Here is a 57358-nt window from a genome sequence, read left to right on the forward strand (position 1 = left end):
GTGATCTGGGTCCTGCTGCCGCTCACGGATATCGCCGGTGCCAAAGCATGGATGCAGCGCGAAGGGGGCGTTCTCGCGACTTTAACAAGCGAGTTGCTTGCGATCGGCGAAGTTGATCCCCAAGCCATCCGGCGTCTGGAGCCGCGCTGATGTATCGCCAGCCAATGCTGGTGGGAGTTACGGCCGAGGTGCTTGCCGGTGTGTTGCTCTGGTTGAGCGCGGGAGACGGGGCGGCAGCCGGGATGGCAAAGTGGGCAATATTGGGAGCGATCGCGTTCCATGCGATTTCGTCCTATTTCCTTGCATGGGGTTTCTGGCAATTGTTGCCGCGCCGCTACAAGCTGCCAGCACGGAGACCCTTGGGGTTTCTTTTCGTGCTGCTATTGATTTTACCCGTAGCGGGCGCACTGGGCGTGCTGTGGAGTGTCGTCAGCGCCTTGAAACAGCCTCGCGGGCGGGCTTTCGAGGGCGCGCGGATTATTCGCTTGCCCGAATTGCCGTTTTCGCCGCCGGTCATCTATGAAGCCCCACCCTACAGCCAAGGGGCCCTGCGTCAGATTGTGCATTTTGCCCCGCGGCCATTGAAGCGCTTGAAAGCGGTAATGGCCACGCGCCATATGCCCCCCCGGGACGCGATGGCGGTATGGTCGAAAGCAACGCGCGATCCGGTCGATGACGTACGTTTGCTCGCTTATGCCATGCTGGACAACAGCGAGAAAAAGCTGGCCGATCGTATCCTTGTCCTGACCGAAGCGCTGCCGGATTTACCTGTGCGCAGGCGGAATGCCAGCCACAAGACCATTGCCGCATTATGCTGGGAGCTGGTTTATCACCGGCTGGTGCAGGGCGCGGTCCGGCAACACTGGCTGGCAACTGCGCGACGTCATATCGAGTTTGCGCTCATGTCACCGGATCATGTAACAGGCAAGGTGTCTGGGCATGGGGCTGGCCATGGGTCTCGCCCTGCGTCCACTACGCTGGCTGTTGCCGCATTACCCAGCTCAGAGAGTCGGGAGATACCTGAATCGCCCGCTGCTGCGGAGGCTGCGGATGCGGACAGCTGGATGCTGTATGGACGCATTTTGCTGGAAGCAAATGATCTTGCACAGGCGAAAAAAGCGTTTGCCCGCGCGCAAGGCGACGGGATGGGGGAGCAGAAAGTTGCGCCCTGGCTGGCCGAGATCGCGTTTCATGAGCGGAAGTTCGCCGATGTGAGACGCCACTTATCCGCCGGGGGCCGCCGGGGTGAAAAGGGGCGCGATCTCGCGCTCGTCACAGCGTGGTGGAACAGATGAACAGGGTAATTGAAACGGAAGCCGGTGACCAGTCACCAGGACCGGCGGGGAAACCGGCAGAAAAACGGGCAACTGGACCGATTGTGGCACCCGTAGCCGACATCGCGCTGTTGCTGGAAGGCACTTATCCGTATGTGCGGGGCGGGGTATCGTCCTGGGTCCATCAGATCATCAGCGCCTTGCCGGAGATCAGGTTCGCCGTCGTTTTTATTGGCAGCGATCCGTCCATGTACGGCCCGGTACAGTATCAATACCCCGCCAACGTCACGCATGTCGAAACGCATTATCTGCTCCGCCAGGACAGGCATGGCAAGCCCGGTGCGCGCGCCGGCAATCGCCGCGCGTTTGCGCAGATGGACAGTTTGCATGAGTACTTGCGTCGGGGCGGGGAAATCCCCGGCAAGGAAATGATGGACGCATTTACCCGGCTGGGCTCCGCAAACGGCATCAGCCAGGAAGATTTTCTCTATAGCCGGGCTTCCTGGGAGTACATTACGGAGCAGTATCGGCAGCGCTGCACCGAGCCATCCTTTGTCGACTATTTCTGGGCCGTCCGCGCCATGCATGCCCCGCTGTTCGTGTTGGCGCGCATTGCCGCCGGGCTCCCGCCCGTGCGGGCAGTGCATGCAATTTCCACCGGTTACGCCGGATTGCTGGGTTCGATGATACGGCTGCGGCGCGAGATCCCATTCGTTCTCACCGAGCATGGCATTTATACGAAAGAACGAAAAATCGATCTGGCGCAGGCGACGTGGTTGCACGATCACAACGACGACGTCTGCAATACCTTGCATGATGAAATGGGGTATATACGAGGCCTCTGGATCAGGTTCTACGAGCAGATCGGCCGCATGGCGTACGGCCAGGCATCACCCATTGTCAGCTTGTATGAAGGCAACCGGCAGCGTCAGATTGCGGATGGGGCGGCGCCCGAAAGAACCCGCGTCATCACCAACGGTATCAGCCTGGAGCGCTATCGCGCCGCCCTGGAGAGGCGGCCGGAGACGGTGCCGCCCGTACTGGGACTGGTCGGCCGGGTCGTGCCGATCAAGGACATCAAGACATTCATCAGAACCTTGCGAATACTGGTCAATCGGCGGCCCGACATACAGGGGTGGATAGTCGGCCCCGAAGACGAAGATCAGCTGTACGTGACCGAATGCAAGGAGCTTGCGACCAGCCTGGGCTTGAATGACAACGTCAAGTTCCTGGGCTTTCAGAACGTGCTGGATATCCTGCCGCAACTTGGCCTGATGGTGCTGACTTCGATCAGCGAGGCACTGCCATTGGTGGTGCTTGAAGCGTTTGCCAGCGGCTTGCCTTGTCTGGCCACGGATGTCGGTTCCTGCCGGGAGTTGATAGAAGGCCGCAGTGAGGAGGATTGGGCGCTCGGCGCAGCGGGCAGCGTGGTCCCAATTGCCGACCCGCAAGGAACCGCCGAAGCGGCGCTTGAACTGCTCAACGACGCCGGGCGCTGGCGGCAGGCGCAGCAGGCAGGGCTTGCGCGGGTGGCGCGTTACTACGACGACAAGCTTATGTTTTCTTCCTACCGGAATCTTTATATGGAAACGCTCGCCCCGGGGTCTTCGGGGACATCGGGGTTTTCAGAGAACGCCGGGTGCACGGTTACACACCCGGTTTAAGTACTCGGCGGTTCAAGTACACGGTTAAGGGCGTATATGGCGGGTATCGGTTTCGAAATACGCAAGATTCTGGAACGCGACAGTTACTGGTCGGTAATACGCGCGTATGGCTATGCCGGAATGGTCAGCGGCGGTCCCTGGGTGCTCTCTATCCTCAGCATCATGATGATCGGGGTCCTTGCGGTCACGCTCGGCGTGGGCCAGCGCGAGGTCAACGCTTTCCAGATTTGCGTCACCTACCTCATGGCGGCGTCGCTGATCTGGACCGGCGGCATGCAACTGATGTTCACGCGTTTTGTCGCCGATCGTACTTATGCGGATGACAAGGCCGAGGTATTACCCAACCTGTTTGGCGTCCTGATGTTTACGATGGCAGGCGGCTTCGCTTTGGCTGCACCTTTCATTTTCTGGTTTTTCACCGGCCCGTTTATTCAGCAGCTATTGCTGCTGTGCAATTTTGTCGTTTTGAGCGGCATGTGGATCGGTCTTATATTTTTATCCGGGATGAAAGCCTATCGGCGGATCGTCTGGACATTGGCTAAAGGCTACCTGCTCGGTATCGCCGTCGGGCTCGCCGCTTCGCAGTGGAAATTGAACGGCCTGCTGCTGGGCGTATTGGTCGGGCACAGCTACCTGCTGTTTTCGTTTTTGCACCACATCGTGCGCGAATACCCCGGCAATGGCTTGCTCAAATTCGACTTTCTGGACCGCAAGCGCAGTTTTTACAGTTTGTTCGCAGTCGGGACCCTTTATTACCTGGCGGTCTGGGTCGATAAATTCATCTTCTGGTTCGTGCCATATACTTCCGAGGCGGTGATCGGCCCGCTGCGGGCGTCAATTATCTATGACCTTCCCATCTTTCTGGCCTACCTGTTTATTCTGCCCGGCATGGCCGTGTTTCTGGTAACGATGGAAGCGGATTTCGCCGAACAACACGACCGCTTTTACCGGGCAGTGCGCGAAGGCGACACCCTAATGCATATCGAACACCGACGCGATCGAATGGTGTACGCGGCGCGCCAGGGAATCTACGAAATTTTCAAGGTGCAGGGTTTGACGGTAGTACTGTGCCTGTTATGGGGCAGGGACCTGCTCCACGCTGTCGGCATCTCTCCGCTATATATCCATTTGTTCTACATCGACGTGGTCGCGGTCAGCGTGCAGGTACTGCTGATGGCGATACTCAACGTGCTGTTTTATCTCGATGCCCGACGCGAAGTATTGATCATCACAGGATGCTTTTTCCTGACCAACCTGCTGTTCACCTTCGCCACCTTGCACCTTGGCGCGGAGTCTTTCGGCTATGGATTCGCCGCATCGGTGACGGTATCAGCCTTTCTTGGCCTGTTCATCCTGTCGCACAAGTTCAACCGGCTCGAATATGAAACCTTCATGCTGCAGAATTAGGCTGGTCGTCAGAGACCCTTTCTGCTTTCCGCCGTGCCATGTTGGCTAATGCTTTTGGTTAATCCTTTGCTCTATCCATGAGTTACACTGATACACGCCAGCTCTGCAAGAAACGGGGAGGATCAACATGGGCTTGCTGATCGAGGGCAAGTGGGTGGATGAGTGGTACGATACCTCCGCCACGGGTGGCAGGTTTGTGCGCACCGATGCGCAATTTCGCAACTGGATCACGGCTGATGGAAGCGCGGGACCCACTGGCGAAGCGGGGTTTCGGGCCGAGGCAGGACGCTATCACCTGTACGTTTCGCTGGCTTGCCCCTGGGCGCATCGTACGCTGATTTTTCGCATTCTCAAGGGGCTTGAGCGGATGATCGGCGTGTCGGTCGTCAGTCCCTACATGGGCGAAAACGGCTGGACGTTCGAGGAAGCGCCCGGCGTAATACCTGATCCCATCCATCACGCCCGCAATCTGTATGAAATCTACTGCCGAGCCAAGCCGGACTATAGCGGAAGGGTTACGGTACCGGTGCTGTGGGACCGGCAGCGAGACACGATTGTCAACAATGAGTCATCGGAAATCATTCGCATGCTGAATTCCGCCTTTGACGGCATCGGCGCCCTGCCGGGAGATTATGCCCCGGAGGCGCTACTCCCACAAATCGATGAGATCAACGCGCGGATCTATGATGCTGTGAATAATGGGGTCTACAAGGCTGGCTTTGCCACCAGTCAGCGCGTTTACGAACTCGCCGTCACCGCTTTATTCGATTGCCTGGACGAGCTCGAGCAGCGGCTATCCCGCCAGCGCTATTTACTCGGCGAGCGCATCACCGAGGCGGACTGGCGGCTGTTCACCACCCTGATTCGTTTCGATTCGGTTTACTGCGGGCACTTCAAGTGCAATTTGAGGCGGCTGGTCGATTACCCCAACCTTTGGGGCTTCACGCGCGAGCTGTACCAGTGGCCCGGCGTCGCGGCGACGGTCGACTTCGGCCACATCAAGGAGCACTACTACCGCAGTCATCCCACCATTAATCCCAACGGCATCGTGCCGGCCGGGCCGATCCTCGATCTGGACCGGCCGCACAAACGTGACGCGATTTAATACGTATACTTGTTTACTGATCGTGTGCCACGGGACCGGAATCATCCATCCGACCCGTCGAGCCTATTTCTGCCCCGCCCACATCTCGCCCCAGGCACCGCCTCCGCCGCCCCAGTTTTCGACATCGGCCGAGCGGACCAGCAGTTTACTGTAGACAGGAAAAAGCATCCTCGATCCGGTTTTTTGCATGACTGTGTCCACGCAGTCAGCAAGAAAATAGAGCAGGTGTGAACCACCAAAACCAAGCATTTTACGCATTTCAATTCCTCAGGATTCCGGGTAACTCCGTCATGGCAGGTTTGGGATAATCGGCCGTGCAGCTTCGCTGCTGCGGGGCAGCGCTCGTGCGCCATGTCCCTGACACTGCTTATGCATAAGACGTGCCTGAATTGCATGGTGAATCCGGGATTTTAAAAATTTTCCTGAAAATCAGCTGGATACGCAGGGTTTTTTCCGACTGTTGCAAATCTTCGGGGGCGGAATTGTAAATATTTTCGTCACCAGTTAAGTTGGTACATGGATGCATGCAGATCATCCGAGCTATGCGTTTTCACCGCTGCACGGCTCTGTGTTGGGGCCGCGACGCTCCACTTTTCGCACGTAACCTCACATCACTTGACAGCAGGGCAATGGAGGCGCTGCCATGCCGAGCCGAGCGATGCTCACCGCCGCTGTCGTTGAACTTACCGCGCATGGTTTTGTTTGCGCGCTTCGATCCGCTTTAGGAAAACACTCATCACCTCGCGGTAAAGCGCATCCTTAATCACGCCGTCTTCGTTACCCGCGTCCACATTCGGGTTATCGTTGACTTCGATGACATAACAGCGTTTACCCACCTGCTTGACGTCCACGCCGTATAAGCTCTCTCCGATAAGATTAGCGGACTTTAGCGCGATCCTGACCACTTCTTTTGGCGCCTCGTCCACGGGCACGGCCTGGGTAGGTCCTTCGCTCAGCTTGCGCCGCTCCGAGTCGCGTCTTACGACCTGCCAATGGCCGGAGGGGAAAAAATATTTGGCGACAAATAGGACGCGCCGGTCGAGAATGCCGACCCGCCAGTCGAACTCGGTAGGCAGCCATTCCTGGGCTATAATCAACGCCGATTTTGTCAGCAGCTCGCTTACCAGGGGCATCAGTTCGGCTTCCGTTTCGACCTTTACTACCCCCCGGGAGAATGCGCTATCGGGTTGCTTCAGTACGCAGGGCAGACCGAGTTCAGGCACGATCTCGGCAATGTTGTCCCGGTGCACGAGCAGCGTTTTGGGGGTTTCGATACCGTGCTGCGCAAACAGTTCCGCCAGATAAACCTTATTGCTGCACTTGAGGATGGAGTCGGGCGCGTCGATCACGACCAACCCCTCTGCGACTGCCCGCCGGGAAAAGCGGTAAGTGTAGTGGTTGACGAAGGTTGTGTCGCGAATGAACAGGGCGTCGAATTGAGGCAGGCGGCTGATGTCGCTGCGACCGATGAATTCCACTCGCATGCTCAGTTCCTCAGCTGCGCTCTTGAATTTTTCCAGCGCCTTTGCGTTCGACGGCGGTTCGGGGTCGTCCGGATCGTAAAGAATGGCGAGATCGAAGCGAGGGGCCCGTTTCTTTGACCATCGCATGCGTCCCGTGAAATATTCCCTGGCGGCGCCTGTCACGAACTCATGATGCCCCGGTGGCAGGTCGCTTGCGCCGATGGCTCGCACGCTGCGCAGACTCCACTGATTGTTATGGCGCTGGAAACGCGCCGCCAGCATGGGTACCTGGAGTAGCGCAAACAGCTCTCGGCTGAGCGGATGATAGAGGTCGCCGGTGTCGCGACCAAAATAGATGCACAGTTCGAACTCATCCGTCGTCAGCGGTGCGAGAAGACGCTGGATCAGGCTGCTCAGGTCCTCGGTAAGGTGGCGCACAAGGGCTTGGTTGTGCAAGTCCTCGATCGCGCCCACGGTCGGCAGCGGCTTATGCCCGCGGGCCTCGGCAAGTAACGAAACATAATAACCTGAGCTTTGGTAGCGGTAGGATTTGCATAAATTGAACAGCTTGACGGAGCGGCTCATGCCCTGCCCAGCCTTGTGAGCCGCGCGGGAACGCCCGACGGTGCGCGTCGCGGGCGGATCAGGGTGAAAGCCTGAACCGTTCAGATAGCTCCGTGCGGCGATGATCTTCGCCTCCGGAATCTCCAGAGCCCAATCGTCGGGTTCGTCCACCACAATAAGAATATTCATGGAATAACATCATACGGTCGCGGACCGCGTTTCTTAAGCCCTGATCAGGCGCAATCTACGAGCGTTCAGGACTGGGCGCGCTTTTGCGGGTTTCGCCCGGCGGAGTACCTGCGCTGCGGAGGTTGACAAACTTGCTGAGGGTATCAAACCAGAAGGGGGCGCCCATCGATATCGCAAGTATCGAAATCAGCAGGCCGAATACCTTGTAAAACGCCCATCCTGCAAAATCGAGGGAAAATTCCGGAAACTGGAAGTATCTCGGGTCCTTGGGGTCAAGCGACCACCCTACGGGAAGTTGAAGAGACTGCGTTTGCTGAAGAATGTACTGGATGGTCGTATTGTCGCGTTTGGCGCTGGAATCAGGTTCGGGGGAGCTGGGTTCCGCGCCGCCGGGAGGCGGCACTGTTTTTACCGCCTCCTGCGCAGCTGCGACGAGCGATGCACGCAGCGCATCGTTGGTTGAAAGCTGCTGAACGAGCATCACGGTATCGGCATTTGAAACCAGGACGAGCAATGTCGCCAGGATGAGAAGCACCCGTTGTGTCCAACGTTTGTACCAACCGCCGACCCTGTCCATGGCATCATTAAACCAGTCTTCCAGGTTGCGGCGGAAGGCCTCCGCCTGATGTTCAACCTCCGCGACTTCGCGCCGGGTCTTATCCACGAGAACGAGCAAGGTCTCTTTGGTGTGCCCTTCAGGCATTCGCTTGAGGGCCGCTTCAATATTGCCCAGCGGATCGGGATATTGCGCGGCAAAGCTGCGACCCAGGGCAAGGGCCTGCTTCAACGTGTTTCCGGCGAGGAGGAGGAGGCGAAGCTCTTTCGGATTTTTCGCCGACGCGACCGCGGCGCGGCGGGCATCGAGCATCCCGATCGTGGCGCGGATTTTTTCCGAGGTATTTCGCGCCTCCAAAGCGCGCCTGGCGAGGTCCGAATCGCCCGGGTTGGCATTGGTCGCTTGCACGGCCTGCTCATACGCCGCCTTGGCCTTGTCCCCAATTGCTTCAAGCGCGGCCCGGGCGCGTTCCTGCGCGCCTTTTGCCGCCTCCACCGCTTCAGCAAGCTGAGGATTGCCGGGTTCGCCTTTTGCGGCGCGCAAGGCTTCCTCGTATGCATCGTCGGCGCTTTCGGCAGCGGCCAGCAGGTCCCCGTATTCGGCCGAAATAATGCCGCGTGTGCCGAGAATATCGAGCAGCGCGAGCGAGAAGTTTGCCGATGACATGTATGACGGAAGCCTGGTCGGCTTGCTGGGGTTCGCCGCATTCTGTGAAATGCCGCCTACCAGCCCGTGGTTGTATACCTGCTGCGCCAACCCCGTGAAAGTAGGGTCGTTAAGGAGGTTCTTGATCCCCTCAAAGAGGTTCTTTCCCCGTTTTTGGATCAGGGAGGCGATTCCTTCATTCAGCGCCGTACACATGAGACTGAGCAGCAAGTACACGAAAATCAGGGCAATTGCCGCCTCCAGTATGCTTGAACCGAACATTTGGCCCTCCATGCTCTCGAAGCGATCACGCATCCACGTGGCGTGAAATGGACGTGGAATTCAGCAACGCAGAATTCAGTCTAGCAGAATGGCGCTTGCGTATTGCCGCCTCGACGGGAAATACCTCCGCCGGTGGAGCGCAACGTTGGCGAATAGCGAATATTAAAGTACAGTACGGCAGGCACGGCGGGGGAGGGGATGCGGGACGTAGCCCGGACTTCGTGCACGTTCGATCGTGCACAGGCCCCTGCGGACTGATGGAAAAGCGGTTGCAACTTTGCCGGCGCGGCCACAGTCTCATCAGTGCAGATCAAATGATAGAGGCCATGAAGCGACTTCTGCTTTTAGTGTTGACATTTATTGCTCTGGCGTTTAACGGCGGGGCAGTGGCGACGACTACGCCCCCGACCCCCCATGTGGTTCCAGATTCGATGGCAGAGCGCATGAAGCCGTGCACCATCTGCCACGGCACGGAAGACAGAGTAGGGCGGGACGGCTATTACCCGCGTATCGCAGGCAAGCCGAAGGGCTACCTGTTCAATCAGTTGCGCAATTTCCGCGATGGCCGCCGTTATTACCCGCCCATGGCTTTGCTCCTGGCCAACGCATCGGACCAGTACCTGCTAGAGATGGCCGGCTATTTTGCCTCGCTGAAGCAGCCCTATCCACCACCGGAACGTGTCGTCCTGTCCCCTGCCGAAACGAGACGGGCCGAGAAACTCATCCTTCAGGGGGACCCGGCGCGGAAGATACCGGCGTGCGTTGAATGCCACGGCAAGCAGTTGATGGGCACCGCCCCCTTTATTCCGGGACTTCTGGGTTTGCCCCGCGTTTACATGATTGCCCAGCTTGGTGCGTGGAAGAATGGGGGATTGATGCGGGGACAGACTCCGGATTGCATGTCAGAGGTCGCGAAACAGCTCACCAATGAGGAAATCAACGCCGTTGCGGCGTGGCTGGCGTCGCACCCTGTTGATGGAAGCATGGAGGCGGCTGAATCGTTGCCCGTTGGGATGGCAAAACGGTGCCGCAGCATCGTACTCGGAGGCGCCCCGCAATGAAACCTAGCCTTGGCGTGGCGGTGCTTGCCTGCGCGGCAGGTATTGGGTTGGCAGGATTGGCAGGGGCGGCCGCAGTGAAGGGGCCGGCTGAGGCGGCGCCGGTGGTAAAGGTAAAGGACGCGAAGACCGGAAAGGCGTTGCTGGCCGAACAACGCCGGGCGCGCGGCGCCTATCTCGCCCGGGCGGCAAATTGCATGGCGTGCCATACCGCGCAGGGGGGACGTCCCTATGCTGGCGGACGTAGCCTGTCCACGCCCTTCGGCACGTTTATTACGCCTAATATCACCCCGGACAAGGCTACCGGAATCGGGCACTGGAACGACGACGATTTCTGGAAAGCGATGCACGAGGGAAAGTCGCGCGATGGCCGCCCATTGTATCCGGCATTTCCATATACCGAATACACCAAGGTTACGCGTGAGGACTCCGACGCCATTTTTGCTCACCTTCAGGCGCTTGCGCCTGTTGCGCAGAAAAACCCGCCGAGCCGGATCAACTTCCCCTATGACTTCCAGCCGTTGCTAAGCCTCTGGCGCATGATCTATTTCAAGCCGGGTATTTTTCAGCCCGAGCCCGACAAAAATGCCGAGTGGAACCGTGGCGCGTATCTGGTGCAGGGACTCGGTCATTGCAGCGCGTGCCATGCGGAGCGGGACCCGCTGGGGGGCATACGGGAAACCGTGGGAGGCGAAGCGACGGGCGGCGGACAAATCATGGGAACGAACTGGTACGCGCCATCACTGAATGCGCGCAGCGAGGCGAGCATAGCCTCATGGCCGGTAGAGGAAATCACCCGGTTGCTTACCACGGGCGTTTCGGAACGCGCAACCACCTCTGGTCCAATGGCGGAAGTAGTCGGTCAGAGCCTGCAACACCTGAGCAAGACGGATGCGCGGGCGATGGCGGTATACCTCAAATCATTAGGCGAGAGTAATCCGCGCGCGCAAGCGGTGGCCCCAGCGCGCACCGAGCAGGCCGAAGCCTGGTTCCAGCAAGGCGCCAGAATTTACAAGAAACATTGCGAGGATTGCCATGGCACGTCCGGAGAAGGCGCGCCGGGTATTTATCCACCCCTTGCAGGCAACCGCGGAGTGACCATGACTCCTCCTATCAATGCAATCCGTAGCGTTCTGAATGGGGGTTATCCGCCGTCCACCACTGGCAATCCGCGACCTTACGGAATGCCTCCCTACGCCCAGATCCTGAGCGACGGGGAAGTCGCGATGGTATTGTCCTATATCCGCAATGCATGGGGTAACCGCGCCGGCCTGGTTACGACACCGCAAGTCGACAAAAGTCGCGAAGGCATGCACTGACAAGGAAGAGTCTTCTCCGGTCTGATGGAGTAAGGCGGCATCTGCGGGAATCGTCGCTTCCGTACGGGAAGGACCTGTTCTTCAGGTTAGGGCCAGCAATGCCCAACCGGAATCCGGCATCAGAGCAAGGGCTCGTCCGCCGGGTCTACAATGGGATCCCCGGGAGAGGGGTCGGGATCGATTGGCCGGGGATCTACCGGCTTGTCGGGATCGAAAGGCTGGGGATCTTCGCGTGGCTTGTCCGGGTCGATAGGTCGGGGCGGGTCCTGTACCGGTTTTTCCGGAGCGGGATCGGGACGGGGTCCCGGACTGGGGTGATCGGGGCGGTCTGTGCGCCCCGGCCCATCTGGTAGGTTCTGGCTCTGGGAATTCTGCATGTAGGTTTTCATGAATTATATTCTGAAGATCTCGAATAGCTTAGTAAGCCGTCATTGGGATTGACTACGCGCCAGAGTGCTAAGCGCAGCGAGCCCGGTGCTACGGGCAGCGCTTTTTTCCATTTCTCCCAATACTGCCGTGTTATTGGTTCCACCGGTTCGGCGATAGCAAGTCTAGATCGGCAAGGTCCAAGCCGGCAGCGATAGGCCTCGTTCCGGTCAGCGTTTTATCTGGCCGCGTATCTCGCCGCCTTTATGCTCATTGCTATGGACGTTGATGTAGAGGCCCCCCGCCTTGGCCGCATCGTATTGCGCGTCCGTCAACTTCGCGCCGCTTTGGACCGACCACTCGTTCTCACCGGTCTTTTCGAGGCTGATGATGGGATCGCCCGTTTTGCCGGTGGGCGCTTCATGGATATGCACACCTGTAGGCTTGATGCCACTAACGATGATCTTGCCTTTGATGGTTTTATCATCCTCAACCGTGATGGTCCCGGTTCCGGATGCAGAAGTCTGGACTGGAGGCACCTCCTGGTCGCCGCTCAGCGTAATCTTGATTTCGCCCGCCGTGGCGAAGCCGGAGACCCCGGCCAGGGCGGCGGCCATGAATGCAAGAAGTGCCAGGGTGAATCGCGACTTGCGTAGAATTATGCTCATTGAGTTATCTCCTTCGGTGAAAAGGTTAAAAACGGTGGTGGCTGCTTAACTGGTTCCGCCGCTTTCAGGTTCCGCGCTTTTTCCGCTTTACTTTAACGGGATAGGAATATTGGGGCGGCCGCATATTGGTCTTGTGACGGCGGGAGGCAGCCAATAGGTCGAATTCTACCTATTCGATCAGGATGAGTCCGTACGGTAGCGTACGTAGGTGAGCAATGCTCATTTAGATTAGCAGGTGAATTGCCGGACATCTCCACAAGTTACGTTCATGTTGTCCCGCTGATTACTGGCCTGTTGCGCCATTTTATTCTGGGCTAAGCGGCTAACGCTGCGCCTTGGAGAGCGCCATCAATTACTACGACAATCTCTCGGGATGCGTATTGCTCGTTCGCCACGGGCTCGTAACGCACAGAGCGTATTCCCTTACTCTGTTCGTTCGCCCATCATTCATTGACTTTGAATTGCGGCGGTTCGGCTGATGGCACATCAATCCAGAATGTACTACCGACCGCGACAGAGCTTTCAACACCGATTTCTCCTCCCATAAATTCAATCAGTTTTTTGGTAACGACCAATCCAATCCCAGTACCCTCCTCGGAGCCGGCTTCCCGGCCAAGCCGATTGAACGGGTTAAACAATTTGCTGATTTGTTCTTGCGTCAATCCGGGACCTGTATCCCGGATGCTGATGCGGGTCATCCCGGACTCATTTTGAGAATACTCAACGGTGACATTGCCCCCCTCCCGATTATATTTAATCGCGTTGGTAAGAAGATTGATTAGAACCTGCTTCAACTTGGTCTCATCCGCGAGAACATGCGAAGGAAGCCCGTATCGGGAAATATGCAATCTGACATTCTTTTTTTGGGCGAGGGATTTAATCATCGTTTCGCATTCTTTCAGGATATTGACTAGTAATAGCGGTGTTTGGGACAGAGATAATTCACCCGATTCGATCGCTGCAGAATGCAAGAGTTGATTAATGAGACTCAATAGATACCATCCCGATTCAAGAATATGTTCAATACTTGTCTTTTGGGATGGCGTTGGCGGTGGATTACCCATTTGCATAAGCTGGGCAAATCCAAGTATGGCATTTAGGGGCGCTCGTAATTCATGACTCATACTGGAAATAATTTCCGATTGCTCCAAACTCGTTTTTTTATTGGCAGCTTTGTTTCGGATTATCTGTGCCAATGTTCGACTGGAGGTTAAACTTGATTCCACTCGACGCATGACTAAATACGCCAGGTCTTGTAAGTTGGCGATGTCTCTCTCGTTCAATACTCGAGGTTCGCGATCAATAATCCATAGCCCGCCCAAATTGAAACCTTGTGTCGTGATCAGAGGCGCTCCCGCATAAAACCCCATACCGGTCACCTCGGCTGCAAGCGTTTTTGTAAGCAGGCCGGTATCAACGCTCGTATTCTCAACAATACAAGGTGATTCCCACAGCATTGCGGCCGCTGGGAGTCCGGGTGCAAACCTGATTTCGGTGGTTTCAAGGCCATACTTCGAGACAAGGCGAATATGATCGACATCGACAATGCCGATGATCGAAACCGGGACATTAAACAGTCGCGCCGCCAAGGCGGTAATTCGATTAAAAGTGCCGTCGATGGAGTGCTCAACCAATATATCGTATTGTTTTAATGCAAGGAGGCGGTCTGTTTCATTCAGTGGCATTTGAGCCCGATCAATTTTCATATACCCGCTACCTTGTACAGCAGGCACGGAGGGCTTAAGGATACGACGCCGCGCATTGATCGCGGCCGCAGCTCGCATTCATGTAAAGGCAATGAAGCCGCGCAAGTCATTTTCATAGGCGCGCCGGCTGCGGGCTGTCGGTGAATCATCAGAGCCTCAGAGTGGTATCTTATTATTCGTTCAGCATTCCAGATAACAGACAAGCCGCTCAGAGCCGCAAAATTGCGGCTGCTGCTTTTGCTGCTTGAGAACCAGGCCCAACCAGACAATAGGCGGTACAAGCGGAATGCGACTCTGTCATCCGGCCTATCGGATGCTCCCGCTTTCGATTCTGGCCTTAAAGACGCGTCAAGGCGTTATCTGCCGGCGTTATTGCCTATTTAACCGGTATGGGAGTGGATCTTGTGACAGGAACGGCGGTAACGCTATTTTGCGGGCTGCCTTCTATGATCCTGTCGGAATAAGTGAGATAGATGAGCGCATTGCGTTTTGGGTCAACGACCCGAACAACATGCAGGCGCTTGAACAAGATCGACATGCGTTCGGTGAACACGTCTTCCTGCCGCGGAAGCCTTTCGGTGAAATGCAGGGTTTCGGCCACCTGCCGGCAGGCGATGGAGGCTTCAGCCCTATCTTCCGCAAGGCCAACCGTGCCTTTTATACCTCCTGTCCGGGCGCGTGAAACAAAGCACGTCACCCCCTGTACCTTGGGATCGTCATACGCTTCGATGACCACGCGGTCGTCCTTTCCGAGCCACCGAAAAGCTGTATCCACTTCCCCGATCATTTCGGCTTGCACCGGCGCTGCGGACAGCGCGTAGAAGAATGCAAAAACCATTGTTCGGATAACCCGCTGATCTCTCGCCATTCCTTGTTTCCTCGTCAAATATATGTCCGTCAGACTCCCGGTCAGCCGGGCTGTCCGATTTTTCCAACCGATGCCTTCGGCATTGCAAAATTAACCGGGTGTATGACCTGTGTGTAGGGGTAGGGCTGGCCCTCGATATGCCAGTTGGCCCAGATGCGGCGCTGGGCATCCGGTTCCAGCGCCAGCCAGTTGCGTGCGCCGATATAGAACTGGTGGGTGCCGGGGAATTCGATCATCACTGAACTGATATCCCGATCGGTCGACATTTCCTTGCCTACGGCGTTCTCCAGAAAGAACATCGCCACCCCCTGCGGAGGCGGATGAATGACTCCGGATGAGGTCAGCTGGATGATCTCCTGACCTGTGCCTCCTCCGTCGCTGCGCAGGTCGCGTATGAGGCCCAGGGCGCCTACATGCACATCCCCGGAGAGAAGCGTGACCCGGCTTTGCCGGGATCTGGAGAAATCCAACAGACGATGGATCAGGCGCAGGCGCTCCTGCTTGTGCGGTATGCTGTTCCATTGGTCGCGCAGGTCATCTTCCAGTTCCTGCTGGCCCGGGAAGATTGATAACGCTTTTTCCAGTTCCGAAAAATCGGGATGGACCACGGGGATGGAACTCATTGCAAGCAGGTGAGTGCAATTGCCGGTCAGCGTGTCGAGCCAGTCGTACACCGCTTTCCAGGACACCTGCGAAATGACCTGGTTGTCGCTGCGCTCGGTGCGCATATCCAGCGCCACGATGGCAAGGGGTCCCAGGTTCAGCCCCAGGCTGAAAGCCTGCTGACCGGGTATTTTGGCGGGATGCGCTTCGTCCTCGGCGAGTTGCAGCTGAAACAGCGCGAAAGCGGCGCGCGCGCTTGCGAAGAGCCCCTGGTACACGTCGGAGGCCTGCAGCCCTGGATCGTAAGAACCCCATCCGTCAAAGATATCGTGATCGTCCCACATCATGAAGGTGGGGACGCTTGCGAACAGCGTTGTCAGGTCCGTCTGCCCCCACCACTTCACATACAGCTCGCGATAGAAATGCTCGACCGCACTCGCCATCTCCGGGGTGTAAGGATGGGATATTTTTTTCTGCCGCGGCAGCGCGAGCCAATCGTGCAACTCGGGAAGCGTATCGAACATCGGGTCGGCATAGATCTGGTCGCCCCCCATCAGCAGCAGATGGTACGGACTATCAGAATGCTGGCGGATAAGATTCCGGACCATGCCATATGGATCTTCTGTTTTCTGCATCAGCTTGTTGGAGGAAAATCCGGTGCACGAGGTATAGGCCATGTTAGGTATAGCGCCTTTCGCAGGCACATGAAATTCCCAACCGGAGGGTTCGCCTTTGATGCGATAGCTGATTTTTTGCGGGCTCCCGGTGAGCGTTACGACAAAATCAAACCGCCACGCTTGCCTGGCCGGAGAGGCATCGGGGAATGTCGCCAGTAATTTTGCCGTCGCCCCTGTAGACGCGGTGGCCGGGGCCGAGCCTGGACCGGCGGCTTGCCATTCGAGCGACGGCTTTTTTTCGCCGCTGTCGCGGACGATCAGCACGGACACGCGCCATTGCCGTTCAGTATTTCCCTTCAAGCCCCTGAACGAGAGGATGGGACCCAGCTTTAACGCCATGTCAATTCTCCTTCATATTGAAGTCACCGCCGTACCCGGCGTATTTGCGCACCGGTAACGTACAGTATAGGTTGTGCCCGCGATGCCCATGGTATGTTTCGGGGCCCGCACGGTATCAGGCTGGAGAAGGAGACAAAGCAGAAATATAGCGGATTGCGGTGGCGCTGGGCAGAAAACAATAGGCCGCGCCCCGGCAATTCACAAAACTGGAAAGCCCGGAAAGTTCAATGGGCCGCTTCTGGCCCTGCACGGGGATAAGGAACGTCGCGTCCGAGACCGAATTATCGCCAATGATAGGGTCCCGGGTGTCGCGCAACCCGGGCGCGAAGCTTCCCTTATTGGCCCACTCCGACATCAAGAATTCGAACTGATCCTTGATGCTGACGCCAATGAACAAACCGAGCAATCCGCGGTCGATACCGTCGCCGGGATTCAACGGATCGTAGGGCGGGCCATAGGGCAGGCCGCGGCGGATAATGCGGCGCTTGAGGCCGCTATTGCCGGCCACGACCGAGTTGCGCGGGTTCATGCGGCGAATATGCGATCCGAGCGGGCAGCGGTAGCCGCGCCTGTCATCAAACGCATCCGGCACGCTCGTGCTGGGCACGTAGTCGAAGCTGTTACGCTTTTCCAGCGGGATATGGTCCCCGGGGGAATCCGGCGATAGAGACAGCGGCACGCCATTTCGCCACCGCCCGCAGAGCTTGGCCGCGATCAGCTCGCGGTCCAACCCCGTCTGGATCGCGGCCTCGGTCAGGAATTGCTCGAAGCCATCGCAATCCTGGGACAGGATACGAAACGCGGCAAAGCTGCCATTTTCGCCGAGGGCGGGTGGGATGGGCGCGGGGTAGGTGAAGTCCGCGTACTGGCTGGGATGACCGAACAGGAATTCTCCAGCCGGCGCCTTCGGTAGCACATCCGGCATGGCATGCGGGAGGCCGCCGTCGATGGTGGGTTGAGCGAAACCATCGCGATAGCCAAAGTGTGCTTTGCTTTCCGGCAGGCTGCGGGCTTCCTGCAGGGATAGCTCGGACATAGCCCCGTCGCTGGCGTACATAGCCCTGATCCGGGTAGTAACCTGCTCCATCACGTCTTCCGTCTGCGCAAAAAGGAAGAGCAGGACATGCAGGTTGGGACTGGCAAGTTGGCCGATCCAGTTTTCCGGGCTGCTTCGCCCGGTATCGCCGACTCGTTCGGCGCGGGCCACCGCGCCAGCCGCAAACTCCTCCGGAAATGACGACAGCGAGTCAGGCGGAACCCCGAGCGCAGCAAGGCCGGGATAGGTAAGGCCGACATTCAGGCAATATGACGGTTGGACGGTCCAGTCGGTCGCGGTCGCGAGTTGCGGCAGATCCTGGGAACTGCTGGCGCCTTTGACGAGTTCGCCGAGAAAATGTCGTGCCGCCTGGGGCTCCACAACCTTCAAGGCAAATACGCGCAGCGCCGGCATCGCGTAAGTGCGGAGGATGAACCCCTGGATATCTGCATGCGCCAAGTCTGGCATAGTCATGAGTCAAAGTATGGGGTTAATGCAGGTGCAGGCTGCTACTTTCGCCTCTATCTCTATTTCTATTGCCCACAACCATGCTCACAAGTCAGCGTAAGCCTTCGTCATAGCGATCTCAAGCCGGATAAATGATCGGGCATCGCGATCAGACATGGCGGTTGGCACGGCGATCAGCCACTTCGGTCAGCCGTAATGATCAGCCATCCGTGAGTGCCGCCTGGATATCCAGTACCGTTGCGCTCGGGTAGGCGCTGTAAAACGGTTCAATTCCGCCCAGGTCGTTGGCTTTGACGTATTCCCGGAACTGGCTGCGGTTGCGCTGAACAGGAAGCGGCGGCGCCCCCTCCATGTGCTCGAGAAGCGCGTTAAAAATGTCGCCAATCTCGTCTATGAATTCATTGAGATAGTCATCGAAGGACCCGTCATAGGTGGTTATGATCGCGAGCTTGGTATTGTTTTCGAGGAAGACGAAGCGTGCAAAATGCACGATCCTGAGCTTGTCCAGCGCAATCCAGATCGGGTTTTGTTCCGGTGGAGCGGATTGAATTTCCTGGATACGGGCGTTGAGCGCCTCGAAGTCTTCGGACGATCGGATCGTCATGATCAAGGTCAACGGGCTCTGGACCGGTTTTCTCCTGGTCGCGCCGGGATCGGCGTCATCGCTCTTGCCGGTGCTAAAGTCAAATAAACCCATATCGCGTCTCCTCGGATTGCCTCATGATCGTGACCGGCTCCAGCTCCAGCCCCAGCCCCTTGTTATTGCCAGTCGCGCATACAGTGGACTCATAAATCGTCCCGGCTATTCGCCTGGATAATACTATTATGTGTATAGGGGCTTTAATGGCTTTTTCAGCCGGCCTGGCGCACAGTCGAACACGGTAGCCAGGCATTCAAAAACAGCCGATGAGCTTTGCTCAAACCCGCGATTGGGCGATAATAAACGACAAACCCTCAAGCTGAAAATGGATCGTGATGAAAAGATTTGAAATCACGTGTGCCGCTGTGCTTATAAACCTGTTTCTGGGTAATGCCGTCGTCGCCGGGGATGAAACGCGGACCGGCAGGGTATCAGCGCCAGCCTCGATCTCGAGCAGAAATTCCGACGCGCTCTCCGCCAAGAACATTGCCGTCCGGGTACGGAACGATGGTGAACAGATTACCGTGGAGGCGACCTTTGTTGTCCCGATTCTGCCTGAGCAGGCATGGGCGGTTTTAACCGATTTTGACAATATACCCAACTTTAATTCCGGCGTTATTTCCAGCAGGGTCACGGGCAGAACGGGCAATCGCGTGTGGGTTTCTCAAAAGGGGGCGACAAAGTACGGCTTTCTTACTTTTTCCTACGACTCAAAGCGGGAAATTGATTTGTTTCCTTTTAGCAAGATTCAAGAGCGTCTGACGAGCGGCAGCATGCGCAAACTGGAAGAGACGACACAGCTAACTCTCGAAGGGGATCAAACCCGCATAACGTATCATGCGGTTTTCATTCCCGGCACCTGGATTCCTCCGATGGTGGGAAATGCTTTCATAAAGCATGAAGCGCGCGAGCAGTTCGCGGAACTCGTCAATGAAATGATCAGACGCAACCAGGTTAAAATCGCCAGCCGCGAGCCATAGCTGCACGGTTGAAGATAATTGTCTTGTGTCCGTAGAATCTCATTTTCCCATGCAGGATGCGTTTGCCGCAGGGAGATTGCCTGGACGTCTCGGCGCTTCAGCGTTTCAGGTCTCACGTGATTGATCGGCCGACGCCCCCTCAGGCGCGGCCGGCGTTTTAGGCCTTATCTCGCGCAGCAGCAAGGGCGTTTCCGCGCGGCTCTTGACAGGCCCGCCGCTATCATCGATTCTGTTGGACTGCCCGTTGAAAGCGGCATTGTCTTTCCCGTTCACATGCAAATGATAGGCCTTGATCAGTAGCGAGATGCCTATCCAGCCGGCGATCAGCACAAAAGGAACCGTTATCAGCAACGGATGCAGGAGCGCGGCCACAGCCAGCGATAACAGCACCGCGCCGCCAAACAGCATGATTTTTGCCTCGGCCGCGCCGAGAACAAGCTTGTTGGTAATCGCGGCTCCAACGGTATTTCCCACCCGAATCGCCCCCGCCGTCAATCGGCTGGCACTTCCGCGCCGGGGTTGACGCAGCCCCCTGGGTTCAGGTGGAGCCGGTTTGTTCGCCCGGGAGCTGGCAACCGGGCGTACGCGGTTTTTCTCGCTGAGCACGATTTCGGTCGCGTTGTCCAGGTCCTGGAGGTACATCTGCTCCATTTCGTCCCCAAATTCAAGGTTTTCCACGGCCACATCGAGTTCCCAGTTTCCGATCCAGCTCGCCAGGTTGAGATTGCTTGAGCCGACACGGGCCCAACGCCCGTCTGCGACGGCAGTTTTGGCGTGAAGCATTGACCCGTTCCATTCAAAGACGCGCACTCCGGCTTCCAGCAATGGTCGATAACCCGCGCGCGAGATCGGCCGCAAAAACCTGAGATCGCCGCTTGATCCTGGAACAAGCAGCCGGACATCCACCCCGTCCATTGCCGCGCCCCGCAATGCCTGAACATAGCTTGTGGTGCCGACGAAGTATGCGTCGGTAAGCCAGAGTGTTTTTTGCGCCAGCACTGCGATCAACTGTTCCAGCCGATATAATCCGGCTGTCGCAGCGCTGTCTCCAAGGACTCTTATGTCTACCGCTCCTACTGTCGGCAGCGAATCCCGCGTCGGAATTTCGTGCGCAGGCAGCTCCGGCCCGGTCTCAGCCCACGCGCGCGAAAAGGAGTGCACGATGTCGGCTACCACGGGGCCACGTACCTCGACGCCTGTATCGCGCCATGGCGGAATATTCTTTTCCGGAAAACCCGTCCACATCCGTCCGACACATAACCCGCTGACATAGGCAACGCTACCGTCCACGCAGAGCGATTTGCGGTGCAGCCGGCTTAACCAGCCCAGGGGACTGTCGAAGCGCGGCGGATTGAAGCATCGAACCTCGACGCCTCCTTCACTCAGGCGCCTCCAGAAGGCGTTACCCGTTTCCGTAAGGCCGCCCATCCAGTCGTAGATCAGCCTTACCGTCACACGTTCCTTTGCCTTCGCAATAAGCGCGTTAGCAAACTGCTCGCCGATGTCATCGTCGCGAATAATATAATTTTCAAAATGAATCGTTTTATTCGCGCAGCGGATCGCTTCCAGCCAAGCTGGATAATTCTCTTCCGCGTCCCTGAGCAGGCGAATCCTGTTGCCGTGAACGAGCGGCGCGCCGGCTGCGCGCGAGAAGGCCTGAGCCGCCAGGACGCGCGGCGTGGACGTCGCTTCGCGGGGGGATTCGTTCAGCTTCGCGTTGGCCATGTGTATCTGGCTAGCTCGTGTGCGTGGCGCACGATATGTGCAGCCAGCAAAGGCGTGGAAATATGATTGTGATTGTAGGACTTTCTCAATCGCTGACCTCTTCGCCAAACTTGGAGTCGACATAGCAACGCATTGCCGCTACCAGTGGCGTGAGTCCTTTTTGCCGGTTTCGGCCCGACCTCATGTAGGCTACGCAATGTTCCGATCCCGGTTCAAGGCTGTGACCCAGGTTTATCCCCTCCCTCTCTATGATCGGCCCGCCTTGAGACCAGTCAGCCGACGGCTCCCAGCGCACATGGTCGATGAGGCAATGTGCGTCAACTACATGCACCTCCGCTGCGCCGTTGGCCTTGGCCACCCAGTAATCGAGCAGCTCATCCTTAAGCTCGGATACTTTCATTAGATTTCCCTTTCACCGTTTCCGGTATGTCATAGCTGGCCGGTTTCCAACGTATTGCACTGCCTCAGGCTGCCGCTTTTCAGCCCGCGCGAGAACCAGCTCACTCGCTGTGCGCTTGTTCCATGGGTAAAGGTTTCGGGCACAACCGTGCCCTGGCTCTTGCGCTGCAGCGAGTCATCCCCGATTTTTGCGGCGGCATTCAGGGCTTCTTCAATGTCACCTTGCTCGAGCCATCCCTTCGATTTCTGCGAATGAAAAGCCCAGACCCCGGCAAGGCAATCCGCCTGCAGTTCAACCCGAACCGATAAGGAATTCGCCTGGGCTTGCGGTGCCTGCCTGCGCAGGCGGTTAACACGGTCCGAAATCCCCAGAAGGTTCTGCACATGGTGACCGACTTCGTGCGAGATTACGTAGGCCTGGGCGAAGTCCCCGGTAGCGCCAAGCCGGCTCTCCAGCGTGTCGAAGAAATCAAGATCGATGTAGATGCGCTGATCGTCCGGGCAGTAGAACGGTCCCATCGCGGCGCTGCCGTGGCCACAGGCGGTTATGGTCGCTCCGCGAAACAGCACCAGCTTAGGCGCCTGGTAAGTGGCGCCCTCCTGCTGCATGAGTCCTGCCCACACATCTTCGGTATCGGCAAGCACAGTTGAAACAAAGGCCGCGTGCCTGTCGTCGGGTGGTGGAGCTGGTGCCGGCCCTTGCTCCTGGATTGCGCCACCGCCCGAGATAAGGCTCAGCATGGTGAGCGGATCCACCCCGAACAGCAAACCGCCGAGCAGCGCCACGATAACTGTGCCGATGCCGATGCCGCGTCCGCCGATGCCATACCCGCTGCCCCGGCGATCCTCGACGTTGCTACTCTGACGTTGGCGCTCCCATTTCATGCGAGGTTCCTCATCCGTGTAACAGGAGACATGTGCTCCCTTGCTTGATCGCGCCTATGGCTAAGCCACGTCCGATCTTGATTACGCATGTTCATACAGCTTTCCCTGTATAAAAAGGCAATGCGTGAAAATTATAGTTCCAGGTCTACCACAACATTCAAGTGGTTATGGCGAACCTCCGTGTTCGCGTTCCAGTCGTCCTCGCGGGGAAAGTGCGCCAACGGTGCGCAGATCATCATATTTAGCACAGATCGGCACGGACCGGTGGGGTTATCTCCACGGGGTTAGTTCCATGCAGCGACTGATGAACACTTTACCGACTCATTGCCACACATTCAATGATTCAATGGTTGAGTTTCGCCAGGTCTGCTTTTAATTTTGCGATGCGTTATCATATGCATGTACCCTTGCTCGTTCTGATCGGGGCATTCGAACATGAATATCAGCGCGAACAGATACCACGTGGATTTGCACCACTTTTATTACTAGATTGCGGAGGCATGATGAAAAGAATGATTCAAGTTGGCATGCTGTTGCTTGTCATCCCGGCACTGTCCGGTTGCTGGCTCCTTGCAGCGGGAGGAGTTGGGGCGTACGGCGGATACAAGATGAAAGAGGAAGGCTATACAGTTCAGAACCCGGTGAAAAAGGAAGCGCCCGCCGAGTCATCGAAATAGAATCGGTAGATCAGGGGTTGATGGTGGTCGGGCAGGGCAGGTAGAACGGAGTTCGTGCGCGCGAAAGCAGCACGTAAAATCCGCTTACTGAGTTGCAGGACGCGGCGTCCATGTTGCCACCCACTGTTCAAACTCGCTTGCGGTCATCGGCCAGGCATAGAGATAACCCTGGCCTTCCTTGCATAGGACGCCTTGCAGAAACTCCGCCTGCGCTTTAGTCTCCACTCCCTCGGCAATAATCCGGAAGCCCAGGCTGTTCCCCATCGCTACGATGGCTGTGGCGATGGCTTCAGCGTCGGTATTTCCCGGCAGGCCATGTACAAAGGATTGGTCAATCTTCAACCGGTCAACCGTGAACTGCCGGAGAGATGAGAGGCTTGAGTAGCCGGTTCCAAAATCGTCGATCGCCACTTTTACCCCCAGTCCAGCCAGCTGCCGCAATTTTTCCAAAGCAGGCTCCACCCCTTGCATTACCACGCTTTCGGTGAGTTCCAGTTCCAGTCGTTCGGGCGGCAGCCCCGATTTCTTGAGGGCGCGCTTGACGACATCGATAAAGTCTGTCTGGCGGAACTGGACTGCCGAAACGTTGACCGAGATACTCACTTCGAACAGGCCACGGTCGCGCCAGAGCCGGGCCTGCTGGCAGGCTTGATACAACGCCCATTCGCCAATTCCCAGTATCATTCCACTGTCTTCCGCCACGGGTATGAAACGCTGAGGGGGAATCAGCCCTTGCGTCGCGTGCCGCCACCGGAGAAGGACTTCTGCGCCAATGACGTGTCCAGTCTCAAGCTCAATTTGCGGCTGATACACCGGGAACATCTCACCGCGTTCGACCGCTCCGCGGAGATCGCGCTCCAGGCTGAGCCGTTCAAGCGCCCGTGCTGTCATGTCCTCGGAGTAGAACTGGTACCGGTTGCGGCCCGATTGCTTGGCCGTGTACATGGAGGCGTCTGCGTTTCGAATCAGAGTGCTCGGCTCGGTGCCATTGTCGGGATAGATGCAAATGCCGACACTTGCGGTCAGCGACAACTCATGCCCCTCGATATGGTACGGCTGCGATAGCGTGAAAATAAGCTTTTCCGCGACGCGCGCCGCATCTTCCGCTGACTCGATGTCGCTCAGAAGAACGACAAACTCGTCGCCGCCTACGCGGCTCACAGTATCGACGCTGCGAATCGCCGCCTGCATGCGTTCGGCTACCACCTGAAGCAGGCGGTCGCCAATCTCATGACCTAGCGAATCATTGATCGGCTTGAACCGGTCCAGGTCCACGAACAGTACGGCGAGGCGGCCCAGCACGCGCGCCGCGCGTTTTATCGCCACTTTCATGCGGTCTGAGAGCAGCGCGCGATTTGGAAGCCCTGTAAGGGCGTCGTAGTGGGCAAGGTTCAGGATACGCCGCTCCGCCGCCTTGCGCTCGGTAACATCACGTGCAAGGACAATGAACCGGGGCGCCATTCCGGGATGGACATGCTTGCGTGAAACCGAAAGCTCGTACCAGAAGGTGCCTTGTACGAATTGCAGCTCCAGTTCCTTCCCGGACGAGAGGCCCTGCTCATTAGCCTCATGCAATGCGGATACGATTACCTCGCTTGCGCTCGGGGAAAGGACTTCGGAGATTTTTTGTCCAAGCAGCTCCTCAGCGCGCAAGGCGGGGAAGCCGGTGCGCGCGGAATGGTACGCATGACAGCGGCCCTCCAGATCAAGTTCGAACAGCAAGTCGGGTATGGCGTCGAGCGTGGCCTGCAGCTGGCTCCGGGCTGCCAGGATTTCCGCTTTCTGGTTTTCCTGTTCGGTAATGTCCCGAATCATGGCGACAAAGTAATGGGCGCTGCCGTCGTCCCGCCGCACGCATTTCACGTCGAGATTAGCCATAACAATAGTGCCGTCCTTGCGGATGAAACGCTTGTTCATCGCATACCCGTCGGATTCGCCACGCATCACTCGCTCGAACTCGGCAAGATCTTTTTCAATGTCTTCGCGGTGAGTCATTTCCAGCCAATCCTTTTCCGCAAGTTCATAGCGTGAATAACCCAGGATCTCGCATAGTTGGTTATTGAACCGCAGCCAGCGCTTGTTGTCGGGAGCGGTGATCGCCATGCCAATGAATGGCAGCTCGTAAAAGTATTTGAGAAGACGGTCCTGCTCCGCGGTGCGAATCGCCAGAGCCAGCTGGTGAGCGCGCCGCTGCTGGCGCCAGAGGCGCAGCAATACTACGCTGACCGCCGTAATCGCGAGCAAGACGACGATGCTGACCCAGAACACCAGGGTCCACAATTGCGTGAGTACCTCACGCTGGTCGATTTTGGCGATGAGATGCCAATCGGAGCCGGATATTGGCCGATAAGCGGCCAGCACCTGCTCGCCACGATAATCCACTCCATGCATCTCACCGTGGGGCGGCTCACGGGCGCCGATAGCTCTGGTCAAGTCGTTGCGGGCGGAGAGATCGATTTCTGCTGGCGGAGAAGGATGCTTGAGGTGGCGCCCGCCGTTGAGGTAATGAACAGTGTTGTTTTCCTGGCGTATAAGCAGGATTTCTGCGCTTTCGCTGCTGCCAGGCCATTTCTCGACCAGGGGGAGCAGAAATTTACCGAGATTTGCGCGCAGCACCACGAGCGCGACCGTTTGTCCGTTCGGCGGGTCAGAGACCAGCGGCAACACGTAATCCAGCCAGGCCCGGCCGTTTTTATCCAGATACAGATCGCTGCTCTGTGTTCGTCGGCTGCGCAACGCTGCAGACAGCAGCGTCTTGCTGACCTCCGGCGTGTCGGGTTGTTCGCCCAGCGTCAGCAGCGTGTGGCCCGCTGTGTCGAGGAGCAGTATAGACTCGTAGCTATAGGCTTTCATGATAGCCTCCAGCCGGTTGCGGATCAGTTGCCGATTCCGGTCCGCGCCTGTCTCTTGCATGCTTGCCACGCGTTCGATGAAGGCCTGACTGGCACCCAGCACCTCCGCATCGCCACCTCGTTCGTCCAGCCAGATTTCGATCTGCTCCGCCTTGAGATCGGCGATGGTATGAAGGTCATCATACATTCTTCGTTCCATCTCCGGCCCATATACCTTGACAATGCCGACGCTGACCAGGGGGGCGACCATCGCGAGGGATACAAACATCAGCATTAACCGGTTCAGCTGGAAGCGGACGGAATCGGGGGCCGGTATGGAAGGGGGAACGACCGTATCGCGGGCGAACTTCAGCAGGGCATAAAACAGACCGCTGCTTGCGATAACAAGGACCAGTTCCTTCATAAAATAGGCCTGGCTCCGCAATGTCGGATCGTCCAGCGTAAGCGAGATCAGATAGCCCGCAATCGCCATCCATAGCGTTGAAAAGCTGGCGTAGAGGAGAACGAGGAGCCAGACCGGGCGCCTCAGCATATGACGGTCGAGCAAGGTAAAATCATTATTATCTGCGGAATGGAAGAGCCCTCTTTAACGGGCAACTCTGAACAACACTTGATTGTTGAACACAAATAGAAGGAAATAGAAGGGCTCCAGGCTAATAGTTGAGCATCCGAAGCGTGGGCCCGTCTGTATGATTGTTAACACTTCATGCTTAGACACTGCATTAATTCAAAAATGCATGCGTTTATTCACCCCTGCACACCGTGCCTGTGCAATCAGGGTCACGTTATGCCTGCCGTGGTCTTATACTATTGCGACTCTGAACCAGCCTGCCGGGCAAGCGTCTCTTATTCATCGGTTTATGACATTTTTCGGAGGTATCCCATGAAAAACCGTAGTGCCAGTATGACTGCGCGCCTTTCCCCCCTTCTGCTTATTACGTCCCTTTTACCGGTGGAAGCAGCCGCTCTGGATGCCTGTCACAATATTCTCACGGCAGGTTTCTACGACGAGTATTCCAAGAGCGAGGCAAAGGTTAGAGACCGCTCGCTTTATGCGGAACTTTGCTCGCTCAACTATGAACAGGCCCAAGCCGCGATAAAACAAGCGCGGCAATCCGGGGATGATGGGAGGCTGGGACTGACGTATGGGCTTTTTACGCTGGATGACGACGGGGTCAACGAAGGCCTGAGCGCCGGGGTGGGGTCATCGAGCACTTCCCTCAGTGAAGATCGGTTCAGGCAGTGGAAGGCCGGGTATTGTTCAAAGAATTCAGAAGCGGAATCGTCTCAGGCCGCCGAGTTTTTAATACAGACGGTCACCACCGGGGCAGCGGTGGGTAGCGGCGCCACAGCCCGGGCTGTGCAGGCCTGGTCCAGTTGCATGAAGAAGCGCGAGGGATTGACTTGTTGGGCTTCGCCACGCGCGCCGGAAAGCGAAGAGTTTGTGCTGAATGTCAACTGGACAAAGACGGGCGTCAAAGAATTGCAGGCACAGCCCGAGGTGCAGTATTCTTATCTCACCCGAGGAGGACGCTCGAAATTGGACGGCGCGCCAGACAAAAGAATTTTACCCCCCGGGCATAAACTGGCTTCCGGAACCTCGCAGATCCCGGTAGAACGATCAACGGATAAGGGGATTACCGCCACCCTCAAGGTAAATCATGCGGGAACGGAACAGAGCTGCAATGTGTTTATTCCCGGCGATACCGATTTTACATTGTCGGCGCCGTTCATTAACCGGCTGAAATTGAAGTATCCGGGTTAAACGACCGACATTGAAGGGCTGGGCAGTGCTTCCGGACGATGCGACCCCGTAGTGGGAGACAGGCGTTCCGCCCGTAATCCATGCCGTGGCCTTGCATCCCTCCGCTGTCCGATCCCCGCTCCGCGGGATCTCTCGGGTCCCTCGCGCTACGCTCTCGATCGCTCCAGCGCCGCCATTCCCTCGAGGACATCTTCGAATTGCCGGGCGCGATAATGCGGCGACACGTTTTCGAACGATTTCGCGCCTTGATTCGAGTCGACGAAAATGGTTTTGATTCCGAGCAGCGCGGCGCCGTAAGTGTCGCGGAACATATCGTTGCCCACGCAAATAACCTCGGATGGCTCAAGGCCCATAATATCGATAGCCTTACTGAAGAGCCTTGAATCGGGTTTCCTGAAGCCATGACGGCTTGAGATGAGGACAGGGTCAAAGTAGCCTTCCAGCCCTACGGCGCGGAGTTCGGGGATTGCGTAGCAAGATTGGGCATCTGTTACCAACGCCAGCCGGTAACTGGCCTGTAATGTATTCAATACTTCTTTTACGCCTGGGTATAGTTGCAGCCGATTTCGCGATATCGCGCGATAAATCTGGGCAAGCACCTTCGCCAACTGTCCACGGGTGGGGCCGAACCTGATTCCTTCCTGCATCAGAAACTCATTCCATATCGCTTCCACGTCGATTTCCGCGTATTCCTCGCCACTCGCTTCCCGCTGCTGTTTCATGATGTGGTAATAGCGCTCCTGAACCTCGCCGCGGTGCAGATACACTCCGTGATATGTCAGGTAGTGGGCAATGGCGCGGTATATTTCATCCATGGATTCGTCTGTTTCAATGTCGATCAGCGTTCCGTAGAGATCGAATAAAATTCCCTTTATGATCATGTGATTACCTCAATGTTTTGCCGGCTTCATCCAGTAGTCGCCGGCTGTAGTGACCGCCAATCCACCCGTTGCGCGCGATACGGAGGAGGGTGAGGCCCGCATAAAAGGGGACACGGCGGGTGATCGATGCAAAAGCAGCATGGCGGTCGGGAAAGTGGCAGGCATATTCCCACAGGAAGTGCCCGATGAAGGGTTCCGCCAGCCATTTGTCACCCGCGTACTGAATATAGAAGTGCTGAAGCTCACCCACGACCCTGCCAAGATCGAACACCCGGTCCGCAGATTTCATCCGTTCCAGATCGATAACGATGACCCAAAGGCCGTCGCCGAAGAGGATGTTGGGCGGCGTGACATCGCTGTGTACGAGGACCTGCCGATCTTCCCACATGCAGCTTTGACCAACCCAACGCTCCTTGAGCTGCCGGAATTCCCGAACCTCGTCCGGGCCGAGGCGTCCTGCATTTATCAGGTTTTGAAGGATATGATCGAAATATTCGGAATCCTTGGTGAAGTCCACGGTGCGCTCATGTACGGTTCGATTGTGCAGGCTCGCCAGGAAATAGGCGAGCGCGGTGAGTTTTTCGAAAAGCGCCTCCCGTGCGCTGTTGCGGATGGCGTTGAGAATGAATGTGGCAAGCGACGTGCCGTAGCAGAATTCCTCCATCAACACCTTGTTCAGATTGGCGTTCCGCCCCAGAGGCCTGGCTACGTAGTGAGGGTAACCCGTAAATCCAATACTTCGCAAGTAAGTCAAATTGTTGAATTCCCGTTCCATGCGCCGGGTAGCAGCCTCGGGGTCCAGGTCTGGCAGGCCGCCGAAGAATTTCCCGATGACCCGCGTCTGACTTTGCTGATCTTCATACAGATACACATGATTCGACGCCGGCAGCTGATATACCCGGAATTCCGGAGAACGAGTTTTAACGCCGAGCTTCGGGACGATATCGTCCCGAAGGTACCCATACAAAGGATCGTCCGTGGATAGATGGCCGAGGTATTTCATGAACCTTGCAGTAGCTGTGTTGTAATAATTTTTATTGGTCCGTCTTCCGGCTTAGCCACGGATCTCCGCGAATGGCGAATGATCGTTACTGTACACAATCACAATAGTACAGAATAAGGAAACGCGCCCAAGTTGACGCGAGGTAGCGACGCTCTCTGGTTTAGGTGGCAGGGCAGTTGCACGCAGGCCAGGTTGACGAAGCCGGATGCGCCTGTGCGGGATTAGTGCGAGCGGCGGATTATGCGGATTATAAGTTGGGGGTGTGGTAGAAACCAGGACGCAGCGTTTGGAAGGGAGCTACCCAGTGAACGTGAATACAATTCCATGGTGGGCGAAAAGTGTTGAGGAAACCGCAAAGGATATCGGCGGGTCATTGAACGGCCTTGCGGCCGCTGAAGCGGCCATAAAGCTAAGGCGGTATGGCGCCAATGCTTTGACGGTGGATAAATCTTCGCGGGTTGTATCCCTGATGTCGCGCCAGTTAAGTTCGCCTATCATCCTGGTTTTGATTGCTGCAGCAATCCTGTCGTTTGCCCTGCACGATGCAACCGATGGCCTCATCATTCTGTTTATAGTCGCCGCCAGTGCGCTTCTCGGCTTCTGTCAGGAATTTTATGCCGCGACAGCTATCGAACGGTTGCAGAAAATGGTGGAATCCCAAGCCGAGGTGGTGCGGGATGGCTGCGTCATTAAAGTGCCTTTATATGAGGTAGTGCCGGGCGATCTCGTGCAAGTTTCCGCTGGATCCGGCGTTCCCGCCGACTGCCGCTTGCTGGAGCTGCGCGATCTGTTCGTGAACGAGGCGGCTTTAACCGGCGAAACCTTTCCGGTTGAGAAGATTCTCGGCAATTTGTCTGCCGATACACCAATGGCGCGAAGAACCAATGCCTTGTTTCAGGGAACTCATGTGGTCAGCGGGACGTGCCGGGGTCTGGTGGTCAGGACCGGACGCGAGACGCAGTCCGGAGCCATCTTCGCCCATCTGCGCGCGCGTCCGGAGGAAACAGAGTTTGAGCAGGGCGTGCGCCAGTTCGGCATGCTGTTGATAAGGGTAACGCTGACCCTTGTTATCCTCATATTTGCATTTAATGTTTATTTGGAAAGGCCGGTACTCGACTCCTTCCTTTTCGCATTGGCGGTCGCGGTCGGCCTGACTCCCGAATTACTGCCGGCTATCATCAGCGTCAACCTGGCGAGCGGCGCTCGCCGCATGGCCGCCAAGAAGGTTATCGTCAAGCGGTTGGTATCAATCGAGAATTTTGGCAGCATGGATGTGCTGTGTTCTGATAAAACCGGTAGGCTTACGGAGGGCGCGGTCCGGCTTGAGGGGGCATTCGCCCCCGACGGCAAGCAGAGCTTGCGCACGCTGCAACTCGCGGCGATCAACGCGACCTGCCAGACTGGCTTCCGCAACCCGATCGATGACACGATCAGTGCAGCCGCTCAGCCGAGCGGCGGTCGTCCGCCTTGATGAGATTCCATACGACTTTACGCGGAAGTGCCTGAGTGTGCTTGCGTCTGTGGGCGGGGAGACTGTGCTGGTCACAAAGGGCGCCTTCGCCCAGGTACTTGAGATATGCGACACGGTAGAGCTGAGCGATGGCGGCATTTTTGGAATTGCTGGGTACGAAAACGCGATCCGTGAGCAATATGCCATGTTCAGTCAGCGCGGATTGCACACGCTGGGCGTTGCCATGAAGACAATGCCGGGTCGCTCGACCATCGAGCGAGCGGATGAGAACCCCCTTACTTTCATTGGATTTCTGGCGTTTGCTGATCCACCAGAGACAGGCGTTGCAGCCGCGATTCAGGAACTGCGGAGTCTGGGTGTGGCACTTAAGGTGATCACCGGGGATAACCGGCTGGTCGCCCGGGAGGTCGCGTTGCAAATCGGCCTGGACCATACGCATATGATCAGCGGCCAGGAGCTCCAGCAGGTTAGCGATGAAGCATTGCCGCAACTAGCAAGCACCGTAAATATTTTTGCAGAGATCGAACCGAATCAGAAAGAGCGCATTATCCGCGCCTTGCGCAAGGCGGGACATGTGGTCGGATATCTTGGCGACGGTATCAACGATGCGCCTGCGCTTCATGCGGCAGATGTGGGTGTGTCGGTTCAGGGCGCGGTAGACGTGGCGAGAGAAACCGCCAGCATTATACTGCTCGAGCGAGATCTGGCAGTGCTCGCCGCCGGCATCCGGGAAGGTCGTACAACTTTCGCCAATACGCTGAAGTATGTGTTTAAGGCGACAAGCGCAAATTTCGGCAATATGTTCAGCATGGCGAGTGCATCACTTCTTTTACCGTTCCTGCCTCTGCTGCCGAAGCAGATCTTGCTCACCAATCTGATGACTGATCTACCCGAGATGTCTATTGCAACGGATCGCGTGGATGCCGAGTGGATCGATCGTCCGCAACGTTGGGACGTTACATTCATTCGTCAGTTCATGCTCAAGTTCGGCTTGCTCAGTTCCGTTTTTGATTTTCTTACCTTTGGTGCGCTGTTTTTTATTCTTAACGCATCACCTGAAATGTTCCGTAGCGGATGGTTCGTGGAATCTGTCGTTTCGGCCTCGTTGATTGTTCTGGTAGTCCGGACTCGCCGTCCTTTCTGGCAAAGCACCCCATCCAGAGCGCTCATGCTCGCAACCCTGGTGGTGGTAACGGCTGCTATAGTGCTTCCATATACGCCGCTCGCGCAGTTGTTCGGTTTCGTACCCCTGCCATTCCTTTTCCTGGTTGTCCTGGGCGTGATCGTGCTGGCATATATTGGTTCGGCAGAGAGTCTGAAGCGGGAGTTTTACAATGGCCACGTCAACCGGACCGAATCCCAGCTTCGCAACGTATGATCGGGCTATGAGCCAGTCGCACAAAGCGTGTGAGGTGTTTTAATCTCGTTTAGTTATCTGGAAGAATCACGGCTATGACAGTTATATTATCTGGCTAGAGACGATGGAGCCCCCGGGCTTCTTCAACCATTCTTTTCAACTTTGCAATATCCAGTATGTGTAATTCATGGGATTCGCGTATGACCAGTTTGGCGCGGGCCAGCGCGTTCAATTCCCGAGTCACTGCTTCACGATGGGTGCTGAGAAGATTGGCAAGTTCAGTATGAGTGGGTGCTGGTGAAATCACGCCCATGTTTGGCGCCGCTGTTTGCCTTTTTGCAAGTCGCAATAATTGGATATGAATACGATTGCGGACAGAAAGTGTGCTGTAATCAAAGACACGCTCGGTTAAACGGCGCACTTGTCCGGCTAAACGCTTGAGGATAGCCAGTGATATATGTGGGTTGGATTGAAGGAGATTCAGGAAATCGGGTGCGGACATGGATGCCGCTATCGAATCTGTTTTAGCAATTACAAGGGCGGAGCGGGCAAGGCCATCAATGGCCGTTACTTCGCCAAACATTTCGCCGGCCGGCAGGTCGCATAAGATAACTTCATGGCCGGACGACGAGTAGTAGGTAATGCGAATCTCGCCTTGTACGATAAAGAAGGTGTGGTTCGTATCTTCCCGATACCCGACGATATGCTCGCCTGAATAGTAATGATGCCAATGGCAGCATTTGGCTACAAGCGCAAGATCTGTTTGGTGAAGATGCCGAAATTCCTTGATAACCGCAAGCATTGCGCTGGCACGTTCAGCTGTGATGTCTGGCGCAATCATCTCCGGTCTCTCCTCTCATCTATGTGCGACAACTCGGCAGGTTTCCGTGAGCACGTACAGGAGCGCTCCGTTTGCAAGGGGCGAGCGGGGGCAACGCAGCGCGCTTCCCATTGAATCTATATAGAACCCGTGGGATTTCCGTCGTTCAACGTCGTGCCACCTTCACCGTAATCACGGATAAGCAGAGAATGGTGCCAGAGATAGTATGTGCGCTTAGGCGATCGGCTTTCGCTCCCCAACGGGACATCCACGGCCTCCTATACATACTTCGTGAGCTTCAATCTGCGCGCCATCCTGATTTCGCTCGCCTCTTGTCAGCCACCAGCAGCCATCCGCTTCCTGTCTGATTTGAGTGGAAAACTTTCCTCCGCCGGCATCATCATCCGTCGGGTCCTCCGCGGGCGGATTTTGCGCCTCACTGTGTGCCGGGTGTTTCATATCGCTGACCGTGAGAACGTGTATATGGTTGTGCTTATCGATTACGATGGCAAATTGAACGTCCAGGATACTAACCGCCTCACGTATATTATCAGTGACTTTTATATGCACGTCCTTGGCTGGAGCGATGGGGGTCGCGGCGGCTACCGGTGCCGCTAAAGTCAAAGTTACCACTCCCGCCAATATCTTCGTTATTGCGCTCATTTTTTCTCCTTAAAAGTTTAACGTAACACGTAAAAACAAAGTGCGATGCGGGGTGAAACGTTGATAGTAAACAGGTTCGGATGCCTGGAAATTGACATTCCTGTAGAAGAAATCCTCGTCCAGAAGATTTCTGCCTTCCAGGCTTAAAATACCTCGTCGGTTAGGCAGTCGATAACCTACGGCCGCATCCAGCAAAACGAAGTCGTCAACCCCGGAATTTTCGCCCGTACGACTTTTTACTTTCTGGTGAACATATGTTGTCGTCATTTTCGCAAATACGCCCGAAGGATGGTAGAAACTGACGTTGACCGGCGCGCTTGCCGTTTCAATTCCATACGGTCCGGTTGTGGAGGCGTCCCGGGCAAATTTTTCAAATTGAAACTCGCCTTTGGCCGAGAAATATGGATGAGGTAATAAGTAAAGGTATGCCCGATAGAGTTTTTCCTGTTGGCTTTCCGTTCTGCTGTAAGTCAGATTATCCGAGAAAAATGGAACGCCAAGGTTGCGGTCCGAGATTTCCACGCCCGCGTACAAATTCTCGGATACGACAGCATCAAGGCCTGCTCCCCTGCGTCGCGCCGTCGTTCCGTTCACGTCATCAAATAGCTGGTTGAACCCCGCGACCTGTGTAGGCTCAAGCGTTGGATTCGCAATGAGAGCCGACTTGACCGTCTCGAACCATGCAAGCCGCAGGCGAAGCCTGCGCGTAATGTCCCATTGCAACCCGAATTTCGGATTAAATTTATCGATTTCGAAATTTGTGCCGTCCTTCAGGGAGACGTAATTTCCACCAATTGTTCCGGTGATATTTCCGGGTAAATTTATATTTGTATAGAGATAACCGCTGTAGCGTTCCCTCCTGAAGTTTCGCAGCCCTAAATTGCACTCCATGAACTGGGGACATGGCACTCCGAAATCCAGCCTTTCTCCTTTACTCGCATCGATTTGATATGCCCCGCCCCCCGTGGTTACGTTGTACCGTTCGCCGCGGAGAAGATATTGAGCTTCCGCTTGATAGCCTCTGCTTTTAGTTGTGGTTGTATCGGTAACATTTGTTCCGGGAAACGTGTTGTCCGGAACATTTATCAAAGCCTCTTTCCTATCAGTATAGATCCCGGACAGGATGAGATCCTGGTTGGGTGATAACGAATACCGCGCCCCGATCCTTGCCGTATCTTCGTCCAGTTTTCTCCGGTCTGGAGTAAAAACAGCAGGGTTAAAATTCAGTAACAAATCGCCGTGTTCAGTCTGGCGCGTGCGCACTTCGGCCTGCACATTAAAACGCGGAGTTACCGCATACTGCATGAATGCATTATAAATATTGTGTTTCTGATCATTGTTCTGACGAAATCCGTCGGTGTTGTAGTGAAACTGCCCGACACTGACTGAAGCGCGGCCATAAAGCGCCGAGAGCACAGCTTCGTCCCCGCGGGTGCTCTGGTTGCCTATCACGCCGGAAGCGACGAACTGGGGTTTGTTCCGCTCAAGCAACGGCGTAAATTCATTAAAGGCCGCCCTTGCCGGGCCCGTTCCGGTAATAATATTGAGATCAGCCACTGCAAGGCGCGGTTGAACCGGATTTACGTTTACGGGTTGCAGGAGTTGAGCCTGAAGAAGTTCGCTGACCCGGGCAACCTCATATCGGGGGGTGTCTGCGTAGGTGTCCGAGAGAAATCGATGCGCCGAGTGATTGGCAGGGTCGATAGTCAATGATTTCGCTGTTTCCACAATCGCGCGGTTCCCGAAACCCAGATTGTCATAGATGCGCGCCAGGCTGGAACCGCGCGCTGCCTGATCCTGATCAAGCAAGAGCCTCGAACGGTAGACTGCCCGGTTATCGTTCAGCTCGATGGACTTTTGAATATCGCGCAGTGCCTCCACGGGCTGGTTCTGGGTCTGTTTCATGATTCCGTCATAGAGCCAGGGTGTGGGATCATTGGGGTCCCGTTCTTTTGCCAGATCAAACTGCGTTCCCGCGAGGGAATAGCGCCTCTCTTCAAAATATGCTTTCCCTAGATAACTGCGGATGAGGGAATTTGCCGGGTCGAGACTGGCGGCGGTCTCAAGCTCAATCCGGCCGGCCTCAAGATCACCTTCGCGTATTCTCGCAAGGCCAACACCAAGCCTCGGCATGGGATCGGTCTGGTCGAGCTCGACCGCGCGGGAGAAAGCGGCGTTTGCCGCGCCGATGTCGATCTGAACGAGGTGGGTAAAGCCCAATACGGTCTGCGTTCTGGCGAGATCCGGTTTGAGTCGCACAGCCTGTTGCGCAGCCTTGACGGCCCGCTCCGGATAACCGGCAGCCATCTGCAACTCAGCCAGCCGCGCCCATCCGAGGGCATTCTCTGGGTCAAGCTCGACCGCCTTTTTTGCGCTTTCCAGCGCTTCCTCGATCCTGAAGCGCGCTTGCTGCGCGTAGGACAATGCCAGCCAGGCGGCAAAGGAGGCTGGATTCAGCTCGACCGCATGGGTGGCCATGGCGAGCGCCCGCTCGTTATCGTTCTGCACGGTAGCGATCACGGCTTGCAGGGCGTAGGCGTCGCTGTTGCCGGGTTCGATTCGCAGCGCTTGAGCGATATTTGCGCTGGCTTCATCGCTGCGACCGGCCGACAGAAGGAGCCCGGCGCGGTAGATCAGGAAGCGAGGCGAGTGCTCGCCCTCAGGCACATCATCGAGCGCCGCGAGCGCTTCCGTAATTCTGCCGTGTTCATACCGGTCAATAGCAATACGCAAGTGTTGCGTTGCGGGTTCGTCGTCTGGCTGCTCGTCGAGCTGATAGCTGATAATCGCCGGATAGAATAACGCCCATTGGACGGCATCCATCGGACGCACGACTGTTTCTCTCCGCGGCGCCTGGTCCCTGGGGACAACCGCTGCCTCATTGTCCGCGAGGATAATGCTTCCGTGGCTATTGCTGGCCGAGAGCTTGCCCTCGTACATCACCAGGTTTGCCTGGTCCTGGTCCAGCTCAATTAAAAATTCGGTTCCCTCGACGCCGGCATTTAAGAACGGGGTGTTTATTTTGAAGGGCTTTGGCGTCCTGGTCAGTACATGCATCGCGCCCGTGAGCATTTCCAGCAGCGTTTGACGCTCTCCATCGGCACCCCCAAGCACGAGCGTGGTTTTCTGGTCCAGCCGGAGCATGCTTTCATTGCTGAGCCGCAGTGCTGCACGGCTGTGCTGCCGTACGCGGATCATATCGCCTGGGCAAAGACTATGGTTCAGTACCGTCGGCTGCCAGTTTTTTTCTTGGGAGCGGCGCACTTCTACGATCCCCTGCACGGATACCACCAGGGCGATTGCAGGGGTGCAAAGTTCCGCGGCCGATGCATCAAAAACTGAGTTGAACAGGGCAGCCGCCAGGATCAGTAGAACCACCGCGCTATGTTTGCAGGCGGAGACTGATCTTCTTAGACCTTCCTGAGGATTATTCATTTTAACCAGTCATTCCGGTTTGCATTCGCAGTTTTTTCCAGTGCGCTGCCTCGGTTTTTTTCGCGGGATTCATTGAATCGGGTCGCACGACTTCGTAAGCTTGTATTCCATTTCTCCCAGTTTCACTTTCCTTCCATTCGTATGCACGCATCCCAGGGCCCCACCGGTGGCGTTTCCCGATAATGCTGGCAGCGCTTCAGATAAAATCGGGCCGGGCCGTCATCAGGAAATGCTTTGAGAATTTCCGCGAAGTTGTAGCATCCCCTGTTCCATTCTTGCGCTTCGTAAGCAAGCATGGCATCGGTGAAGATTTCGGCGAGCCACGTCTGTTCGCTGCTCGCCTCCTGCTTGCGCCCCATGAGTTCGGCTACGCGTATGAAAGTCGTTCTCCCCGCCAGCAGAAACCTTCCGACCGAACGTGTCAGGAAATCGTCCAGTCCTTCGATGACTTGTTCCGATACCAATAGGCGTGTGCCGAGATATTTGTTGAGACCCTGGATGCGGTTCGCGGTGTTTACGATGTCGCCGACCGCGCGGTACTCAAAGTGGTGGAGCGCGCCAACGGCGCCAAGGAGCATCTCGCCTGAGTGCAACCCAATACGGGTATAAAGCGGGGGCCTGCCTTTAATCGCGTTAAAGCGTTCCAGCGCATCCGCAATATCGAGGCAGGCTAGGCATGCCTTCTTACGTAAAGAAGACTCATCCCCTGAAGAGGTAGTCCATATCGCGAGCATGGCGTCTCCTACGACGTCTGAAACCGCGCCTTCATGCCGGCTTACGGGTTCAAACATGGTTGCGTAGTAGTCGTTCATCAACAAGCCAAGCTGAGCGGGGTTCATCTCCTCTGAAAGCGTCGTATACCTGTCCGCATCGGTCGCTAGGCACGCGCCATGAACCAATCGATTGTTGGTCGTGATGGGACCTGTACTCTTTAAAATTTCGGTGACAACTCGCTGGGGCACGAATTTAGCGAATGCTTTCTTGAGGATCTCGCGTTCCCGTTTGACGTCGTAATACTTTAGCGATACGGCTCCGAACACAGCGACGGGAACTTGCAGCAGCGGTACGATCAGGGGCAGCCAGTTCCCCGCGTTGGTGAATTGATGGTGCGCGATATAGACATAGATGGAGACAAAACCCAGACCGAGAAGTACGAAAACCGTACCGAGCGTGATATTGGTGGGTTGAGGCAGCGCGGCGACGACAATCGCTATGGCGAACCCCCAGAGAAAAACGATCGCGAGATTCAAGGGGGGAGGGAGGAGCCGCAGGGGGCGATCTTCCAGCAGATTGGCGAAAGCGGTCGCGGCGATCTCGACCCCGCTTAGATAAAGCCCGTCAGACCGCGAGAACACGGTATGGTAGTCGTCTCTAATTCGGTCCTGCTCGGGCTGCGTTGCGGCCGAAAAACCAACAAACACAGCTTTGCCTTTAAAATCATTTTCTGTTGGTCCGCCCGTTCCCGAACCATGGTGAGATCGTAGTGCCTGGTAATAAGGTATGGTTCGTACTGTACGCGGGGGGCCGTAAAAATTCAGGTAGCGTGCTTCATCGCCGGAATAAAGGCTCACCATCGATCTGATAAGTCGCCTTGATTGTTGGTCGAGACGAGCGTCGCGGTTCAACGCGGTGATCATTTGCTGAGCAAGCTGGGGCTCGTCGGTGAAAATGCCGCGCAGGGTCAAGATCAAATTCTCGACAGCGATACTGTTTCTATCTGGAAGCCGCAACGCCAGGGATGGATTGGCGTCGCGCAACAAGCGGGCAAAATCTTCATACGCATCCAACGCGAAAAGCTGTAGCGCGACTACTGGTAGCGTTGGCGCTTCGCCAGCATCGGTCTTGAACGCCCAGTAATCGTTTATCCTGGAGGTTCGTGGCAAGGGAAACGTCGCTTGGGCAGCCGCAGCGTCTGCGATGATGGGAAGAAGGGCCGCGCTCTTTACCATTGAGCCGAAGTGAGCCCCGCCCCCCTGCTCGGCCGGTAAGGGCGAATCCTCACGGTCCAATCTTTCCACGATCACGACGTTGCCCGCGTTATTTATCGCCTTCGCCAACGCCACGTCATACTCCGGCACCTTGCCGGGCGTGTCGAACCGCAAATCGAAGGCAATTACTTTTGCACCCGCTTCCGATAAGTTTTCGATAAGATGGGCGTGGACATCGCGGGGCCACAGCCCGGGCACGACCGGTAAATTCAACTGGACGGCCGAGGCCTTATCTATGGCCACCACCATCACGTCGGGCGGCGCCGGGGCTGCGCCACGCAGCTGAAATAGCCGGGGCAGTCCAAGATCTTCCTCCAGCTCCAGCCCCAACGGCGTCAGGTTGATCAATACCCCAAACGTGCCGACGAGAAATGCGAATAACAGACGTTTGATCCAGTCCGTCATGTTTAAGGAGTGCAGTTAGGAGGTCTGTATGATTTTCTTAAGGATAATTTGGTGAGGATAGCGCCGGCTGTTATGACGGGGGTGCTTAGCACCTCATTCACGCTCCTGATAATCAGTGATGAGCGGCCGAAAAAATCGAATTGCATTGTTTACGCAAATTTGCCCATCTCGCAGGATAACGTTATCCGGGTTGGTTTAATGTTGGAAACCGCACATAGTTAATTAAAAAGAACCATGCAGATGTGAACAGCGCCCGATCTGATGCCAGAACCCTGCGCCCACATCTCTCGCCCACTTCCCTTCTCGACCCTACGGGGTCATTCTGTAACTCTAGCAGAAATATAAAACATCACAGACGTGTGACTTTTCTCACATCTTTTCGGCGCGCCGCGAAGTATCGTGTAATTGCGCGGCAATACGCGTAGCAGGGAAACAAGAGGGAAATAAGAAGAAAACACGAAGCAACCAAGAAGAATTACAAGAGGGAGACATCAAGTAGAGGAAACTTCATAAGCATCTTTTGATTGCATATAGAGGTAACTGCCATGGCTACTATTAATGGAACATCGTTAAACGATATCATTACGCCCGATTTTTCCAGCTTACCGGGCCAGGGAAACCTTCTTCCTACCGAGGGCGTTGACACTATCAGTGGATTAGGCGGGAACGACTGGATCGATGGCGGTGACGGTGACGATACCCTTAACGGCAATTCCGGTGAGGATTGGTTGTCCGGCGGTAAGGGCAAAGATGAGCTGAATGGCGGCGACGGCAACGACTCGTTATCAGGTGGTGAAGGTGACGATGCTCTTAACGGCAATGCCGGCGAGGACTGGCTGTCCGGTGACGACGGTATCGATAAGCTTGACGGCGGAGCCGGCCATGATCGGTTGTCCGGTGGCGAAGGTGACGACATTATGGACGGCAATGTCGGGGACGATTGGTTGTCAGGAGATGACGGTAACGATGCGCTTACGGGCAATAACGGCGTCGACTGGTTGTCAGGCGGCAAAGGCGACGATAAGCTTAATGGCGGTGTCGGCAACGATTGGTTGTTAGGGGGTGAAGGCCGCGATACGTTTGACGGTGGGGATGGCGATGATGTGCTTGCAGGCGGCATGGCAAAAGATGATCTGACTGGAGGAATCGGCATCGATGTGTTTGGGTACAGCTCCCTTGCCGACAGTGTTCCGGTAGAGGGATACCGCGATGTTATTCGAGATTTCGGCGTAGGGAACGACAAGATCGATCTCAGCAAGATCGATGCTGACACGACTGATCCCGTGAATGATCCCTTCACCTGGATCACGGGTCCTTTTACGGGAGTGCCTAGCCAACTCTATTTTGATCCTGTATCGAATCTTCTAAGAGGCGACACGGACGGTGACAAGCATGCTGATTTCGCGATTGAGGTCTTGGGTGCCGCGCCTGTCGCTGCGGACATCGTACTGTAACCGGAAAGCGTTGCGGGCAGGGTTCTCATCCTTGCGGTAGCTCCCCGGGTTTCGTTGGCATGTTGGTAAAAATTCATCCATGCGACAGATTTAATATTCGCACGAGGGTGCTCAACTCCACAGCACTTCTTTGATATTGCAGAGTCAATCCTCCGCTGCCCCAGATATTTGATTGTAACGATTGTGGGGTCAAGTTGCCCTTCGGTAAGGCACCTCTATAGAAATTCCTGGACGTTCTCGCCACCGGCTTTAGAACCCTTATCCGCAGCCCGGAAAATACCACCCCCTAGTAAACAAATTCTTGTTAATCACATCTATTAGCAACACCTTGCTCACGGGAAATCTCATAATATATCTGCTATCCGGGTGGGCTCGAATATGCAAGATGCAGGAGGTATCCCAGACTTTGGTCAACGATGCCTTGGCTCCAGGTCGATAAATTCCAGAGGCAAAGGGACCTCTAATAGAGGGACGTCTATATACATCCTTCCATGATCGAGAACTGCTATTCGTAAAGAGAATCTTAAAACAACCGAGATTGCCATCGTCGGTGGAGGGCCGGCGGGAGCGTGGTGTGCGTTCATGCTCGCGCGCAGCGGCGCTCGGGTGAGTCTTGTGCACTGGGGCGGGTACGCCCCTGGAGGAATTGAACTAGTATCCGGTCGAGCCCGTCGTGTGATCGAACAGCACTGTCCTGATTTTTTTCAGGGGGTAGCGCAAGGGGTGGAAGTTCATGAAACGATATCTCTCTGGAGCACGCCGGAACCGGTTGTATTGAACGCAATGTTCAACCCATGGGGGCCGGGACTCGCCGTAGAGCGCTCGCTGTTTGATCAAGCGTTGCGGGACTTGGCATGGACGGCCGGGGCAGAGGTACTACCGGACGCGAAGGTCGTGCGAATCGAGCGGAGCAATGACAACTGGGAGCTGTCGATGCGCGTGGGAGAGGATGACAGCTCGCGGTTGCATGCCAGGTTTGTCGTTCTCGCCACCGGTCGTGCCGCTACGCCCTTTTTCGACCGTCCGGCCGCCTGGGAGTCATCAAAACTCGTCTTGATGACGTCGCTGCCGTCCCAGGATGATGAGCCGCGGCATGCGCTATATGTCGAGAGCACGAGCAGAGGCTGGTGGTACGCGTTACCGGCGCGGAATGGAAGCTCTTTTGCGGGTTTTTGCCTCGAGCGCCCTGAACTTAAAAAGAGGGGAGGATCGCTGAAAGAGTTTTTTGTCGAGGAGTTGTGCCGCACTCGACTGCTGTCCCCTTTGCTGCCGCACGATATCGGCAATCTGCACATCTCCGGACGCATGGCGGATGCCCGTCCATTCGACCGCGCAACCGGGGAAAACTGGATATCCGTGGGCGATGCCGCTTACGCGCCTGATCCGCTAAGCGGAATGGGCATTGAGCTGGCGATTGAATCTGCCCGGCTGGGCGCTCGCGCCGTGCTCGAAGCAGTGACGCCATTGGCGGGGTCAAAATCAAATGATGCGCTTGCGGAATACGAAGCAGCCATGCGCGGGCATGCCCAGGAACACCGCAGCACGGCAGCCAACTATTATGGCCGATTGGAAAATAGTCCAGGGGAATGACAGCTATGGCGTTATTCGCGGGGTCTACAGGACAAAATTATTCAAACTCATCCAATCTTCACTGCGAGCATGGAGATGGAACCGCCGTCGAATCCTTCCGCTGGGAACATGATTGGTTCATTTTCCCTCCGTTGAGCAAGCACGTAAAGAAAAGGCAGGTAATGGTCCGGTGTGGGTACCGACAATAACGCATCGCGTCCCAACGTTTCGTAAGCTACCAGAGACTCCGCATCACCGGCGCTTAATGCTTTGCGCACGGTCTTCTCAAACCTGAGCGCCCAATCGTACGGTTCCACGTGATGCTTTCCCCATGCATAGGTGTGCAGATTGTGCACAATATTGCCACTGCCCAGTATCAGCACTTCACGATCCCGTAGCGGCGCCAGTTTTCGAGCTGTATGGTAATGCCAGGCAGGCTCTCTGGTTTCGTCAATGCTTAACTGAACGACCGGAATATCCGCTGCGGGGAAAATGTGCATGAGAACAGACCATGTTCCATGGTCGAGCCCCCAACTGGTATCCATGATTGCATCCGGCGACAGTAAATCCGCTACTTCTGCGGCAAATTCAAGCGAACCGGGCGCTGGATATTCAACTTTAAAAAGCTCGGGCGGGAACCCGCCGAAGTCATGGATTGTTCTGGGTTTTGGCATGGCCGTGACAGCGGTTTTAGGCACGTACCAATGCGCGGAAATGCAGAGCACAGCTTTGGGTTTGGCGGGGAGGGCGGTGCGGATTTCAGACCAGGCGTTGGTGAATGCATTATGCGAGAGCGCATTCATCGGATTGCCGTGCCCCACGAAAATTGCAGGCATTGGAACCGGGGCGGCCATCGGCGTTAGAGGGGACATAAGAGGGGTTGCCGCCGCAAGGGCGGCGCCGAAGCGCCACTCGTCACGCGAACGCGACGACAGAATTAAAGATTTGCTACGTTTGCTACGTTAGGCGTTTGTCAGGGGTTCCCTGAACAATATCACTCCCTTGCTGCGGTTGCATTCCGGCATGTTCTCAATACTTGTCCAATGGGCTTGCGGGTTCGTCTGGAAATGTCTGCACATCTTTTGCCGAAATGCCTCGGACCTGTGATCCAAGGGGGCAAGAGCGGCGCCAGGCGGATTTTGAGCATAGTATTTTTTCATTTGGATTTTTCCCAAAAGATAGTTAGGTGCTTGACCGTTACCTTAAAACAAAACTTTTACAGTAAGATAAAAAATATATTTATTATTTAAGGCGACATTGTTGCCCTTCGCCCGTTTTTCGTTTGTGCGGCAACGAACAGAAATACGATTGAACGGCGTTTCATTTCGAATTTTATGAATGATTTAAATTAATGACGTGTCGTCATGGCGTCGTCCTCAATCAGAGCCCTCAATAGATGGAAGAGATCAGCAGGCTACGAGGTAAACGGAATTACGGATTAGTGCCGCATCATTCAAATTTCTTCCGTCGGTCGAATTACGCGTGCAAATGTACTAGACTGAGTTGGCGCGCTAATTGCTCTGAAGTCCTCATTGGAAAAGCGGGAGTTGCACCGGTACAACGTATGAGATCTGGCTTAGGTTATGAACAATAGAATCGACTCGCGTTTTGGAGGCACCTTTCGTTCCTCTGCAGATGAAAGCGATCATCCCTGGTATCGTTCGCGTAGATTCAGCATTTTCGCAGTGGCATTCCTGATCAGCGCCGCCGTCAGTCTTGCTTACAGCTACAGCCGCCCCGTCGTCTATCGTAGCAGCGCGACTTTATTGACCTCCGCAATGACGGCCATCGACCGTGAAAGCAGCGATGCGGATATTCAGCATGTCGCTATTCAACGACAGATTTTGCTGGGGCATGAGCTCGCGGCGGAAACGCTTGCAAGGCTTAAAGCCTCGATCGCGGACAAGTTGCTGCTTCAGTTGAAGCCATCCGATATCCAGACCTTATTGACTGTCGAGCCTGTTCCCGAAACAAATCTGGTAGAGATCAGCGCGGAGGGCTCCAACCCGAGGTTTTTGCCGCTACTCATCAATACCTGGATTGACGTATATCTGGATGCACGCGCGGCAGATGTCAAGAAGTTGGCCGGCGACACGCAGCGTATTGTCGAGGACGAGCTGGAGGGGTTATCCGAAAAAGTTGTCTCGGCCCGAATAGAGCTGGATAAATTTCGGAGAAACAATGATATTTCTTCCACCGGCCGTGAGGAAAACGAGGCATTAGCCCGCCTCAAAGGCCTGACTGAGTCCCTTAACAAAGCCAGTGAGGATGAAGTCAAGGCAAGAGCACATTTGAATGCCGTGAAGACTTCAATTTCGCGCGGCAAGGCGGTTGTTCCCGAGGATGAAAAGGGTAGCCTGACCGATCTTGAAAAGAGATTGCAAGACTTGCGGGATAAGCTTGCGGACCTGGATAAGAAATTCACGCGCGACTACCTGGACCTCCAACCCGACCTGAAATCCATCCCCGAGCAAATCAAGGCACTGGAATCCGAGGTTCAACACAGGCGCCAGCATGGCCAGAATCTGGTGCTGAACGATGCGGAAATGGCTTATGCCGCGGCGCAACAAACTGTACGGGAAATTCGGGCCCAGCTGACTGAGCACAAGCAGCTGGCGTCCGCCTTCACGTCTAAATTTGCCCAGCATGAAGCGTTGAAAACGGATCTGGAGGGTCTGGAAACGCTATACCGCGATGCGCAAGAGAGGCTGGTACAAGTTAAAACCAGCCGCAAAGAGAAGTATCCGCAGGTGACGGTGATCAATAGGGCGTACGAGCCGAGGGAGCCGGTGCGACCCGACTATACGCGGGATGCGCTGATAGCGATTGCCGGTTCCTTGCTATTCGGCCTGCTTACCGTGTGGGTTGTTGAGTATCTGACGCACAAAAAGGAACCGCAAATGCCGATTGCGGTTTTCGGCGTGCAGAGCTATCAACCGCCCCCGGGTACGCTAGGCGCGGCAGGTGGAGTGATCGAGCAACAGGCCGCGCCACCATCATTAGATAAGAAGACGCCGCAATCCCTCGCAAGTCCGCCACAGCGACGGGAACTGTCCAGTCATCAATTAAGGACGTTGCTCAACGCTTCGAATCTCAAGGGGAAGCAGTTGATCGCCTTATTGCTGAGCGGATTGAGTCTCGACGAAGTCGTATGGCTGACGAAGCATCAGATTGATCTGGAAGCTAATATGATCCATGTTGGCGGCAAGTCCCCTCGATCCATCCCGCTGTGCGGAGTGCTAAAATCCTTGCTCATGCAATCGAAGGGATATGCCGTATGGAACCCGGGCGATCTGGAAACCAGGGTCGATCTCTCAGCCGCCCTTGTTTGCGCGGCGGTGGACTCAGGCCTGCCCGAGCCTCAGGAAATAACCGCGGAAGCAATCCGGCATAGCTACATAGCATACCTGGTTCGACAGGGATTACGGCTGTCAGAACTGGAGCAGATCACGGGGCATCTGGAAGCTGCGGTTATTTCAAGCTACAGCGCGTATTCACCCCCGCAACAAGGGCGCCATCTCTCCGAAATTGAACTGCTTCATCCCGCCCTGATCAATATTGCTTGAACATCGTAGGGCGCGCTGACCGGCTGTTGGGAGCGAAAACCGCGCGACCGGGCCAGCGCGCACGCCGACAGTAGGCCCGACGGCGGGCCGAACGAGATCCGCAAGCTTGTGCACGGTTGTGTTCAGGGGATTGTGTTGCTGGCGGACTGGCCTCCAGTGTCCATGCCATGCAGGAGTGCAGCCCGTTCTGCTGCAGGCAGGCGGCCGAGTGCTCGCACGGCCTCATAAAACCGATCCATATTTCCCTCATGCTGTGCAAGAAGCGCGCGAAATGCGGGCACCAGTTGCGTATAAGTCGAGACTGACGCAAGGTGCGCATTGTTGAGGTGTTGCGCCAGCCAGCGGTCATAGGCTGCGGCCTTGGTCTTGTCCGTTACCAGACTGGACATTTGTTCCCGCAGTTCGGCAAAGAGGCGCGCTTTCCCGGCGCGTTTTTCATCGTCACTCTCGTCAGAGGCATATAAATCCTCCAATCGTTTGCGGTATTCCACCATGAGGGCCGCAGAAGCGGCTTTCCTTTCCTGTCCGACATTAAATAGCACGCGCTGCTTCTCCGTGCCATGCTCCTTCAGCCAGTGCGCTATGCCTTCCAATTCGACAGCGGTAGCAAACGATTCGTTGAAGGTGCTATCGTCGCGTACGTAGACCACCTGGTGGGCCAGTTCGTGAAATATCAGCTGAGCGAGCTCCGTATCGGAATAGCCAAGGAAAGTATTGAGTATGGGGTCCCTGAACCATCCCAGAGTGGAGTAGGTGCGGACACCCCCTACCGATACATCATAGCCTTTCTTCCTGAGGTCGTCGGCAAAGCGATTTGCTTCAGTTTCCGAGAAAAAGCCGCGGTAACTGACACATCCAACGGCTACAAAACACCATTTTTCTGGGTGCAGAGATAGCTCAGGGGTTGCGGAAACATTCCAGATTGCATAGCGCCGCCCGAGATCGGCGTACGTGGTAAAGCTCTGGTTATCCGGAAGCTTAAGATTTCGTATGGCAAATTCCCGCAGTTGGACGATCGTGGCGAGAGAGCGTTTTAGCGCTGGCTCGGCATCGGGGTCGGCAATAACCGCGTGAATAGGTCGGATCTTGTTCCGGATATTCGAATGGCCATCCACCGCTTGAGCGTAATAGCCGAGATTGGCGCAACCACCAAGCCAGACGGTAAGGCCAAGAGCGATCAGCCTCGATTTTGATGAAACTGTCCGCTTCATGATGGTCATTAAATTCGCCGGAGCGCTGGTCATGTTTCAATTCAGTTTAGCTCAGGTTCGCCCAGGTTAGGTTTGGGAGAACCGGGAGCTAAAGATGTAGCCCCCGCTGTTCTTGTTCCTTGTCATGCAAAAAATGACCCTGCCGTAAAAACGAGCACACTTGTCGAGCCACCTCAGCGGACACAAGCATCTGCGAGTGGCTTACGTTCAGCACAATCTCGTCGCGTGCATTCCGAATTCGCGTTTCCTCAACTGTAACCACGCCATCATTAGGCTCCGGCAGGCGGGCTATCAGCCTGCCCGCCCCCAGGCTCCTGCAACCGGCGATTACGCCAAGTTCATACGGATGATCGGGGGTTGTGTGCATTGCCCCAGCCTGATTCAGCCACTGTAACATGCTGCGTCCGAGGATGTGTCGTCCGGGTCCCCGGCGAGAAAGTTTGGTTCCCACCGAACACGCACCATAGGGGCTGCCCGCCAGTATCACGCGGCCCACTCGTGGCTCGGGAAATTCGGCGAGCATTTGCAGTATCAGCAGACCGCCAAGGCTGTGGCCAACAAAATGTATCCGAGAGGCAGCAAGACCGGCGACAAAACGCGAAAGAATCAAGGCGTTCCGGGACAGCGAGCTGGACATGGAAGGATACGAAAAGAAGGCAGTGTGGAAGCCGCACCGCCGCAGCCGCATTCCCATTGCGCTCATAACCCAGCTACCCATCCACAGTCCATGAACGAGCACTATGGTGTCTGCCCCAGGTGCAGGGCAGGTGGCGTCCTGCGGTCGGCTGAAGCTTTGGTGGTCTTGCCGGCCTTGGTGATCTGGCGGCATTGGAATACCGGGACCCTTAGAGAAATACAGAAACGCGATCATGCTCACAACCGACGTCCGTGGCAGTTGGGCGCGAAATCAACCAACGGATTGCGGCGGGCTGCTCTTGGCGCCTCACCCGCCGAGGAATATTGTGACAGGAATGCCCCGGATCCTGATACAGGGTCGGGCAGGCCTGCCACAGTCACCAGCCTCAGGCTTTCGTCACCGCGCCATGGTCATCGCAATGACCATCGTGAGGATAATGGAGATGTCCATCGACCAGATAATCAATATGGTCGCCATGCGGTACTGCCTCATGCCCACAGCCAGGCCCATGCACATGCTCCGACGCGTGTCCGGCGCATTCATGCTCAGGCGTGCAGTTTTGCGGATTGGACGAGGTTATGCCAATCACATGTTCGTCGATATGGCCTTCGTGCGGATGATGCAAATGGCCGTCGTGCAGATAATCGATATGGTCATCGTGCATGATCCCGGTGTGGCCGCACTGCGGCCCATGCGGATGATCATGATTTTCGTGCTGCTGAGAGGTACAATGGCTCATTGATAATTTCCTCATAAAATGCTGCATAGTTAAACAGGCCGCCCTCAAAGCAACGCTCTGTCAGCTGTGATAAAATTGAGCGTTTTCGGCTTTACAATCCCGGCATCGCCATCGTAGAAAACCAGCTACAACTGTAGCCGCCGATTCTGAGTATCCACACAGTGCGCTGCCGCTAACCGCGCAGCCCTGCTCAGCGGTGGTCAAGTGTAAATTTGACAGATTCAGTCGTGTACAGTTCCCTTCCGGCAGTACGGATAAATACGGCAAGGCGCGCAGCGCCGGCAGTGTCGGAGAGCGTGTAGCGCTGTGTAGCGCTGTGTAGCGCTGTGTCTATTCTATAGGGAGACTATAGGGAGAATCATTGAGAGGCTCGGGGACCGACCCCTCCTCACGCGCGGGAACCACGGGAGAAAAAAGGATGAAGACATATAACCGCTTCGCGCATTTGCCGGGCAACCTGGTGATGGTGGGTTTCGGCAGCATTGGCCAGGCCGTGCTTCCCTTATTGTTTCGGCATCTTGATTTGCGTCCGGAGCAGATTCGGATTATTTCGGCGGGCGAAAACGGCGGGGAGGTCGCGCAGGAGTTCGGGGTGTCATTCACTCCCCAAGCGCTCACTGAAGAAAATTATCTCGAAGTGCTTGAGCCTTGCCTGCACAAGGGCGATTTTCTTCTCAATCTATCGGTGGATGTCTCAAGCCTTGCGTTAATCGAGTTATGCTTTCGGCGTGGTTCGCTGTACCTGGACACGTGCATTGAGCCGTGGCTGGGAGGCTATACCGATATGTCGCTGACTCCGTCGTTACGTTCCAACTACGCCTTACGGGAACACGCGCTTGCCTTCAGGCGGCGAACCGGCGGAGGTCCTACCGCTGTGCTATCCCACGGCGCCAATCCGGGCCTGGCCTCTGCCTTCGTCAAACAGGCGCTCCTCAATATCGCCACGGATACAGGCGCGACCGTAAGCGCGCCCGCGAGCCGCACCGATTGGGCCGAGCTTGCGCGAGCCCTGGACATCAAAGTCATTCATATCGCCGAGCAGGATACCCAGGTCAGCAGCCGACACAAACAGCCGGATGAGTTTGTCAACACCTGGTCAGTATTCGGTTTTGCCGGAGAGGGATTACAGCCTGCGGAGCTGGGCTGGGGCACGCATGAGCGCCATTGGCCAGAGGAGGGCGGTCGGCACGAATTTGGATGTGATTCGGCCATCTATCTCAACCGCCCTGGCGCCGCTACGCGTGTGCGCAGCTGGGTCCCGCTTGGCGGGCCCTATCATGGGTTTCTGATCACGCATGGCGAGTCCATTTCGGTGGCTGATTATCTGACCTTGAGAGACGACAAAAAAGTAGTCTACCGCCCCACGGTACACTACGCGTATCATCCTTGCCCTGACGCCGTGCTTTCCGTCGACGAATTTGCCGGCAGGAACTGGCGTGCGCAGGCAAAAGAACGGGTGATCCGGGACGAGATCGTAAGCGGTATCGATGAGCTGGGCGTACTGCTGATGGGGCATGCGAAGTGCGCTTACTGGTACGGGTCGCGCCTGTCGATCCAGCAAGCCAGGCAGCTTGCGCCATATAACAATGCCACCAGCCTGCAGGTAGGAGCCGGGGTACTGGCAGGCATGGTGTGGGCGCTTTTGAACCCTCAGGCGGGAGTGGTGGAGCCAGACGAAGTTGACCATCAGCTCATACTCGAGATCGCGAGACCATATCTGGGAGAGGTTGTGGGGGTATACAGCGACTGGACACCGCTGCGTGAAAGGGGGTGGCCCTTCGCTGAAGAGGTGGATAGCAGCGATCCATGGCAATTCAAGAATATCCGGGTGACATGATGTCCGGGTGGGCGCGCACCCGGATTTTGGGCAAAAAGCCCGCCGTGCAGGCATTTGGGCGGAGTTGCGATTCAGTCCGTTAACGCTCGCTATATTGTTGGGCTTCCGATTGAATATATCGCCCTGATAGGGACGAGTTTTTGAGTAAAACCGCGCACGGCCATTTGTCCACAATTCCTGTGGATAAGTTTGTGGGTAACCTATGGACGGGGTAGGTAAGTCATCTTTTTGTAACACTATTTTCTTGCATGGCTATTTTTTATACTTTATGAAAAAAGGTTTTAATTTCAAATACATATTTTATTGCCTCTGATTAAAAGTTTTTTTCTCGACGCTATTTTAACTGCTGGCTGGCGTTACGGCGCAGCTCGAAACGGATGTGGATTAATGGCAAATGTCAATAGAAATGTCGGTCTATTAATCTAAAATTTAATGGTCCTTTCGACTCCCGAATTGATCCACAAGTATGAGATTCACGCACTCGGCTGCGATCTAACCGGAGACCTTGATTGCCTGCGAAAAACGTTCTCCCATTGCTGAGAGATAAACAACGTATATAATTTTGAGAACCGTCTTCGCGGGATGGATGACGGGGTTGACCCCGGCGCGGTCATTCGTATACTCGTATGTCCCGGATCGACCCCGGCTATGCGAAATCTCTCCGGCCCAGAGCGCGGTAGAGGTTGATAAGATACTTAATAATCAAGGAGTGCAAAAAATGGAAATCGAGTGGAAGATAGTTGATGAACATCATCAAGAGGTCTTCGTCAATCAACACGTGCGCGGCCTGCTCTGGATTACATCGGCCGGTTTCTCATTTTGGCACAGCTATCCCAACCCCGGCGTGGTTCTGTCGCAGGCGAAAACGGTGGATGAGGCCAAAAAAATTGTAGAAGCTGCGCTGCGTTTGGAGGAATACGAAAACCCCCTGGCGGATAAACCGTAATCGAACATACAGTAGCGCCTAAGGATAATAAACCGTTCGCAGCCCTTCCGCCGGCGCGAGCTGTCGCATATATCGATGAATCACCCGGAAGGCTCGGCAAAATCCGGGACTCGATCCCGGTACCGGTCTATAGGGTCATGCATGTAAACCCGATTAAGTAACCATCCGCGTTAATTTCCTTCGACGGTCGCGGTTTCAACAAGGGCATTTGTGCCGGTATTTAGACAGCTCGCAAACTTTTTGTTGGGCGGTTTTGTACCAACTCAAGCTGCTGGTTTATCCAATCCATGAGCTTTTCCTGTTAAGTTACAGTCTGAGCGTCTCATTGTCCACAATTCCTGTGGATAAGTTTGTTGATAAGCTATGGACACGGAGGCTAAGTCACGTCCCTGTAACAATATTTTCTCGTTTGGCTGTTTTTTCATCTATGTAAAATACCTTTAAATTTCAACCTCTTGTAAATCATATTCTGCTCTACGCCGGTCCTGCCGGGCTGCCCTGATCATTGTTCTAATGAAATTCCAAGTGTGGATTACTATGGGAATGTCAAGAGAAATTTGATAGGAAAACTTTAAGAAATTTTCCACGGCGTGTGGGTAAAACCAATCCCGTGCGGGTCAATGCAGGGTGGTCATTCATGGGATCGGAGCGATTTTCCAAGTCGCGGTACGTTCGCCGACCGACAAAATGTGCGGCAACGAACAGTTACAGCTACAGTTTCTGGTTATGCTTTGGTCGTGGTAGCCTTTTATAACTTTTATAAACGAAAGAAAGGAAAACACGATGAAAAATATAAAATTGTTCGCAGTAGCGGTCGCGGTTACCGCACTCACCGGCTGCATATCGATCGGTTCAAAAGAGCCTGGCCCTCAAGGCCCCCCCGGTCCGAAAGGCGATTCCGGCAACACTGAAAAAGTAATCGTTGTTCCCGAGAAACGGTATTAAAAACCCAAGTCAGAAAAATCGCCGGCGCGTTGCATGGCCATCGCAGCTACAGCTGCGCGCCGGCGCTCCAGTCCGTCCGTTTCATATAGGGCCGTCATTCACCCGGTTACTCTGCTACACGAGGCTGGACGTCCGCATGGCAGGGCAAAACCAATCACGAATATAATTACCGCGACTCGCTGCGAAGGGGAAAAGGAACGCTCCGTCCGTCGATGCAATTCGTCACCTGGACCCATCGTTATTGGGGCCATAACTCGCCCATTCGCGGAATACTTCGCCTACACGCATTGACCAGCTTGCCTCAAGCTATTAGTATATGCACCTCTCCAATTCCCCGATAGCTCAGTCGGTAGAGCGACGGACTGTTAATCCGCAGGTCCCAGGTTCGAGCCCTGGTCGGGGAGCCAATAGCCATAAGGGTTTCAGGCGATTTGGCAGTAATATTCCGCTCCGCAAAAGCGGTTCCGCTCCGCAAATATCCTCAGAATATGTTATTTGGTTGGGGTAACAATCTGCCCGAGCCTAACGTAATGCTCGGTCATTTTGACGGAAGAATGACCTAACTGGCGTTTTGCTTCCACCAGTCCGTCGCTGTCTGCTTTCTCCGTTCCTGCCTTCGCACGCAGATCCCGGAACTGAAATCCCCTAATCCTTTCCGCAAGATCGGCTTGGCCGCCCTGATCAGCGGCTGCCGCCGCCTTGATTCTTGCACGCTCGAAGCCATTGTCCAGGCCCGATGTGGTTAACGCATACCCACCTTTCGAGATGATCAGCGCCAGGTTGCGTACACTGCCTCCGCGTTTCCTTTCCAGGAAGGTCTCAATCAGTCGCCCCAACGCGTTGGGCACACCATCTTTCGTTAACATCAAACGCAATTTCTTCCCGCCCTTGCCCTGCTTCACAGCCAGGGTGCCATCGCGGATATCCGTCTCGCGCATCTTGAGCGTGTCCGCCGGACGCTGCCCCGTGAGGTAAGCGAGATCCATCGCATCCCGCACGGCTTGACTGGCGCAAGCCTTCACCGCACTGAATACGTCATCGTTGATGTAGACGTCACGCCCCGGTTCCTTGTATCCCTTCACACCCTTACAGGGGTTCGCTAAGGCGGTGAGGCCCCGCTCGCGGGCGTAATTCCAGATATGTGATAGGAGCGCCTTCTCCCGGTTAGCCCTCACCTTGGCCGTGGCTCCTCGCCAGTCCAGATACTGGCGGACGTGGAGCGGCTCGATCTCGTCGAGGTTGCATGGTGGGTCGTCGAAGAACTTGTAGAGGTTTTGGAGCTCGGTGAGATTGTCTTTTTGGGTGCGGGGCGCCTTGGTCGGGATGACTTCGCGCTGGTAGCGCTCTGCCACTTGGCGAAAGGTGACGGCGGGTGCCGTGGCGGTAACCGTCAACTCTGCCCATTGGCGCACGGCTTCGGTGTAGTCAGGGCCAAGGGGTAGTTCCTTGCGCGGCTTCGCTCCGGTATCCAGGTAATAGAAGACTCGTCCAGATTTTTGAACGCGAGCCCTCATACCCTTGGGGAGATTTAGATTAACTGTTGGTCGGCGTCCCATCGATCTATTCTGACTGTTCATTATGCGCTCCGCAAGACTTTGGGTTGCCAGCGCGGCTTTGGCTGCTTCTCCTGCTGCTTTGATTCAAGCGCCGATCGCACCACAACCGGCCTCCCAACGGCGTTCACGTAGAAGGGAATGCCCATCGTGCGCAGCTGGGCGACCTGAGCGCCCTTGAGCTTGCGTCCGGTCAGCGTGGCGATCTCTTCAGGGGTGAGGAACATGTCCTGCCAACCTCAGCAATGCCACGCCCTGTGAGTAGCGCGGTTCACTTTTTCCAGCCTGCCAATCGTGGAGTGTGCTTTCGGCTGCGCAGACCTTGGCCGCGATAACTTTGCGCGGCCATCTATGTTTACGCTTGATAGTCAGGACGACCTGGCGCCAGTCGATGGGTTCAGTCACGGCTCGATCCTTTTGAACTCAAGCACCCACACCCACGGATTCTTATCCCACGATCCCGCGCCGTTGATGGTTTCCCATAGCCCGGCATATTCCGTATAGCCTGACTCTCCGCCGGTTACGTCACCGTCAGATCCTAAGCAACCTTCAGCCCAAGCATCTTCTTCGCTGATTTCGTGCAAGCGCTCGACGCGAACGGCAGTGATCTCAAGCAGGATGCGGGAAGCCCAACGGGGCATGAAAATTGACGGACGCCATTTACCATGGCAAGTAGCGTAGCCTGTTTCGGTACCGTTCAGGGACGCTTTCCACCACAACCCGGTGTCGTCACATTGGGACGGTGGAAGATAATCCTGATCTGGCCTTGCCGCCCACGTCTCCTTCACCCATAGCCGGTCGCCGGGTTGACCGTAGGGGCAATTAATCATGTCCAGCACATGCCCCTTGCGGTCCACCCTCTCCCACTGACGCCCCAGCCACAGGCGGAAGCCTAGAACGGATGCCGGATTCTTCATTGCCCGCCACGTCTGCGTCTTGCTACCGTCGAGCAGGGCTCGAACCATCGGACCCGAGAAAATGATTCCGCGCTCTTTCATGGTTTTACCTTATCCAGTTCGGCGAATAGGCGGTTAACTTCTTCCTCAGTTTTAGAGCTAAGCCGATACATCGTTGTCTGTATATCGAGATAAACAGCGCGAATTACATTCACCAGTTCGGACGGCGGGGCGGAGGTTCCCGTATAAAGCAAAGTCCCATTGGGAAGTTCAAGTCCCTCCGAACACAGAACAGCCTTGCGAACTGTGTGGCCGTTGTGGCTCTCGTAAGAAACAAAGGCAACCGGCGCGAACTCTGGCGTTGGCGCGCCATATTGCCTTCTAGCCTCCCACCCCCAAGCAAAGAACCCCCTGTAAGTGAATGCTTCTCCAGCGGTCCAATCCTTCGGATCAAGCTGCGGTTTAAGACTTTGCCAGGACAGTTCCATTGCTGGTTCGTTGTAATCGTCCATATCTTCTTTGCTCATGATTTCACCTTATCCAGTGCGGCCTTGAGCTTGGCAATCTCTTTCTGGGCTTCCAGAAACTGCTTTGTGATGTCGGCGTGAAGTTGTTTCCATTTTGTGTTGCTAACCCCAAGGGCGCCAAGCCTAGCGCACAGGTTTTCAATCTCGGGTTGACGGGCTTGCCAAGAGAGCCAGTACATGTCTCTTTCAGACTTCCAAATTCCCATCCCATCCGCCCACTCCTCGAAGGCCTCTCTACCGCCCTTCGCTTCCCCTAATGTCATTTTCTGTCGTCCATCTTATGCACCAGCACACCCCGTGCCGGGCTATGGGTGCCGTTGGGGAGCCCGGGTACGTCAGGGCGCCTATCCGGGATGAATCCCGATCCGCTGGTCCCAGTGACCCGCATATGGTCCACTTCGACCTTGACCGAGTTGATCAGCACCTGGGCGATATCACCCACTGCCCGGGCGCGGTCGATCTCCAGCGGGTTCTTTTTGTCGAGCAGGCCATCCAGAGTTTGGGCGAGGCGATCGCGAACCGTGTCTATCGTGTAATCATTCCGACTTTTCATTGCGTTTTTTCTCCATGTGATTGAGACGTTTTATAAAGCCCTGACGCATCCGGATGACCTCGACGAGCTCGGGCGGGTACTGAAGCACTGAGTTGCGCAGCATCAGCTCTTTACGCGTTAGCAACTGCAGGTTTTCGACGGCACAGTTTTCGCGGTTACCGTCTTTAAAAAGAACGCACATGCCCTTGGGTATGGGGCCGTGCGCTTCCTCCCAATTCTTGCGGTGTACGAAAATCCATTCATTCGGATGTCCTACCTTGAGTCTCAGGTATCCATCGGATGACATGAGCTCCGTGCCCACTGGCACGGTGTTGTGGGGGAGCTGGCCGTGCTTGAAGCGGGTATCCATACGGCTGAGCTGCAGCCCCTTCATACCCTTGTTCCAGGGCGTGTGGTTGGGGCTGAACCGGTAGGCCGCACCTTTGTCCCCCATAGGGGCGACAGCTTCCGGGCGGGATCTGAACTCGGCGCTCTTGTGAACATTGAGGAGCCGGGCTTGCTCATAGACCGAGCGGAGCGGCCGGTCGAGTTTTCTTGCCAACTCATCGGTTGGGGTGCTCGGGTAGAGCTGCTTCAGCAACTCTTTCTCGACGTCCGTCCATAATTGTCGTTTTCGCATGGCTAGTAAGTTGTTAGTCCCGGCATCCGGCCGGGGCGGGTGGTTTAACTACAGTTAGGAGGGCACCTACCACGGGAGACGTTATTTCTAACCCGCCACCTTC

The 57358-nt window shown here is 55.8% G+C and carries 50 protein-coding genes and 1 tRNA gene (1 of these 51 running past the window's edge); 20 read left to right on the forward strand and 31 right to left on the reverse strand.

Translation table 11 applies throughout. The annotated features are described in order from the left end of the window. From C8R31_RS02785 to C8R31_RS02805, 5 genes are all read left to right on the forward strand, one after another. A protein-coding gene (locus C8R31_RS02785; protein WP_107692522.1) for a protein PelD crosses the window boundary here: on the forward strand, positions 1-150 show its end. 1152 nt of this gene lie to the left of the window's left edge; 150 of the gene's 1302 nt are visible here — the last part of the coding sequence; its start codon lies off the left edge, out of view; its stop codon occupies positions 148-150. Next, positions 150-1295, forward strand: coding sequence for a protein PelE (locus C8R31_RS02790; protein WP_107692523.1), 1146 nt, complete (start codon positions 150-152; stop codon positions 1293-1295). Before C8R31_RS02785 ends, C8R31_RS02790 begins: the two co-directional genes overlap by 1 nt. Then, the gene (gene pelF, locus C8R31_RS02795) at positions 1292-2938 is read left to right on the forward strand and encodes a GT4 family glycosyltransferase PelF (protein ID WP_107692524.1); all 1647 of its coding nucleotides are present in this window, start codon (positions 1292-1294) and stop codon (positions 2936-2938) included. Before C8R31_RS02790 ends, pelF begins: the two co-directional genes overlap by 4 nt. A gap of 36 nt (positions 2939-2974) precedes the next feature. Next, complete coding sequence (pelG, locus tag C8R31_RS02800; RefSeq protein ID WP_107692525.1) at positions 2975-4345, forward strand: exopolysaccharide Pel transporter PelG; 1371 nt, start codon at positions 2975-2977, stop codon at positions 4343-4345. Positions 4346-4472: 127 nt separating this feature from the next. Further along, the gene (locus tag C8R31_RS02805) at positions 4473-5450 is read left to right on the forward strand and encodes a glutathione S-transferase family protein (protein ID WP_107692526.1); all 978 of its coding nucleotides are present in this window, start codon (positions 4473-4475) and stop codon (positions 5448-5450) included. A 63-nt stretch (positions 5451-5513) separates the two neighbouring features. Here the strand turns inward: C8R31_RS02805 and C8R31_RS02810 are convergent, their stop codons facing one another. The 3 genes from C8R31_RS02810 to C8R31_RS02820 all read right to left on the reverse strand — a co-directional run bounded on the left by C8R31_RS02810 (position 5514) and on the right by C8R31_RS02820 (position 9149). Beyond that, positions 5514-5708, reverse strand: a complete 195-nt coding sequence (locus C8R31_RS02810; RefSeq protein WP_107692527.1) for a hypothetical protein — start codon at positions 5706-5708, stop codon at positions 5514-5516. Positions 5709-6133: 425 nt separating this feature from the next. Further along, positions 6134-7666 carry a RimK family protein gene (locus C8R31_RS02815; RefSeq protein WP_107692528.1) on the reverse strand — a complete coding sequence of 511 codons (1533 nt, stop codon included), beginning with the start codon at positions 7664-7666 and terminating at the stop codon, positions 6134-6136. 55 nt (positions 7667-7721) lie between these two features. Further along, on the reverse strand, positions 7722-9149 hold the full coding sequence (locus C8R31_RS02820) for a PspA/IM30 family protein (protein WP_107692529.1): 1428 nt from the start codon (positions 9147-9149) through the stop codon (positions 7722-7724). Between the two features lie 47 nt (positions 9150-9196). Between C8R31_RS02820 and C8R31_RS16635 the strand changes: the two genes are divergently transcribed. Continuing rightward, positions 9197-10210 carry a cytochrome c4 gene (locus tag C8R31_RS16635; RefSeq protein WP_308811258.1) on the forward strand — a complete coding sequence of 338 codons (1014 nt, stop codon included), beginning with the start codon at positions 9197-9199 and terminating at the stop codon, positions 10208-10210. Continuing rightward, a complete protein-coding gene (locus tag C8R31_RS02830; protein ID WP_107692530.1) occupies positions 10207-11526 on the forward strand; it encodes a cytochrome c in 1320 nt (439 codons plus the stop codon). Before C8R31_RS16635 ends, C8R31_RS02830 begins: the two co-directional genes overlap by 4 nt. Before the next feature lie 119 nt (positions 11527-11645). Here the strand turns inward: C8R31_RS02830 and C8R31_RS15775 are convergent, their stop codons facing one another. From C8R31_RS15775 to C8R31_RS02865, 7 genes are all read right to left on the reverse strand, one after another. Beyond that, positions 11646-11915, reverse strand: coding sequence for a hypothetical protein (locus C8R31_RS15775; RefSeq protein WP_146164534.1), 270 nt, complete (start codon positions 11913-11915; stop codon positions 11646-11648). A 207-nt stretch (positions 11916-12122) separates the two neighbouring features. Then, positions 12123-12560, reverse strand: a complete 438-nt coding sequence (locus tag C8R31_RS02840) for a CHRD domain-containing protein (protein ID WP_107692532.1) — start codon at positions 12558-12560, stop codon at positions 12123-12125. A gap of 443 nt (positions 12561-13003) precedes the next feature. Beyond that, positions 13004-14266: a GAF domain-containing sensor histidine kinase gene (locus C8R31_RS02845; RefSeq protein ID WP_181320359.1), complete on the reverse strand. Its 1263-nt coding sequence runs from the start codon at positions 14264-14266 to the stop codon at positions 13004-13006. A 376-nt stretch (positions 14267-14642) separates the two neighbouring features. Then, positions 14643-15104 carry a CreA family protein gene (locus tag C8R31_RS02850; RefSeq protein WP_375136113.1) on the reverse strand — a complete coding sequence of 154 codons (462 nt, stop codon included), beginning with the start codon at positions 15102-15104 and terminating at the stop codon, positions 14643-14645. A gap of 71 nt (positions 15105-15175) precedes the next feature. Continuing rightward, the gene (locus C8R31_RS02855) at positions 15176-16753 is read right to left on the reverse strand and encodes an alkaline phosphatase D family protein (RefSeq protein ID WP_107692535.1); all 1578 of its coding nucleotides are present in this window, start codon (positions 16751-16753) and stop codon (positions 15176-15178) included. Between the two features lie 115 nt (positions 16754-16868). Further along, on the reverse strand, positions 16869-18263 hold the full coding sequence (locus C8R31_RS02860) for a peroxidase (protein ID WP_107692536.1): 1395 nt from the start codon (positions 18261-18263) through the stop codon (positions 16869-16871). Between the two features lie 193 nt (positions 18264-18456). Next, positions 18457-18954, reverse strand: coding sequence for a hypothetical protein (locus C8R31_RS02865; protein ID WP_107692537.1), 498 nt, complete (start codon positions 18952-18954; stop codon positions 18457-18459). Between the two features lie 278 nt (positions 18955-19232). Here C8R31_RS02865 and C8R31_RS02870 point away from each other — a divergent pair, with 278 nt between their 5' ends. Beyond that, positions 19233-19877 carry an SRPBCC family protein gene (locus C8R31_RS02870; RefSeq protein WP_107692538.1) on the forward strand — a complete coding sequence of 215 codons (645 nt, stop codon included), beginning with the start codon at positions 19233-19235 and terminating at the stop codon, positions 19875-19877. Between the two features lie 105 nt (positions 19878-19982). Here C8R31_RS02870 and C8R31_RS02875 read toward each other — a convergent pair whose 3' ends face one another. The 3 genes from C8R31_RS02875 to C8R31_RS02885 form a co-directional block, all read right to left on the reverse strand. Further along, on the reverse strand, positions 19983-21602 hold the full coding sequence (locus C8R31_RS02875; RefSeq protein ID WP_107692539.1) for a phosphatidylserine/phosphatidylglycerophosphate/cardiolipin synthase family protein: 1620 nt from the start codon (positions 21600-21602) through the stop codon (positions 19983-19985). 85 nt (positions 21603-21687) lie between these two features. Then, a complete protein-coding gene (locus C8R31_RS02880; protein ID WP_107692540.1) occupies positions 21688-22002 on the reverse strand; it encodes a phage protein NinX family protein in 315 nt (104 codons plus the stop codon). Positions 22003-22031: 29 nt separating this feature from the next. After that, entirely contained in the window at positions 22032-22886 is an 855-nt protein-coding gene (locus C8R31_RS02885; protein ID WP_107692541.1) for a neutral zinc metallopeptidase, read from the reverse strand. A gap of 500 nt (positions 22887-23386) precedes the next feature. Here C8R31_RS02885 and C8R31_RS15945 point away from each other — a divergent pair, with 500 nt between their 5' ends. Further along, the gene (locus C8R31_RS15945; RefSeq protein WP_181320361.1) at positions 23387-23563 is read left to right on the forward strand and encodes a hypothetical protein; all 177 of its coding nucleotides are present in this window, start codon (positions 23387-23389) and stop codon (positions 23561-23563) included. 84 nt (positions 23564-23647) lie between these two features. Here the strand turns inward: C8R31_RS15945 and C8R31_RS02895 are convergent, their stop codons facing one another. Next, positions 23648-26962 (reverse strand): EAL domain-containing protein, encoded by a 3315-nt coding sequence (locus tag C8R31_RS02895; protein WP_258192505.1) that lies wholly within the window; start codon positions 26960-26962, stop codon positions 23648-23650. Positions 26963-27298: 336 nt separating this feature from the next. On the opposite strand from C8R31_RS02895, the gene C8R31_RS02900 reads away from it, so the two are divergent. Then, positions 27299-28180: a hypothetical protein gene (locus C8R31_RS02900; RefSeq protein ID WP_107692544.1), complete on the forward strand. Its 882-nt coding sequence runs from the start codon at positions 27299-27301 to the stop codon at positions 28178-28180. A gap of 146 nt (positions 28181-28326) precedes the next feature. Here the strand turns inward: C8R31_RS02900 and C8R31_RS02905 are convergent, their stop codons facing one another. After that, positions 28327-29061 carry an HAD family hydrolase gene (locus C8R31_RS02905; protein ID WP_107692545.1) on the reverse strand — a complete coding sequence of 245 codons (735 nt, stop codon included), beginning with the start codon at positions 29059-29061 and terminating at the stop codon, positions 28327-28329. 4 nt (positions 29062-29065) lie between these two features. After that, positions 29066-30064, reverse strand: a complete 999-nt coding sequence (locus C8R31_RS02910; protein ID WP_107692546.1) for a phosphotransferase — start codon at positions 30062-30064, stop codon at positions 29066-29068. Positions 30065-30368: 304 nt separating this feature from the next. Here C8R31_RS02910 and C8R31_RS16140 point away from each other — a divergent pair, with 304 nt between their 5' ends. Next, positions 30369-31535: an HAD-IC family P-type ATPase gene (locus C8R31_RS16140; protein WP_219907428.1), complete on the forward strand. Its 1167-nt coding sequence runs from the start codon at positions 30369-30371 to the stop codon at positions 31533-31535. After that, complete coding sequence (locus tag C8R31_RS16145; RefSeq protein ID WP_219907429.1) at positions 31486-32913, forward strand: HAD-IC family P-type ATPase; 1428 nt, start codon at positions 31486-31488, stop codon at positions 32911-32913. The genes C8R31_RS16140 and C8R31_RS16145 overlap by 50 nt, the downstream gene beginning before the upstream one ends. Positions 32914-33007: 94 nt before the next feature. On the opposite strand, the gene C8R31_RS02920 is transcribed toward C8R31_RS16145, so the two are convergent. From C8R31_RS02920 to C8R31_RS02935, 4 genes are all read right to left on the reverse strand, one after another. Continuing rightward, positions 33008-33733, reverse strand: coding sequence for a Crp/Fnr family transcriptional regulator (locus C8R31_RS02920; protein WP_107692547.1), 726 nt, complete (start codon positions 33731-33733; stop codon positions 33008-33010). A 213-nt stretch (positions 33734-33946) separates the two neighbouring features. Beyond that, positions 33947-34375 (reverse strand): hypothetical protein, encoded by a 429-nt coding sequence (locus C8R31_RS02925; protein ID WP_107692548.1) that lies wholly within the window; start codon positions 34373-34375, stop codon positions 33947-33949. Positions 34376-34384: 9 nt separating this feature from the next. Then, positions 34385-37810, reverse strand: coding sequence for a FecR domain-containing protein (locus C8R31_RS02930; protein ID WP_107692549.1), 3426 nt, complete (start codon positions 37808-37810; stop codon positions 34385-34387). A gap of 122 nt (positions 37811-37932) precedes the next feature. Continuing rightward, on the reverse strand, positions 37933-40203 hold the full coding sequence (locus tag C8R31_RS02935) for a CHASE2 domain-containing protein (protein ID WP_107692550.1): 2271 nt from the start codon (positions 40201-40203) through the stop codon (positions 37933-37935). Positions 40204-40748: 545 nt separating this feature from the next. Between C8R31_RS02935 and C8R31_RS02940 the strand changes: the two genes are divergently transcribed. Together C8R31_RS02940 and C8R31_RS02945 are read left to right on the forward strand one after the other, a co-directional pair. Next, a complete protein-coding gene (locus C8R31_RS02940) occupies positions 40749-41657 on the forward strand; it encodes a calcium-binding protein (RefSeq protein WP_146164535.1) in 909 nt (302 codons plus the stop codon). A 543-nt stretch (positions 41658-42200) separates the two neighbouring features. Further along, positions 42201-43247 (forward strand): NAD(P)/FAD-dependent oxidoreductase, encoded by a 1047-nt coding sequence (locus tag C8R31_RS02945; protein ID WP_258192533.1) that lies wholly within the window; start codon positions 42201-42203, stop codon positions 43245-43247. Between the two features lie 47 nt (positions 43248-43294). Here C8R31_RS02945 and ygiD read toward each other — a convergent pair whose 3' ends face one another. Next, entirely contained in the window at positions 43295-44062 is a 768-nt protein-coding gene (ygiD, locus tag C8R31_RS02950; RefSeq protein ID WP_107692816.1) for a 4,5-DOPA dioxygenase extradiol, read from the reverse strand. Positions 44063-44809: 747 nt separating this feature from the next. Between ygiD and C8R31_RS02960 the strand changes: the two genes are divergently transcribed. Then, positions 44810-46792: an integrase gene (locus C8R31_RS02960; RefSeq protein ID WP_107692554.1), complete on the forward strand. Its 1983-nt coding sequence runs from the start codon at positions 44810-44812 to the stop codon at positions 46790-46792. Between the two features lie 122 nt (positions 46793-46914). Here C8R31_RS02960 and C8R31_RS02965 read toward each other — a convergent pair whose 3' ends face one another. Both C8R31_RS02965 and C8R31_RS02970 read right to left on the reverse strand, forming a co-directional pair. Then, entirely contained in the window at positions 46915-48012 is a 1098-nt protein-coding gene (locus C8R31_RS02965) for an aminopeptidase (RefSeq protein WP_258192506.1), read from the reverse strand. A gap of 79 nt (positions 48013-48091) precedes the next feature. Continuing rightward, positions 48092-48874 carry an alpha/beta fold hydrolase gene (locus C8R31_RS02970; protein ID WP_308811259.1) on the reverse strand — a complete coding sequence of 261 codons (783 nt, stop codon included), beginning with the start codon at positions 48872-48874 and terminating at the stop codon, positions 48092-48094. Between C8R31_RS02970 and C8R31_RS15950 the strand changes: the two genes are divergently transcribed. From C8R31_RS15950 to C8R31_RS02990, 5 genes are all read left to right on the forward strand, one after another. Continuing rightward, positions 48873-49382, forward strand: coding sequence for a hypothetical protein (locus C8R31_RS15950; RefSeq protein ID WP_181320363.1), 510 nt, complete (start codon positions 48873-48875; stop codon positions 49380-49382). The two genes, C8R31_RS02970 and C8R31_RS15950, sit on opposite strands and share 2 nt — an antisense overlap. 415 nt (positions 49383-49797) lie before the next feature. After that, positions 49798-51216 (forward strand): homospermidine synthase, encoded by a 1419-nt coding sequence (locus C8R31_RS02980; protein WP_107692556.1) that lies wholly within the window; start codon positions 49798-49800, stop codon positions 51214-51216. A gap of 718 nt (positions 51217-51934) precedes the next feature. Continuing rightward, positions 51935-52162 carry a hypothetical protein gene (locus tag C8R31_RS15780; protein ID WP_146164536.1) on the forward strand — a complete coding sequence of 76 codons (228 nt, stop codon included), beginning with the start codon at positions 51935-51937 and terminating at the stop codon, positions 52160-52162. A 783-nt stretch (positions 52163-52945) separates the two neighbouring features. Continuing rightward, entirely contained in the window at positions 52946-53107 is a 162-nt protein-coding gene (locus C8R31_RS15955) for a hypothetical protein (protein ID WP_181320365.1), read from the forward strand. A 331-nt stretch (positions 53108-53438) separates the two neighbouring features. Then, positions 53439-53514 (forward strand) — tRNA-Asn (locus tag C8R31_RS02990). 84 nt (positions 53515-53598) lie between these two features. On the opposite strand, the gene C8R31_RS02995 is transcribed toward C8R31_RS02990, so the two are convergent. Genes C8R31_RS02995 through C8R31_RS03025 form a run of 8 tightly spaced genes read right to left on the reverse strand, consistent with a single transcriptional unit; the run spans position 53599 to position 57255 of the window. Then, positions 53599-54684 (reverse strand): tyrosine-type recombinase/integrase, encoded by a 1086-nt coding sequence (locus C8R31_RS02995; protein WP_258192507.1) that lies wholly within the window; start codon positions 54682-54684, stop codon positions 53599-53601. After that, on the reverse strand, positions 54684-54887 hold the full coding sequence (locus tag C8R31_RS03000; protein ID WP_107692558.1) for a DUF4224 domain-containing protein: 204 nt from the start codon (positions 54885-54887) through the stop codon (positions 54684-54686). The genes C8R31_RS02995 and C8R31_RS03000 overlap by 1 nt, the downstream gene beginning before the upstream one ends. Then, entirely contained in the window at positions 54871-55065 is a 195-nt protein-coding gene (locus C8R31_RS15785) for a hypothetical protein (protein ID WP_146164537.1), read from the reverse strand. Before C8R31_RS15785 ends, C8R31_RS03000 begins: the two co-directional genes overlap by 17 nt. Further along, a complete protein-coding gene (locus C8R31_RS03005) occupies positions 55062-55658 on the reverse strand; it encodes a hypothetical protein (RefSeq protein WP_107692559.1) in 597 nt (198 codons plus the stop codon). The genes C8R31_RS15785 and C8R31_RS03005 overlap by 4 nt, the downstream gene beginning before the upstream one ends. Next, the gene (locus C8R31_RS03010) at positions 55655-56083 is read right to left on the reverse strand and encodes a hypothetical protein (protein WP_107692560.1); all 429 of its coding nucleotides are present in this window, start codon (positions 56081-56083) and stop codon (positions 55655-55657) included. The genes C8R31_RS03005 and C8R31_RS03010 overlap by 4 nt, the downstream gene beginning before the upstream one ends. After that, positions 56080-56346 carry a hypothetical protein gene (locus C8R31_RS03015; RefSeq protein WP_107692561.1) on the reverse strand — a complete coding sequence of 89 codons (267 nt, stop codon included), beginning with the start codon at positions 56344-56346 and terminating at the stop codon, positions 56080-56082. Before C8R31_RS03015 ends, C8R31_RS03010 begins: the two co-directional genes overlap by 4 nt. Then, positions 56343-56636, reverse strand: a complete 294-nt coding sequence (locus C8R31_RS03020) for a hypothetical protein (protein ID WP_181320367.1) — start codon at positions 56634-56636, stop codon at positions 56343-56345. Before C8R31_RS03020 ends, C8R31_RS03015 begins: the two co-directional genes overlap by 4 nt. Next, positions 56620-57255 (reverse strand): HNH endonuclease signature motif containing protein, encoded by a 636-nt coding sequence (locus C8R31_RS03025; protein ID WP_107692562.1) that lies wholly within the window; start codon positions 57253-57255, stop codon positions 56620-56622. The genes C8R31_RS03020 and C8R31_RS03025 overlap by 17 nt, the downstream gene beginning before the upstream one ends. Positions 57256-57358 lie beyond the last annotated feature (103 nt).

It is taken from the genome of Nitrosospira sp. Nsp2 (genome assembly GCF_003050965.1).
Lineage (GTDB): Bacteria > Pseudomonadota > Gammaproteobacteria > Burkholderiales > Nitrosomonadaceae > Nitrosospira.

What these genes read in the sequence shown, in the direction of transcription:
- C8R31_RS02860 (WP_107692536.1), bottom strand. Translation starts at nt 18,263, where the DNA reads ATGACTATGCCAGACTTGGCGCATGCAGATATCCAGGGGTTCATCCTC.
- C8R31_RS02905 (WP_107692545.1), bottom strand. Translation starts at nt 29,061, where the DNA reads ATGATCATAAAGGGAATTTTATTCGATCTCTACGGAACGCTGATCGAC.
- C8R31_RS15945 (WP_181320361.1), top strand. Translation starts at nt 23,387, where the DNA reads ATGATGAAAAGAATGATTCAAGTTGGCATGCTGTTGCTTGTCATCCCG.
- C8R31_RS02855 (WP_107692535.1), bottom strand. Translation starts at nt 16,753, where the DNA reads ATGGCGTTAAAGCTGGGTCCCATCCTCTCGTTCAGGGGCTTGAAGGGA.
- C8R31_RS02865 (WP_107692537.1), bottom strand. Translation starts at nt 18,954, where the DNA reads ATGGGTTTATTTGACTTTAGCACCGGCAAGAGCGATGACGCCGATCCC.
- C8R31_RS03010 (WP_107692560.1), bottom strand. Translation starts at nt 56,083, where the DNA reads ATGAGCAAAGAAGATATGGACGATTACAACGAACCAGCAATGGAACTG.
- C8R31_RS02880 (WP_107692540.1), bottom strand. Translation starts at nt 22,002, where the DNA reads ATGAAAGTATCCGAGCTTAAGGATGAGCTGCTCGATTACTGGGTGGCC.
- C8R31_RS02790 (WP_107692523.1), top strand. Translation starts at nt 150, where the DNA reads ATGTATCGCCAGCCAATGCTGGTGGGAGTTACGGCCGAGGTGCTTGCC.
- C8R31_RS03020 (WP_181320367.1), bottom strand. Translation starts at nt 56,636, where the DNA reads ATGAAAAGTCGGAATGATTACACGATAGACACGGTTCGCGATCGCCTC.
- C8R31_RS15950 (WP_181320363.1), top strand. Translation starts at nt 48,873, where the DNA reads ATGCTCACAACCGACGTCCGTGGCAGTTGGGCGCGAAATCAACCAACG.
- C8R31_RS03025 (WP_107692562.1), bottom strand. Translation starts at nt 57,255, where the DNA reads ATGCGAAAACGACAATTATGGACGGACGTCGAGAAAGAGTTGCTGAAG.
- C8R31_RS03005 (WP_107692559.1), bottom strand. Translation starts at nt 55,658, where the DNA reads ATGAAAGAGCGCGGAATCATTTTCTCGGGTCCGATGGTTCGAGCCCTG.
- C8R31_RS02970 (WP_308811259.1), bottom strand. Translation starts at nt 48,874, where the DNA reads ATGATCGCGTTTCTGTATTTCTCTAAGGGTCCCGGTATTCCAATGCCG.
- C8R31_RS02805 (WP_107692526.1), top strand. Translation starts at nt 4,473, where the DNA reads ATGGGCTTGCTGATCGAGGGCAAGTGGGTGGATGAGTGGTACGATACC.
- C8R31_RS02920 (WP_107692547.1), bottom strand. Translation starts at nt 33,733, where the DNA reads ATGATTGCGCCAGACATCACAGCTGAACGTGCCAGCGCAATGCTTGCG.
- C8R31_RS02995 (WP_258192507.1), bottom strand. Translation starts at nt 54,684, where the DNA reads ATGAACAGTCAGAATAGATCGATGGGACGCCGACCAACAGTTAATCTA.
- C8R31_RS16635 (WP_308811258.1), top strand. Translation starts at nt 9,197, where the DNA reads ATGGACGTGGAATTCAGCAACGCAGAATTCAGTCTAGCAGAATGGCGC.
- C8R31_RS03015 (WP_107692561.1), bottom strand. Translation starts at nt 56,346, where the DNA reads ATGACATTAGGGGAAGCGAAGGGCGGTAGAGAGGCCTTCGAGGAGTGG.
- C8R31_RS03000 (WP_107692558.1), bottom strand. Translation starts at nt 54,887, where the DNA reads ATGTTCCTCACCCCTGAAGAGATCGCCACGCTGACCGGACGCAAGCTC.
- pelF (WP_107692524.1), top strand. Translation starts at nt 1,292, where the DNA reads ATGAACAGGGTAATTGAAACGGAAGCCGGTGACCAGTCACCAGGACCG.
- C8R31_RS02980 (WP_107692556.1), top strand. Translation starts at nt 49,798, where the DNA reads ATGAAGACATATAACCGCTTCGCGCATTTGCCGGGCAACCTGGTGATG.
- C8R31_RS02840 (WP_107692532.1), bottom strand. Translation starts at nt 12,560, where the DNA reads ATGAGCATAATTCTACGCAAGTCGCGATTCACCCTGGCACTTCTTGCA.
- C8R31_RS02820 (WP_107692529.1), bottom strand. Translation starts at nt 9,149, where the DNA reads ATGTTCGGTTCAAGCATACTGGAGGCGGCAATTGCCCTGATTTTCGTG.
- C8R31_RS02940 (WP_146164535.1), top strand. Translation starts at nt 40,749, where the DNA reads ATGGCTACTATTAATGGAACATCGTTAAACGATATCATTACGCCCGAT.
- C8R31_RS02810 (WP_107692527.1), bottom strand. Translation starts at nt 5,708, where the DNA reads ATGCGTAAAATGCTTGGTTTTGGTGGTTCACACCTGCTCTATTTTCTT.
- C8R31_RS02960 (WP_107692554.1), top strand. Translation starts at nt 44,810, where the DNA reads ATGAACAATAGAATCGACTCGCGTTTTGGAGGCACCTTTCGTTCCTCT.
- C8R31_RS15955 (WP_181320365.1), top strand. Translation starts at nt 52,946, where the DNA reads ATGAAAAATATAAAATTGTTCGCAGTAGCGGTCGCGGTTACCGCACTC.
- ygiD (WP_107692816.1), bottom strand. Translation starts at nt 44,062, where the DNA reads ATGCCTGCAATTTTCGTGGGGCACGGCAATCCGATGAATGCGCTCTCG.
- C8R31_RS15780 (WP_146164536.1), top strand. Translation starts at nt 51,935, where the DNA reads ATGGAAATCGAGTGGAAGATAGTTGATGAACATCATCAAGAGGTCTTC.
- C8R31_RS02815 (WP_107692528.1), bottom strand. Translation starts at nt 7,666, where the DNA reads ATGAATATTCTTATTGTGGTGGACGAACCCGACGATTGGGCTCTGGAG.
- C8R31_RS02935 (WP_107692550.1), bottom strand. Translation starts at nt 40,203, where the DNA reads ATGACGGACTGGATCAAACGTCTGTTATTCGCATTTCTCGTCGGCACG.
- C8R31_RS02900 (WP_107692544.1), top strand. Translation starts at nt 27,299, where the DNA reads ATGAAAAACCGTAGTGCCAGTATGACTGCGCGCCTTTCCCCCCTTCTG.
- C8R31_RS02870 (WP_107692538.1), top strand. Translation starts at nt 19,233, where the DNA reads ATGAAAAGATTTGAAATCACGTGTGCCGCTGTGCTTATAAACCTGTTT.
- C8R31_RS02875 (WP_107692539.1), bottom strand. Translation starts at nt 21,602, where the DNA reads ATGGCCAACGCGAAGCTGAACGAATCCCCCCGCGAAGCGACGTCCACG.
- C8R31_RS02830 (WP_107692530.1), top strand. Translation starts at nt 10,207, where the DNA reads ATGAAACCTAGCCTTGGCGTGGCGGTGCTTGCCTGCGCGGCAGGTATT.
- C8R31_RS02965 (WP_258192506.1), bottom strand. Translation starts at nt 48,012, where the DNA reads ATGACCATCATGAAGCGGACAGTTTCATCAAAATCGAGGCTGATCGCT.
- C8R31_RS02885 (WP_107692541.1), bottom strand. Translation starts at nt 22,886, where the DNA reads ATGAAATGGGAGCGCCAACGTCAGAGTAGCAACGTCGAGGATCGCCGG.
- pelG (WP_107692525.1), top strand. Translation starts at nt 2,975, where the DNA reads ATGGCGGGTATCGGTTTCGAAATACGCAAGATTCTGGAACGCGACAGT.
- C8R31_RS15775 (WP_146164534.1), bottom strand. Translation starts at nt 11,915, where the DNA reads ATGAAAACCTACATGCAGAATTCCCAGAGCCAGAACCTACCAGATGGG.
- C8R31_RS16145 (WP_219907429.1), top strand. Translation starts at nt 31,486, where the DNA reads ATGACACGATCAGTGCAGCCGCTCAGCCGAGCGGCGGTCGTCCGCCTT.
- C8R31_RS02910 (WP_107692546.1), bottom strand. Translation starts at nt 30,064, where the DNA reads ATGAAATACCTCGGCCATCTATCCACGGACGATCCTTTGTATGGGTAC.
- C8R31_RS02925 (WP_107692548.1), bottom strand. Translation starts at nt 34,375, where the DNA reads ATGAGCGCAATAACGAAGATATTGGCGGGAGTGGTAACTTTGACTTTA.
- C8R31_RS02845 (WP_181320359.1), bottom strand. Translation starts at nt 14,266, where the DNA reads ATGAAAATTGATCGGGCTCAAATGCCACTGAATGAAACAGACCGCCTC.
- C8R31_RS02930 (WP_107692549.1), bottom strand. Translation starts at nt 37,810, where the DNA reads ATGAATAATCCTCAGGAAGGTCTAAGAAGATCAGTCTCCGCCTGCAAA.
- C8R31_RS02850 (WP_375136113.1), bottom strand. Translation starts at nt 15,104, where the DNA reads ATGGTTTTTGCATTCTTCTACGCGCTGTCCGCAGCGCCGGTGCAAGCC.